The organism is Microcoleus sp. B3-D2, assembly GCF_036705345.1.
In the GTDB taxonomy this organism is placed as follows: domain Bacteria; phylum Cyanobacteriota; class Cyanobacteriia; order Cyanobacteriales; family Microcoleaceae; genus Microcoleus.
This window is the reverse complement of sequence record NZ_JAUBUG010000035.1, coordinates 1-57671: the sequence shown is the minus strand read 5'-3', so window position 1 is coordinate 57671 and position 57671 is coordinate 1. Positions and strand designations below refer to the sequence as shown.

General features: G+C 45.5%; 53 protein-coding genes. 38 read left to right on the top strand and 15 right to left on the bottom strand.

Translation table 11 applies throughout. From position 1 onward, the window contains the following. Nucleotides 1-116 precede the first annotated feature (116 nt). The 5 genes from ruvX (at nt 117) to proB (ending at nt 4774) form a co-directional block, all read left to right on the top strand. On the top strand, nt 117-575 hold the full coding sequence (gene ruvX, locus QUB14_RS15010; RefSeq protein WP_190658725.1) for a Holliday junction resolvase RuvX: 459 nt from the start codon (nt 117-119) through the stop codon (nt 573-575). Nucleotides 576-886: 311 nt separating this feature from the next. After that, the gene (locus tag QUB14_RS15005; RefSeq protein ID WP_333217779.1) at nt 887-1465 is read left to right on the top strand and encodes a DUF3727 domain-containing protein; all 579 of its coding nucleotides are present in this window, start codon (nt 887-889) and stop codon (nt 1463-1465) included. A 247-nt stretch (nt 1466-1712) separates the two neighbouring features. Then, nucleotides 1713-2837: an endolytic transglycosylase MltG gene (mltG, locus tag QUB14_RS15000; RefSeq protein ID WP_333217778.1), complete on the top strand. Its 1125-nt coding sequence runs from the start codon at nt 1713-1715 to the stop codon at nt 2835-2837. Between the two features lie 141 nt (nt 2838-2978). Beyond that, a complete protein-coding gene (locus QUB14_RS14995; protein ID WP_333217777.1) occupies nt 2979-3500 on the top strand; it encodes a YqeG family HAD IIIA-type phosphatase in 522 nt (173 codons plus the stop codon). Nucleotides 3501-3664: 164 nt separating this feature from the next. Further along, nucleotides 3665-4774, top strand: a complete 1110-nt coding sequence (gene proB, locus QUB14_RS14990) for a glutamate 5-kinase (RefSeq protein WP_333217789.1) — start codon at nt 3665-3667, stop codon at nt 4772-4774. A gap of 1 nt (nt 4775) precedes the next feature. On the opposite strand, the gene QUB14_RS14985 is transcribed toward proB, so the two are convergent. After that, nucleotides 4776-5534 (bottom strand): hypothetical protein, encoded by a 759-nt coding sequence (locus QUB14_RS14985; protein WP_333217776.1) that lies wholly within the window; start codon nt 5532-5534, stop codon nt 4776-4778. A gap of 625 nt (nt 5535-6159) precedes the next feature. On the opposite strand from QUB14_RS14985, the gene ndk reads away from it, so the two are divergent. Next, nucleotides 6160-6609, top strand: a complete 450-nt coding sequence (ndk, locus tag QUB14_RS14980) for a nucleoside-diphosphate kinase (RefSeq protein WP_242720958.1) — start codon at nt 6160-6162, stop codon at nt 6607-6609. Nucleotides 6610-6762: 153 nt separating this feature from the next. On the opposite strand, the gene QUB14_RS14975 is transcribed toward ndk, so the two are convergent. Then, nucleotides 6763-7509, bottom strand: a complete 747-nt coding sequence (locus QUB14_RS14975; RefSeq protein ID WP_333217775.1) for a creatininase family protein — start codon at nt 7507-7509, stop codon at nt 6763-6765. 264 nt (nt 7510-7773) lie between these two features. On the opposite strand from QUB14_RS14975, the gene QUB14_RS14970 reads away from it, so the two are divergent. Beyond that, nucleotides 7774-7932, top strand: coding sequence for a hypothetical protein (locus tag QUB14_RS14970; RefSeq protein WP_333217774.1), 159 nt, complete (start codon nt 7774-7776; stop codon nt 7930-7932). A 110-nt stretch (nt 7933-8042) separates the two neighbouring features. Then, nucleotides 8043-8783 (top strand): response regulator transcription factor, encoded by a 741-nt coding sequence (locus tag QUB14_RS14965; RefSeq protein WP_190658712.1) that lies wholly within the window; start codon nt 8043-8045, stop codon nt 8781-8783. 305 nt (nt 8784-9088) lie between these two features. On the opposite strand, the gene QUB14_RS14960 is transcribed toward QUB14_RS14965, so the two are convergent. The 3 genes from QUB14_RS14960 to QUB14_RS14950 form a co-directional block, all read right to left on the bottom strand. Continuing rightward, the gene (locus QUB14_RS14960; RefSeq protein WP_333217773.1) at nt 9089-9889 is read right to left on the bottom strand and encodes a 4'-phosphopantetheinyl transferase superfamily protein; all 801 of its coding nucleotides are present in this window, start codon (nt 9887-9889) and stop codon (nt 9089-9091) included. Between the two features lie 180 nt (nt 9890-10069). Continuing rightward, nucleotides 10070-11383 (bottom strand): dihydroorotase, encoded by a 1314-nt coding sequence (locus tag QUB14_RS14955; protein WP_333217772.1) that lies wholly within the window; start codon nt 11381-11383, stop codon nt 10070-10072. A gap of 462 nt (nt 11384-11845) precedes the next feature. Beyond that, a complete protein-coding gene (locus QUB14_RS14950) occupies nt 11846-13207 on the bottom strand; it encodes a histidine phosphatase family protein (RefSeq protein ID WP_333217771.1) in 1362 nt (453 codons plus the stop codon). 322 nt (nt 13208-13529) lie between these two features. On the opposite strand from QUB14_RS14950, the gene QUB14_RS14945 reads away from it, so the two are divergent. The 8 genes from QUB14_RS14945 to QUB14_RS14910 all read left to right on the top strand — a co-directional run bounded on the left by QUB14_RS14945 (nt 13530) and on the right by QUB14_RS14910 (nt 22662). Next, nucleotides 13530-15122, top strand: coding sequence for a type II CAAX endopeptidase family protein (locus tag QUB14_RS14945; RefSeq protein ID WP_333217770.1), 1593 nt, complete (start codon nt 13530-13532; stop codon nt 15120-15122). Nucleotides 15123-15476: 354 nt separating this feature from the next. Beyond that, entirely contained in the window at nt 15477-15689 is a 213-nt protein-coding gene (locus QUB14_RS14940) for a hypothetical protein (protein WP_190658705.1), read from the top strand. A gap of 95 nt (nt 15690-15784) precedes the next feature. Next, on the top strand, nt 15785-16132 hold the full coding sequence (locus QUB14_RS14935) for an NINE protein (protein WP_333217769.1): 348 nt from the start codon (nt 15785-15787) through the stop codon (nt 16130-16132). Nucleotides 16133-16236: 104 nt separating this feature from the next. Next, nucleotides 16237-16974, top strand: a complete 738-nt coding sequence (locus tag QUB14_RS14930; protein ID WP_333217768.1) for a helix-hairpin-helix domain-containing protein — start codon at nt 16237-16239, stop codon at nt 16972-16974. Nucleotides 16975-17056: 82 nt separating this feature from the next. Then, nucleotides 17057-17251 (top strand): DUF29 domain-containing protein, encoded by a 195-nt coding sequence (locus tag QUB14_RS14925; protein ID WP_333217767.1) that lies wholly within the window; start codon nt 17057-17059, stop codon nt 17249-17251. Between the two features lie 95 nt (nt 17252-17346). Continuing rightward, nucleotides 17347-18537: an RNA-guided endonuclease TnpB family protein gene (locus tag QUB14_RS14920; protein WP_190738347.1), complete on the top strand. Its 1191-nt coding sequence runs from the start codon at nt 17347-17349 to the stop codon at nt 18535-18537. A gap of 223 nt (nt 18538-18760) precedes the next feature. Next, entirely contained in the window at nt 18761-19771 is a 1011-nt protein-coding gene (gene chlG, locus QUB14_RS14915; protein ID WP_333035306.1) for a chlorophyll synthase ChlG, read from the top strand. A gap of 239 nt (nt 19772-20010) precedes the next feature. Next, nucleotides 20011-22662 carry a PBP1A family penicillin-binding protein gene (locus tag QUB14_RS14910; RefSeq protein ID WP_333217766.1) on the top strand — a complete coding sequence of 884 codons (2652 nt, stop codon included), beginning with the start codon at nt 20011-20013 and terminating at the stop codon, nt 22660-22662. Between the two features lie 23 nt (nt 22663-22685). Here QUB14_RS14910 and QUB14_RS14905 read toward each other — a convergent pair whose 3' ends face one another. The 3 genes from QUB14_RS14905 to QUB14_RS14895 form a co-directional block, all read right to left on the bottom strand. Then, entirely contained in the window at nt 22686-24035 is a 1350-nt protein-coding gene (locus QUB14_RS14905; protein WP_333217765.1) for a 16S rRNA (cytosine(967)-C(5))-methyltransferase, read from the bottom strand. Between the two features lie 192 nt (nt 24036-24227). Further along, complete coding sequence (locus QUB14_RS14900) at nt 24228-24944, bottom strand: Uma2 family endonuclease (protein WP_333217764.1); 717 nt, start codon at nt 24942-24944, stop codon at nt 24228-24230. A gap of 167 nt (nt 24945-25111) precedes the next feature. Next, nucleotides 25112-27760: a tetratricopeptide repeat protein gene (locus tag QUB14_RS14895; RefSeq protein WP_333217763.1), complete on the bottom strand. Its 2649-nt coding sequence runs from the start codon at nt 27758-27760 to the stop codon at nt 25112-25114. A 375-nt stretch (nt 27761-28135) separates the two neighbouring features. Between QUB14_RS14895 and QUB14_RS14890 the strand changes: the two genes are divergently transcribed. Both QUB14_RS14890 and QUB14_RS14885 read left to right on the top strand, forming a co-directional pair. Then, the gene (locus QUB14_RS14890) at nt 28136-28405 is read left to right on the top strand and encodes a hypothetical protein (protein WP_138921021.1); all 270 of its coding nucleotides are present in this window, start codon (nt 28136-28138) and stop codon (nt 28403-28405) included. Between the two features lie 189 nt (nt 28406-28594). Next, nucleotides 28595-29299 (top strand): hypothetical protein, encoded by a 705-nt coding sequence (locus QUB14_RS14885; RefSeq protein WP_333217762.1) that lies wholly within the window; start codon nt 28595-28597, stop codon nt 29297-29299. Between the two features lie 453 nt (nt 29300-29752). On the opposite strand, the gene QUB14_RS14880 is transcribed toward QUB14_RS14885, so the two are convergent. Continuing rightward, the gene (locus QUB14_RS14880; RefSeq protein WP_333217761.1) at nt 29753-30199 is read right to left on the bottom strand and encodes an NADAR family protein; all 447 of its coding nucleotides are present in this window, start codon (nt 30197-30199) and stop codon (nt 29753-29755) included. Nucleotides 30200-30247: 48 nt separating this feature from the next. Beyond that, a complete protein-coding gene (locus QUB14_RS14875; protein WP_333217760.1) occupies nt 30248-30961 on the bottom strand; it encodes a hypothetical protein in 714 nt (237 codons plus the stop codon). 121 nt (nt 30962-31082) lie between these two features. Here QUB14_RS14875 and QUB14_RS14870 point away from each other — a divergent pair, with 121 nt between their 5' ends. From QUB14_RS14870 to QUB14_RS14850, 5 genes are all read left to right on the top strand, one after another. Next, nucleotides 31083-32153: a dipeptide epimerase gene (locus QUB14_RS14870; RefSeq protein ID WP_333217759.1), complete on the top strand. Its 1071-nt coding sequence runs from the start codon at nt 31083-31085 to the stop codon at nt 32151-32153. Between the two features lie 158 nt (nt 32154-32311). Continuing rightward, nucleotides 32312-33361, top strand: coding sequence for a DUF1611 domain-containing protein (locus tag QUB14_RS14865; RefSeq protein WP_333217758.1), 1050 nt, complete (start codon nt 32312-32314; stop codon nt 33359-33361). Nucleotides 33362-33633: 272 nt separating this feature from the next. Beyond that, a complete protein-coding gene (locus tag QUB14_RS14860) occupies nt 33634-34104 on the top strand; it encodes a GNAT family N-acetyltransferase (RefSeq protein ID WP_333217757.1) in 471 nt (156 codons plus the stop codon). A 933-nt stretch (nt 34105-35037) separates the two neighbouring features. Further along, nucleotides 35038-35325, top strand: a complete 288-nt coding sequence (locus QUB14_RS14855) for an NfeD family protein (protein ID WP_333035279.1) — start codon at nt 35038-35040, stop codon at nt 35323-35325. A gap of 111 nt (nt 35326-35436) precedes the next feature. Continuing rightward, nucleotides 35437-35724, top strand: coding sequence for an NfeD family protein (locus QUB14_RS14850; RefSeq protein ID WP_190660239.1), 288 nt, complete (start codon nt 35437-35439; stop codon nt 35722-35724). A 271-nt stretch (nt 35725-35995) separates the two neighbouring features. Here the strand turns inward: QUB14_RS14850 and QUB14_RS28755 are convergent, their stop codons facing one another. Continuing rightward, nucleotides 35996-36190: a response regulator gene (locus QUB14_RS28755; protein WP_445251845.1), complete on the bottom strand. Its 195-nt coding sequence runs from the start codon at nt 36188-36190 to the stop codon at nt 35996-35998. 109 nt (nt 36191-36299) lie between these two features. On the opposite strand from QUB14_RS28755, the gene QUB14_RS14845 reads away from it, so the two are divergent. The 3 genes from QUB14_RS14845 (at nt 36300) to QUB14_RS14835 (ending at nt 39917) form a co-directional block, all read left to right on the top strand. Beyond that, nucleotides 36300-37814 (top strand): hypothetical protein, encoded by a 1515-nt coding sequence (locus QUB14_RS14845; RefSeq protein ID WP_333217756.1) that lies wholly within the window; start codon nt 36300-36302, stop codon nt 37812-37814. A 298-nt stretch (nt 37815-38112) separates the two neighbouring features. Continuing rightward, a complete protein-coding gene (gene glyQ, locus QUB14_RS14840; protein ID WP_190660228.1) occupies nt 38113-38991 on the top strand; it encodes a glycine--tRNA ligase subunit alpha in 879 nt (292 codons plus the stop codon). A gap of 158 nt (nt 38992-39149) precedes the next feature. Beyond that, nucleotides 39150-39917 (top strand): ATP-binding cassette domain-containing protein, encoded by a 768-nt coding sequence (locus tag QUB14_RS14835; RefSeq protein WP_333217755.1) that lies wholly within the window; start codon nt 39150-39152, stop codon nt 39915-39917. A 258-nt stretch (nt 39918-40175) separates the two neighbouring features. On the opposite strand, the gene QUB14_RS14830 is transcribed toward QUB14_RS14835, so the two are convergent. Continuing rightward, nucleotides 40176-41447, bottom strand: coding sequence for an MFS transporter (locus QUB14_RS14830; RefSeq protein ID WP_333217754.1), 1272 nt, complete (start codon nt 41445-41447; stop codon nt 40176-40178). A gap of 287 nt (nt 41448-41734) precedes the next feature. Then, nucleotides 41735-42247: a DUF2808 domain-containing protein gene (locus tag QUB14_RS14825; protein ID WP_190738368.1), complete on the bottom strand. Its 513-nt coding sequence runs from the start codon at nt 42245-42247 to the stop codon at nt 41735-41737. Nucleotides 42248-43066: 819 nt separating this feature from the next. On the opposite strand from QUB14_RS14825, the gene QUB14_RS14820 reads away from it, so the two are divergent. The 3 genes from QUB14_RS14820 to QUB14_RS14810 all read left to right on the top strand — a co-directional run bounded on the left by QUB14_RS14820 (nt 43067) and on the right by QUB14_RS14810 (nt 46207). Then, nucleotides 43067-44215, top strand: coding sequence for a Re/Si-specific NAD(P)(+) transhydrogenase subunit alpha (locus QUB14_RS14820; RefSeq protein WP_333217753.1), 1149 nt, complete (start codon nt 43067-43069; stop codon nt 44213-44215). Nucleotides 44216-44507: 292 nt separating this feature from the next. After that, complete coding sequence (locus QUB14_RS14815) at nt 44508-44801, top strand: NAD(P) transhydrogenase subunit alpha (protein ID WP_006633295.1); 294 nt, start codon at nt 44508-44510, stop codon at nt 44799-44801. After that, nucleotides 44798-46207, top strand: a complete 1410-nt coding sequence (locus QUB14_RS14810; RefSeq protein ID WP_333217752.1) for an NAD(P)(+) transhydrogenase (Re/Si-specific) subunit beta — start codon at nt 44798-44800, stop codon at nt 46205-46207. Before QUB14_RS14815 ends, QUB14_RS14810 begins: the two co-directional genes overlap by 4 nt. A 167-nt stretch (nt 46208-46374) precedes the next feature. Here QUB14_RS14810 and QUB14_RS14805 read toward each other — a convergent pair whose 3' ends face one another. Next, the gene (locus QUB14_RS14805; RefSeq protein WP_333217751.1) at nt 46375-46572 is read right to left on the bottom strand and encodes a type II toxin-antitoxin system HicB family antitoxin; all 198 of its coding nucleotides are present in this window, start codon (nt 46570-46572) and stop codon (nt 46375-46377) included. Nucleotides 46573-46629: 57 nt separating this feature from the next. Between QUB14_RS14805 and QUB14_RS14800 the strand changes: the two genes are divergently transcribed. The 9 genes from QUB14_RS14800 to pruA all read left to right on the top strand — a co-directional run bounded on the left by QUB14_RS14800 (nt 46630) and on the right by pruA (nt 57008). Continuing rightward, nucleotides 46630-47634: a hypothetical protein gene (locus QUB14_RS14800; RefSeq protein WP_333217750.1), complete on the top strand. Its 1005-nt coding sequence runs from the start codon at nt 46630-46632 to the stop codon at nt 47632-47634. Between the two features lie 276 nt (nt 47635-47910). Then, nucleotides 47911-48237: a DUF433 domain-containing protein gene (locus QUB14_RS14795; protein WP_333211394.1), complete on the top strand. Its 327-nt coding sequence runs from the start codon at nt 47911-47913 to the stop codon at nt 48235-48237. 3 nt (nt 48238-48240) lie between these two features. After that, nucleotides 48241-48582 carry a DUF5615 family PIN-like protein gene (locus QUB14_RS14790; RefSeq protein WP_333163649.1) on the top strand — a complete coding sequence of 114 codons (342 nt, stop codon included), beginning with the start codon at nt 48241-48243 and terminating at the stop codon, nt 48580-48582. 102 nt (nt 48583-48684) lie between these two features. Beyond that, nucleotides 48685-51387 carry a protein-arginine deiminase family protein gene (locus QUB14_RS14785; RefSeq protein ID WP_333217749.1) on the top strand — a complete coding sequence of 901 codons (2703 nt, stop codon included), beginning with the start codon at nt 48685-48687 and terminating at the stop codon, nt 51385-51387. 252 nt (nt 51388-51639) lie between these two features. Continuing rightward, complete coding sequence (locus QUB14_RS14780) at nt 51640-51909, top strand: FitA-like ribbon-helix-helix domain-containing protein (protein WP_333217748.1); 270 nt, start codon at nt 51640-51642, stop codon at nt 51907-51909. Continuing rightward, entirely contained in the window at nt 51906-52358 is a 453-nt protein-coding gene (locus QUB14_RS14775) for a type II toxin-antitoxin system VapC family toxin (protein WP_333217747.1), read from the top strand. Before QUB14_RS14780 ends, QUB14_RS14775 begins: the two co-directional genes overlap by 4 nt. Nucleotides 52359-52463: 105 nt before the next feature. Continuing rightward, a complete protein-coding gene (locus QUB14_RS14770) occupies nt 52464-52790 on the top strand; it encodes a DUF433 domain-containing protein (RefSeq protein ID WP_333217746.1) in 327 nt (108 codons plus the stop codon). Between the two features lie 192 nt (nt 52791-52982). Beyond that, nucleotides 52983-53948 carry a hypothetical protein gene (locus tag QUB14_RS14765; protein ID WP_333217745.1) on the top strand — a complete coding sequence of 322 codons (966 nt, stop codon included), beginning with the start codon at nt 52983-52985 and terminating at the stop codon, nt 53946-53948. Between the two features lie 84 nt (nt 53949-54032). Next, nucleotides 54033-57008, top strand: a complete 2976-nt coding sequence (gene pruA, locus QUB14_RS14760; protein ID WP_333217744.1) for an L-glutamate gamma-semialdehyde dehydrogenase — start codon at nt 54033-54035, stop codon at nt 57006-57008. Nucleotides 57009-57076: 68 nt separating this feature from the next. On the opposite strand, the gene QUB14_RS14755 is transcribed toward pruA, so the two are convergent. Then, nucleotides 57077-57394 carry a hypothetical protein gene (locus tag QUB14_RS14755; RefSeq protein WP_333217743.1) on the bottom strand — a complete coding sequence of 106 codons (318 nt, stop codon included), beginning with the start codon at nt 57392-57394 and terminating at the stop codon, nt 57077-57079. Nucleotides 57395-57671 lie beyond the last annotated feature (277 nt).

The following is a 57671-nucleotide window of genomic DNA, read 5'->3' as shown; positions in this document are numbered from 1 at the left end:
TTCTTCGCGTCTTCGCGGTTCGTTAAATAAGATTATTTCCGCAAAAAAACAGTAAATCTAAAATCTAAAATCTAAAATCTAAAATCTAAAATCTAAAATTGATTGATTGATAGATAATGTCCAACGATAAATTATGGATTTCAGCTCTGGGATTAGATATCGGCCTCAAACGAGTCGGCATCGCCGGGTGTGACGGCACGGGTTTAATAGCTACGGGCATTACAACACTGGTACGATCGTCCTTCGATCGAGACGTAGCTTATCTCCGAGAAATCGTGCGAGAGCGGAGAGTTCAAATTTTGGTTGCAGGCTTGCCCTACTCCCTGAGCGGAGAATTAGGCACTCAAGCCCGACAAGTGCAGAAATATGCTACTCGCATCGCCACAGCCTTAGAGCTCCCCCTAGAATACGTAGACGAGCGCCTGACTTCGGTTGAGGCAGAGGAATTGATGAAAACACAAGGGATTTCGGTGTCGCAAAATAAGGGTGCGATCGATCGCAAAGCAGCCGCCCTGATTTTGCAGCAGTGGCTAGACGAGCGGAGGCAAAATATCTGCGCCCCTCCCAATCCTTGATAGCTGGTAACAAAGGCGTGATATCCTGGTTGTGCAAGTTTGCTACGCACACCTGTAACCCTTGACAAACTGGAGAAAATTCTGCTGTACCCCGGTACTGAAGAAGCACAAAATCGTGATTTGTCCTCAGTGTCGCTTGCTGACTCGACTGAGATTTAAACGCTGCACTCCTCGCCTGTGGAAAAGGCCGCGAGTCTCGCGGTTTAAGCTGGTGGACTGGCGATCGCCCACTTAGCCAGAATATCGCCACGAAAATTCCCCATTGTCAAGCAAACGTTACTGAATTATTGACGGAAAATAAGATACACGCGATGTCCTCATCCCCATACCGCAAAAAAGAGAATGGCAATTCCAACGAAGAGTCCGTCACCCTGACGGATGAAGTTGGGCGATCGCTGACTTGCAACATAGAATATTCTATGAATCTAGAAGGTCAAGAATACGCTTTGCTGCTGCCAATTGACTCGCCCGTAGAAATTTTTACTTGGCAGGGAGACGATAACGACGAAGCAGCAATTCCTGTAGAAGACGAGGCCGAAATTGACAAAATTTTTGATACAGCTAAAGTTGTGCTGCAAGAGCAGAACTTGACGCTCCGACGCACGGCGGTGACGCTGACTGTGGTTGGCGAATTGCCGGAATTTCCCGAAGAGGATATGGCATCCGATGCCGATCCGGATGAGGAGTCCGAGTTCGAGGAGCTGATGTGGCTGACCAGCTTCTACCACGAAGAACAGGAATATGCAATTTATACGCCTCTAGACCCGTTCTTTATCTTGGCTAGAATGGATGACGACGGCAAGCCAGAATTGCTTTCGGAAGAAGAGTTCCAAAGGCTGGAACCGATGTTACCTATGCTGGAAGACCAGTTCTTTGACGATCTTGATTAGAGATTAATTGCAGACACAAGGTCTGATGGCAAAAAGCAGAATTTTTTACTATTTTATAAAAAAGTAAACTGCTCGCCCGATCGAACTTTTTGGAGATGGCCGCTTCTGCCTTCGCGATCGGGCGTTTGAATTGGGCCGCGTGAATAGGGTCTTTTAAAGGGCTTGTATTCCTAACTTTTCGGTCATCAATCGCAGGTCATCAGTCATTAGTCGCTAGTTAACCGCCGCTTATCCAGGACAACGGACTATGAGTAAAGAACAAATGACAAAAGGCAGCGCGCGCGAGAGCCGAAAAGGAACTCCGCAAGTCTCTAAATGGTTGTTTTATCTGGCGTTGCTGCCGGCAATCTGGGGGGTTTGCGCTTGGCAGGGCTGGGCTTGGTGGAGCTGGGCTTCCGCCCCGCCTAAAATAGCTGAAACGTCAACTTCTCCGCCAGAGGATGCTGCTGTTTTGATTCAAATCCCGGAGGGTACTCCCAGTCAAAAAATCGGGCGGGATTTAGAGGCTGCGGGGTTGATTCGATCGAGCTCGGCATGGAATATGTGGACCCGCTGGCTGACTCTGCAAAACCGCGAGGGAGGTTTTCAAGCAGGAACTTACAAACTGTCGCCGACTCAGCCTCTGAGTGCAGTTGCTGACAAAATTTGGAAGGGCGAAGTCGTACAGCAGAGTTTCACGATTCCAGAAGGGTGGTCGCTGCAACAAATGAGCGCTTATTTTGAAGCGCAAGGTTTTTTCCCGGCTAAGGATTTTATGGCGGTGGCGAGTCAAGTTCCCTACGCTCAGTACCCTTGGCTGCCGAGCGGCCTGCCTCACTTGGAAGGGTTTTTGTACCCGGATACTTATCAGCTAGACGGCGATGCAATTAGCCCGCAAGCTGTCATTAAGCAAATGCTCGGTCGCTTCGAGGAGTTGGCTTTGCCGATATATCAAAAAAATCAGAAGAATACTAAGCTGGATTTGAAAGAGTGGGTGACGCTGGCGAGTATTGTGGAAAAAGAGGCTGTGGTTGCGGGCGAGCGCAATCGTATTTCTGGGGTATTCAACAACCGTCTGAATAAGGGTATGCCTTTGGGTTCTGACCCGACGGTTGAATACGCCCTCGGCATTAGGCAAACGAAGGAAAAGCCTTTGACTTTCAAGCAGGTGGAAACTCCTTCTCCTTACAATACTTATATCAATGTAGGGCTGCCGCCAACTCCGATCGCATCTCCGGGAATAGCAAGTCTGGAAGCGACTCTGACTCCGGAAAAGACAGAATACCTGTACTTTATGGCTCGATACGACGGCACTCACATTTTTAGCCGCACGCAGGCGGAACACGATGCTGCGATTGCTAAAGTTGACCAGCAGTTGCGATCGACTCAATAGATAGGCAATGACTAATACAAAAGTAAAAAGTCAAAAGTCACAAAGCAAAAGCAATAATTATTCACTTTTGATTTTTTACTTTTTTAATCTTTAACTTCCAATTTCTTATTTCTCAATCTAAACCTAAAATCTAAAATCATTATGACTTGGGGTAAAATACTACAGCCTGACTTAGTTCTCGGCGATTCAGTCATGAAGTTAACGGCTGATATTCTGCAGAAATATAATATTAAAGGATTAGTTTTGGATGTGGACGAAACTCTCGTTCCCATTACAGCAATGAATGCTTCTCCTGAACTCACCCTGTGGGTGGAAGAAATAAAACCCGTGGTATCGCTGTGGTTGGCGAGCAATAATTTAAGTCAGACTCGGATCGGTCGGATTGCTGAGTCTTTGAATCTACCCTACATCACGGGTGCGGCTAAGCCGTCGCGCCGCAAGTTGCGAAAGGCTATTAATGCAATGAATTTGCCGGTGGAACAAGTGGCGATGGTGGGCGATCGACTTTTTACTGATGTTTTGGCAGGCAATCGTTTGGGTATGTTTACTATTTTAGTGGAACCAATGGTTGATGCTGGGTATGCGCTTCGCAAGTATCCGGTGCGCTCTTTTGAAGTTTGGGTTTCTCAAGCTTTGGGGGCTTCTCTGAAAATTAAAGATTAAATTGGGCATAGGGCATAGGGCATAGGCACAGGGCATAGGGCATAGGGCATAGGGCATAGGGCATAGGGCATAGGGCATAGGGCATAGGGCATAGGTAACTAATGACAACAAACAACAGTCAACAGTCAACAGTCAACAGTCAACAGTCAACAGTCAACAAACCAATGACTCAAACTATTGTTGTTAAAATAGGAACTTCGACGCTGACTCGATCGACTACGGGAAACTTAGCTCTTTCAACTATTGGTGCATTGGTCGAAATTTTAGCTGATTTGCGGCAGCAAGGCCATCGAGTAGTTTTGGTTTCTTCGGGTGCGGTTGGAGTTGGCTGCGCGCGCTTGGGTTTGACGGAACGCCCGCGAAACATTGCTTTGAAACAGGCTGTGGCGGCTGTGGGCCAAGGGCGGCTGATGCGGGTGTACGATGACTTGTTTACTACTCTGCAACAGCCGATCGCTCAAGTATTGCTCACCAGGGGCGATTTAGTGCAGCGTAACGGTTATGTTAACGCTTGCAATACTTTTCAGCAACTGCTCAGGTTGGGCGTGATTCCGATCGTCAATGAAAACGATACTGTGGCGGTAGACGAGCTCAAATTTGGCGATAACGATACGCTTTCGGCGCTAGTAGCGAGTTTGGTAGAAGCAGATTGGTTGTTTGTGCTCACAGATGTCGATCGGCTGTATTCCGCCGATCCGCGCAGCAATCCAGACGCGCAGCCGATCGCCCTAGTCCAAAGTATGGCACAGCTCACAGAATTTCAGGTGCAAACAGGAGATTCCCGCAGCGGTTGGGGAACCGGCGGTATGGTGACAAAAATTGAAGCGGCGAGAATAGCAACTGCATCGGGAGTGCGTACAGTCATCACTGACGGCTGCTTTCCTGGTAATATCGAGAAAATACTCAACGGAGAGTCGATCGGCACTCAATTTGAGCCTCAACCGCGCCCTGTAAACGCTCGCAAACACTGGATAGCTAACGTGCTAATTCCGGCAGGGAAACTATATTTAGACGCGGGTGCTGTCAAGGCAATTTCCCAGGGCGGAAAATCGCTTTTAGCTGCGGGTATTGCTCAAGTAGAAGGAGAATTTCAAGCTGATGATTCCGTGCAGTTGTGCGACGCAACTGGCAAGCAAATTGCTAGAGGACTTGTGAATTATAGCAGTTTAGAATTGAGACAAATCCAGGGCTGCAAGTCCGACAAAATTGCTGAAATTTTAGGCTATGCAGGCGTAGAAACGGCCGTACACCGAGATAATTTAGTGATTGTTTAAACTAACAAATATCGAGACAGTCGATCGCGCAATGAGCGAAGGCAGAAATTGAGGATATTTGCAGCACAGTCTTGCAAGAATTTGTTTGGCTGTGTCGGAACAGCTCGTTCATCGCTTCTGTAAACAGTTCAAATACATTTTGTGCTAATTCTAAAGCTGCTTGGCATTCCGCATTAGTAAGTTTTATCTCTGCTAAAAGTTGCAACATCTCTGGCGCGTTTAAAATGTGATAATTTTCTAAACCCCCATAACCTCCTCCAAAATCAACAGATTCTTTTTGGGTAATTGGCTGTAATTCTTTTACCACTGCTAGCGCCGCTTCAAAAAAAACTTGGGCCGTTCCTTCGAGGGCTTCCACTAACACCAATTTCTGAATGGGAGACGCTTTCCAAGCGTAGCGTTCGAGCACTGAACAAAGCGATCGAGTTTTTTTAGTTTCTTCACCCCAAAGCAGTCGGAAATCGCCGTAACTCATTAATTGGTTTAAGCCCAGTTCCTCTAGGTATTCTAGATAGTCGTGCCAGTAATAATTTTTTTTATAAGTATATTTATTAATGAGTTCCTGAACTTTGCTATTACTAGAAGATTCTCGCAGCACATATTTATTTAAATCGATCAATCCCACAGCCAAAGGAGCGAGTACAGGTGCAAAAATTAGTCGTTGATTCGCGTGAATATGTTTATTGGCTAGAAAGTCAAACAAGGGCAATTTTGCAAACTCTTGCTTTTTGGGTTCAATGAATGCTACAATGGCTTTCATACTTTTTTCGCCTGAATGGTTGCTGTCAAGATCATCTTCATACATCTGTTAATTATCTATATTTTCGAGCCTAAATAATTGTGTTTCTTATCATACATATTTGTATTTGAGATCATAGATAAGAGTGTTTGCAGTCACAGTAAATTGTGACTTGTATCATATTAGACCAGAAGTTCGAGCATCTTGTTCGCTAGAGAGAAAATGTTCTACATTTAGATTGGATATTTCGGGCGTTGCTCCAAGCCACCCCACAAGAGTTGGATTATTTATTTAAAGGCCATTTAAAGGCTGATTAGCTTATCTAGGCAAGTGAGCATTCTGCTCGTACTGCTAAAAAATGCTGTTTACACAATCGGGATGTTCCCTGCAAATCAGTCCTAGACGCAGAGGAGTCTCGAAACCTGGTTTCTTCGGATGTTCATCGCTGCTCAACAAAAAATTTTATGAGAAACCCGGTTTCCTTAACCCTTGGTTTTATTGCTTCTTCCCTCTTTCCTCTTCCCTCTTCCTTCTTCCGGCGGCCATAAGTCTCCAAATGACAATTTCCAATTCTCAGAATTGCCTTTAGGTGCGTTGTGAGTTACTCTATCTTTTGGATCAGTTAACACAATTATAGGAGTTAATCTTGGAACGGACTTTTTTAGCGATTAAGCCCGACGGCGTACAGCGCGGACTCGTCGGCGAAATTATCGGTCGTTTTGAAGCCAAGGGCTTTAAGCTAGTTGGTATGAAGCTAATGACGGCGAGTCGCGAACTTGCCGAACAGCATTATGGCGTACACAAAGAAAGACCCTTTTTTGCGGGGCTGGTAGACTTCATCACTTCCGGGCCGATGGTGGCGATGGTGTGGGAAGGCGACGGCGTTGTGGCCTCGGCGAGGAAAATGATTGGCGCAACAAATCCTCTGAATTCAGAACCGGGGACAATTCGCGGCGATTTGGCTGTGAATGTCGGTCGCAATATTATTCATGGTTCTGATGCTGTGGAAACTGCCAATGCGGAAATTAGCCTTTGGTTCAAGGAAGAAGAATTGAGTGCTTGGACACCTTGTTTAACTCCTTGGATTGTGGAGTAATTTTGATATTCTCCCGATGGTTAATCGGGAGATATAGCTTTTCTCAGATACATGAAATATCATGTCGCTGAATCACTCTTAACGGTAAAATATAGAAGAGTTTGACATTTTTACTCGTTGCCAAGCTATTTCTGGTAATGAGAATAAAAAACGTTAATCGGAATTTAAAAACTCCAAATAATTATTAGTCAATTCTTTGACTGCTAATTCGTAAAATTGCTGACCGTGTTCGGGGGTTGCTAAGCCCGGATTTGAACCCATTCTCCCGTCGGGAAATCGGCGGCGGAAGTCAGCAGCACCGTAAATTTTGTGTCCGGAACCGACTTCTTCCGAAAGCGGAGCTTGCTTGATTGCTTCTGGATAAAGATACTGGGTTAAGGCGACTTCGCTGGGGGTGGCGTGGGAACCTTCTTGGTTTCCGTATAATTCTTTTGCTAGTTGGTAAACTGAACCGCACATGAACCAATTGCCGATTTGACACTGGATTCGATCGGCATTTGGTAAATTTAAGTCTGACAAATGGGCGTATGTCTCGGAAAATGCTGCTTTCATTGTCGCAATGTTGCCACCGTGACCGTTAATGAAGAAATATTTCTCAAATCCCGCTTTTGCCAAAGATGTGATATAGTCCCTGATTACCAGTATCAACGTCTGCGGTCGCAGGCTGATTGTGCCGGGAAAGCTGGTGTGGTGCAAGGCCATCCCGACATTAATTGTCGGGCCGATTAAGGCATTGGCAGCTTCGCCGACACCGCGGGCGATCGCCTCGGCAGCAATGGCGTCAGTCCCGATCAAGCCGGTGGGCCCGTGCTGTTCGGTGGAGCCGATCGGGATAATTATGCCTCGGGAGCTTTCGAGATAAGCTTCTACCTCGGGCCAGGTACTCAAATGCAGCAACATGATAGGCAGTCTACAGAATTTTTACTTGCTATCGTCGATCGTAGCCGGCAGGGGAAGAAAAAGGAATTTCGGCAAACTTATTATTGTATTCTTAAAAAAAGCTCTACATTCCCATCGCACCTTTACCGTTATATTACTTAACGTTAATAATTTAACCATTTGATGGCCAAAACTTTACCTTTTAATAACCTTTTAAGAGTAGTATAACTAGCATATCCCTCTAGATTGGGTGTTACGTGGTCAATTAACAGCGGGCAATGTTTTATGAAATTAACACCGACCCCGAAAAATGACCAGACTTCTGTGGCCTGGACGCAGGCAGACAGCGCGGTGCCGGCAACTGCTGTACGGCTGTATTCCTTACACGAGCAAGTAGCAAAGGTCGAGCGCGTGTCTGTGGGATGGACTGGCGAAGGATTCTAAGCGATCGAACAAATGGCGATCGTACAAGCGATCGCAGCGCGAGAGTTCCTCAGCTACTGAAGAAGGTACCTCGCGCTAGCCACATACAAACATCACTCCCACTGATATTTATGTCTTCTGCTGAATTAAGCGAAAGTCCTTCAAGGTTGGCTGTTGGACAAGCCGGCCGTATCTTGTTATTGGAAGGTGAAGATCTGTTGCGGGAAATGCTAGCTTTAGCCCTTAAAGAACAGGGCTACGAGGTGGTGGTTACTAGCGACGGGCGCAACGCTCTGCCTTCTGTACAGGCTTCTTCGTCATACCACGGTGAATTGGCCTTTAACCTGTTAATCATGGATTCAATTAACGGTTTGGATCTGTGTCGAATGTTACGGCATCAAGGAAATCCCGTCCCTATTTTGATTATCGGTGCTAGAGGAAGTGCCAACAATTGCGCTTTTTATCTAGAAGCCGGATCGGATGATTATCTGACCAAGCCTTTTGGAATGCGGGAGTTTATCGCTCGCTGTCGGGCGCTGATGCGGCGCCAGCGCCTCGGTAGGTTACCGGAACCGAGGACGCTGCAATATAAGAGTATAACTCTGTATCCTGAAGAGTGCCGCGTGTTGGTTCGTGGTCTGGAAGTGAAATTTTCTCCTAAACAGTTTCGCTTACTAGAACTATTTATGAGTTATCCCCGGCGAGTTTGGTCTCGCGATCAGTTGCTAGAAAAAATTTGGGGCCAAGATTTTATCGGAGACAGCAAAACAGTTGACGTTCACATCCGCTGGCTACGCGAAAAGTTGGAAATAGATCCGGGCCAACCGGAATATATCATTACGGTACGTGGATTCGGCTATCGATTTGGTTAAATTTTTAAATCAGTTGTAGGGTTGCAAGTGGCAGTCGAATATGACGTAGGGACACAACAATGTTGTGTCCTTATTTGTCTGTGTAGGGTGCGCAATGCAATAGCTTGAAGGCGCAACCAATAGAGCTATTGCAGCGACCCTTGCCGTTCTCTTTTACCCTGGGCGATGGGTATAAACTCACATCTTGCACCATTCTCAAGAACAGGCAAGATGCCTGTTCCACAAAGAGTGAATTTTCTTGTGGAACAGGCATCTTGCCTGTTCATAAAAAGCTTATTGATAATGGTGCAACATCTCAGTATAACTCAAAACTCCCCTGTCCACTCCCAACAATGAAGTTTCCAGCAATCTCCTGCAACCGCAACAGCCGCCACCATATCTGAACTGGGAATTAATTCAATTAAAGACCATCTCGATGCTTCGTCGGGGTTTTCTTCAACATTTAACAGCGCTGCTGGTTCTCCTGGGGCGAGGCTGACATCAAACTGATTCAGGGGAATTGAAAGTCCTTTACCGACTGCTTTGATATAGGCTTCCTTGCGAGTCCAGCAGGTGAAAAAAGCGCGGGGTTGGAGATGTTCTGGGAGCGAACGCAACACAGTATTTTCTAAGGGTGAAAAAAACTTTTCAGCAATCTCCAGACAAGGAAACTTGGGATTGATACCTTCAATATCGACACCAATATCTCGATTTTTGGTAATAGCAATTAGAGCCATGTTCCCTGAGTGAGACAAATTGAAACGCAGGGTATTTCCCCCTTGGGCGGCGATGAGGAAGGGTTTGCCGTAGGGATTGTAGTCAAAGCGCAAAATGTGAGAATTTATGTTAAGATAGCGACTCAGAATCGCTCTCAGCGCGCCACGACTCACAATAAATTGCGATCGACCTTTTGCAAACCGAAAACCCTCAGCTTTTGTCCGCTCGTCGGTAGAGAGAGTCTGTTGTAAACTCTGCAAGCAAGATTCTGTTTGAGCCAGAGAGACGCGCCAAACATGAATTTCGCCCAGATCCAATGTCAAGTCTAGCGGTGGGGAATTCCACGAATCAAAAGCAGTAATCATGTATTTATAGCCTTTCTCAGTAACATGAGGTGCTCTGGCGGGCATAGGGCATAGGGCATAGGGCATCAGTTGCGATCGGTGTGTACCTCATTTTATTGAGAATTGCTATATCTTCTTTTCTGAGTCACCTCATCTAGCATTCGCAGAAACAGGCATCTTGCCTGTTCTACTTTTAGAAACAGGCAAGATGCCTGTTCTACAACAGATGAATTTCAATCGCAAGAATTAATAAATCCAGCTTTGTACAACTTTTCCCGCTAATTGCTGTCCCAACCAAGGCGTATTTGCAGATCGTGACTTCAGACTTGACCCGTCAACAGTCCAACTCATTTCCGGGTCGAACAAAATCAGCTCTGCAGAGACTCCCCGTGCAACCGTGGCGGGGGTTTGTCCGAGACAAACGGCAGGGCCTGCGCTCAAAACTCGCCACAGTTCTAAAGCCGAAAATTCCCCTGTTTCTACCAGTCCGTGCCACAGTAAAGGCAAAGCTAATTCCAAGCCGATCGCCCCGGGCGGACTATCAGCAAAAGCCACAGTTTTCTCCTCATAAGTATGGGCGTTGTGGTCGATCGCGATCGCATCAATTACGCCATCTTTCACAGCTTGAATCAGCGCTAATTGGTCGCTGAGATTGCCCAACGGCGGTTCTAGGCGTAAATTCGGGTCGTAGGGCAACGAAGCAGTCAGAGCATTTTTCCCGCCGGAATCTTTAGAGTTTCCTGAAATTGCCCCGACATTCAACAGCAAGTGCATCCAAGTCACACTCGCAGTCACCGGCAAACCCCGCGCCTTGGCATCTCGAATCAATTCCACGCTGCGCGCCGTAGAAACGCGCATAATGTGCACTCCTGTGCCCGCAGATGCCACCAACTCCAGAATGGCAGCCAAAGACGCAGTTTCCGCACTCGCCGGAATTCCAGGCAAACCCAAGCGCACCGACATCGCACCCTCTCTCACCGCGCCATTTCCTGCCAAAGTTCGATCGCACGGCCACAAAGCCACAGACTTGCCCAAGGGCTGGATATACTCAAGCAAACGCCTCACCAGAGCCGGATTAGACAGCGGCAAACCGTCCGCAAAACCCACCACTGGACAGGAGGCCAGCTCGCCCAACTCTGCCATCTGCTGCCCTTTAACGCCCGCTGTCAGCGCTCCCCAAAAATACAAGCGGGGCAGCCCGGGCGACAAATTGCGGATATGTTGCTGCAACAAAGCTAAACCGGCCAAATTGTCAACAGGTGGCGAGGTATCCGGCAAAATCGCCACTCGCGTAAAACCCCCAGCCGCCGCAGCCTGCATCAAAGATTCGAGCGTTTCCCGCTCCTCAAAACCCGGTTCTCCGCTGTGACTGTAGATATCAGTTAACCCCGGCCCCAAAATCAGTCCCTGGCAATCCCGCACTTCCGTGTCAGCGGGAAACTCAGCAATTTTTTCCTCAACTGCTTTGATATCACCTTCAGCAATCAGAATATCAGCGATGCGATCGCTCCCTGAAACTGGATCTAGCACTCGTACATTTTGTAGCAGTTCGCGGCTCATAACTTAAGATTTAAATATATTGAAGAAGAAAGTTCGGCAACGGATTCTGTAATGGATGTAACGGATGGAAGATGGAACCGCGAAGACGCGAAGGACACGAAGGAAGAAGGAAGAAGGAAGAAGGAAGAAGGAAGAAGGAATAAAAGCAAGGGTTTTAGTAATTAAGAACGTCCTAACCATCTTGGCAGTTGCTATAAAAATTAAAACATTTTTCAGGTGGGTACTCGTAGCGGTGGGCACTGGTGTTAACTTAGGCCTAAAAGCTTTGATAAATTTCGCTTTGACACGAGTCTCGATCCCCCTAAATCCCCCTTAAAAAGGGGGATTTTGAGAAGGCTTCTTTTCCCCCCTTCGTAGGGGCGGTGCCCCCGTGCCCGCCCTTGGCTAGGGGGGATCGAAGGCCTAACCGTCAAACAGCAGAGGGGTACTACATCTACGGGTTCCCGTCCAGCACTTTACTCATTACAGTGCTCCTGCGGCTGTTTGGTCAAAAACTCCGCCGCTCAAATGAGTTGTCACATTCATCGCCTGCAATACCGGCAAACCATCGGGGCCGTGGGGATAATCAATCACGCTAACGGCTCCGTTTCCTTGTTTGAATTTCCAGAAATGTTCGGGTTCCAAACCGAATAGGTGGCAGAGAATTGCTTTGTTAATGGCATCGTGAGCAACGACAATCCCAGTACCAGAAACAGATTGTACTATTTCTCGCCAAGCTGCGATCGCCCGAGTCCAAACGTGCTGCAAATTCTCTCCTTCGGGCATTTGCACTGTTTCAGGAGATGTTTTCCATTCTTGTAGCAAACCCGGATAGGATTGTTCTATTTCCGATTCAAACTTTCCTTCCCAAAGTCCGTGGCTGATTTCTCTTAGCTCGTCGCGGAGTTCCAGTTGCAAACCGCCGTGATATTGGAGAATAATTTCCGCAGTTTCTTTCGGGCGCAGCATCGAACTGCTGATCGCAAAATCTAATTTTACATCCTTGAGAAATTCTGCTGCTCGCCTGGATTGTTCGCGGCCGTTATCGTTGAGAGGCACGTCAATCTGCCCCTGAAATTTACCTGCTTTATTCCAGTCGGTTTCGCCGTGACGCACCAGCAACAAGCGCGGGCCTTGGTGTCCCTCCCTCGGTTTGGGGAAAATTTCCCCGGTATGGGAAGTTAAATTCACCGACTCTAATTGAACTGCAACTTTCTTTTTTGGCTCTCCTGCTTCGTCCTTACTCACAGGGGAAGTTCCAAAATTAATGATGCTAATTCCGCAATTTGACTGTTGAATTGATTGGTAGTAATCCGGGGTAATTTCCGACGCGGTGGCGATGAGAGCCCGGTTGATTCCGTTGTGACCTATTACTAGAATTGTGCCGTCTTGGTGGCGCGATAAAAGTTCTTGCCAAAAGTGTCGGGCGTTAGCAAAAATTGCCAATACGGGAAAGTGTTCGATTTCTCCGTCAGCAGATGGCAGTTTCATGGAAAATTTGTCTGGCTGTTTTTGCCACTGCTGATATGCTTCGGGGAATTTGTCGATCGCATCTTGGCGCAGCATTCCTTCCCACAGAGGCAAATCGATTTCCATCAAATTATCAGTTGGCTGGAGTTGTGGGGGATTTGTCAAGCGCGACAGGATGATTTCCGCTGTTTCTTTTGCTCGTTGCAGGGGACTGGTATAGGCGGCATCAAAGGCGATACTGCTGAGTGTGTCGCCTACTTGCAGGGCGGTGTTGCGGCCTGCTTCTGTCAAAATCGATTTATCCAGGCGGCCTTGGATGCGGCGTTCTTGATTGTAGGTACTTTTGCCGTGACGGACTAAGATAATGCGAGTCATTCGATTTTAGATTTTAGATTTTAGATTTTAGATTTAGCCTGCTACCCCGCTGCGGTTGCGCCGTGCGGATATTACCTCATACATCGCGGGTGTTTATGCCGCACTACTCGTGTAGGGTGCGCCATAAGCACCGTTGGGCTAAGGTGTGAACCTTATGTATACATGGCGGAGCGAGGATTTGTGGCGTAAGTCTTGTTGAGGCGAGTCAAAAAGATGAGCCAGTGAAATTTTACCAGTTGTCGGGATACTCTCGTCTGCAACGACCTATGATTAAAGACGGAAAAGATTTAGCCACGGATTCGCGCGGGACGGAAAAGCAGGAATGACACTGAAGCGGGTTATTTTAGGTATTTTAACGGCGATCGCGATCGCCATGGTCGGTTTATCTTTACTTGCTAGTTGGAATCAGCCGCAAATTCAAAGCCGGCTGGAACTCTACCAGACAAATTTGCTGCTGCACGCCTCGGAGTGGCAAGGAGAAAATAATCAGAGTGCTAATTTAAGTTCGGCGCGCAACAATATTGTCGGTGCAGATCCTTTAAATACGGCTTTGACACAATATAAAGAAGCGCGAGACTCGACTCGCAAAACTCTCGAAACAACTCAATCACAATTTAAAGTAATTGAGTCTGCTATCGCCTCCAAGTCGGCTGATAATACTCTGAATTTGGCTCAAAACAAGGCTTTGTCAGAGTCTATCGATCAACAGTTAGTGGTGCTAAACGAACTTGAGTTGCGCTTGGGAATTTTGCAGGCAAGCAGTGGCAAAACTGAGGCGGCTCTCCAAACTTGGACAAATTTAGTTGAGCGCTACAAAACTCAAATAGATTACGATTCTTCGGTGGTAACTGCTCAAGTTTTAACTGGAATTTGGAGCAATCCGGCTCAACTGCTGCCGGATGCCGAGCCGCGCATTCAAAAGTCTTTGGATGGCTGGTTTCGCTATCGCGCTCTAGCTCAACTTTACAAGCTGCAAGAACGTTCTAAAGAGCTGGCGGCGCTGCAAGCAGCAGAGCAAGTAATGGCTGAGCAAGCTGTAGAAAAGTTGGCAATTATAGTTGGCGTTCCGGCGATCGCACTTTGTATTGGCACGGTTTTGCTGGTTGGTTTGACCGTGCAGTGGTTGTTGCAGCGGAAGCAGTTAGATACAGCAGGTTCCGGCCCGGTGTTGGCGCGAAATGCGAGCTTGACTTGGGATGTGCCTTGGGACGGCGAGATTGTTTGGCAGGTGCTTGTGGTCGGCTTTTTCTTTGTCGGGCAAATCTTGATTCCCTATTTGTTGCTGCCTGTTTCTCTGGCTGTTTTAAAACTCAATCCAGCTACTTTTGACCCGCGCGAAAAGGCTTTTTATATCTTTGCTACTTATTTGTTGCTGTCGGGTGGGGGGCTTTCGGTACTGTATTTTTCGGTCAAGTCTTTTTTGCCTTTGCCGGAAAGTTGGTTTCGGATTAATTGGCGGGGAAGTTGGTTTTTGTGGGGATTTGGCGGCTATTTTGTGGCTTTGCCTTTGGTAGTTTTGGTGTCGCTGATCAATCAGCAATTTTGGCAGGGACAAGGTGGCAGTAATCCGATTTTACCGATCGTTCTTGAAGGTAGGGACAACGTGGCTTTGGTGGTGTTTTTCGGCACTGCTGCGATCGCCGCTCCGGTTTTTGAGGAAATCGTGTTTCGAGGCTTTCTGCTGCCTTCCCTGACTCGCTATTTGCCTGTTTGGGGGGCGATCGCAGCTTCTGCTTTCTTGTTTGCGGTGGCTCACTTGAGTGTCTCTGAGATTCTGCCTTTGGCGACTTTGGGTGCGGTTTTGGGGTTTGTGTATACGCGCTCGCGCAATCTCCTTGCTCCTATGCTTCTCCACAGTCTTTGGAACAGCGGTACTCTCCTGAGTCTGTTTCTTTTGGGCGGCGGCGCGAGTTAATTCGGGCGGTTGTTAATAATTGTGAATTAACCGAGTTTTTTTGACAGCGATCGTCAGGGCGATCGACTCTTGCCAAAAACAGCACTAGGGTGTTCGGTGCGCCCCTGATATGTAGTCCGGTAAAATAACCGGAATTTCATTAGGGGCGGCTTCACCCTAATCTGTAATATCAGCAACAGATCCAGATCGACGGGCCCCGGGTCGCTTATTTTAGCGGAAAAACTTGGTTTAACATGGAAGTAATATCTTGTCCGCTGATGATTGAGAGGCTGACCCGGGCGATCGCACCAAACGGAAGTTGACAATCCGGCTAATTTATAGCTAAATTTTAATTTAGGATGAGGCTTAAACCCAATGAGCAATTTGAACAGCCGCAAGTTAGAGGGAACGCCGAGTTGGATGCGTTTCGCACCCTACGCAGCCTTAGGTCTTTTAATATTTTCTTTCAATTCAGGCAGCGAACTCAATTATTTCTTGAGAGGCTACTTGGTGATTCTACAGGCTCAAGTCGGTATAGTTCTGCTGTATTTTGCGATGTCTAAGTTTCGCAAAAACCCAAATAAATGAGTAAAAATTAGTAAGATTACTTAGCTAGCTCGTTAAATGTCGAGAGTTAAAGGTCGAGCGCGAAAGTTAAAATAAAAAAAATGGGGAAAGTAAAAATGGTAAAAGATAAAAGCGTAGCAGTTGTGTTAGCTTTCTTTGTTGGAGGTTTCGGAGTTCACAAATTTTATTTGGGGAATAACTTAGCAGGGGTATTATACTTGCTATTTTCTTGGACATTAATTCCGTCAGTGATCGCATTTTTCGATTTTATCGGTCTGCTGCTGATGTCGGAACAAGCTTTTCAGGTACAGTACAATGGCGGAAGTTTGCCGTCTGGGTATGCCCTCAGAGCGGCAAAAGATGTTACTGGGGCGATCGGCGAATTGAAAAAACTTTACGATATGGGCGCAATTACCGCCGAAGAATATGAAGAAAAACGCCAAAAATTGCTGCGAGAATTGTAATTAAGAAGGAAGAAGGAAGAAAAAAGAAAAAAGAAGGAAGAAGGAAGAAGGAAGAAGGAAGAAGAAAGCCCACTCTTAAAAAAGTGGGAGTGACATAAGAAAGTGTGAGAACACAACTATTTAAGGATAAAATTAAAGTGTCTCAAGATTTATACTGGCTGCGTCAAACTCCAAACTGGGTGTGGTATTCTTTTATTCCCTACTTCGGCGGGTTGGCGATCGCCTATGCAGGCCAAAAGTCAAATATTCGTAGTTGGATGGGATGGGGTGTTGCAATTACTTTAGCAGCACTAGCGGTATCTTCTTCAACTAATTTGGGTACGATCGTGTGGATTGCTCAAATTGTTACTGCTTTTAGTTTGAAAAAGCGCTATCTGATCAAAACCGCACCCAGAGGCATACTGGTTCCTGCAACTGCGACGAATGCCGAAGAACTAGCAAACGTGCGCGGCAAAATAGATATTAACGAGTGTACCAAAGACGATATGGTCAGAATCTTGGGTTTGCCGATCGTCTACGCCAACGATATTGAATCTTTGCAAAACGAAGGCTACATTTTTACCCACGCCGAAGAGTTATCAGAAATAGCCGGAGTTCCCGAAAGCCACGTCAGACGAATCGCCCCGATGATTTGCTTCAGCTACAATTATCAAAAAGAATTGCAGTTTACTTGGAAACGGTTAAACATTCTTTCGCCGGAAGAGTTGATCGCCAGCGGTTTAGATCGGACTGTGGCGGAAAAAATAGTTAGAGAAAGGCAGAGAAAAGGCGCTTACAAATCCGTTGTCGAAGTCAAGCGGCGGACAGGACTGCCTTTTGATTCCTATCGCCATATTTGTTAATTTGCAGTTGTTAGTACGAACAAATTATGACAACAAAATTAGAAGTTGACCGAGAAGAAGTGTATGATACAGATTACCTCCGATGGGCGGTAGTTGGAAAGGCAGCATTGTCGAATATCGCAGACGCCTTCGCAAAACTTTGAAAGATTCCCCCAGTCTCAAACCCTATCTTGAAGAGGTGTTGGCTGAATGCTATGCGGATGGAGCAGAACAAGCAAGGGATGAAACTGGATTGCTTGTAGAGACGTTTCCGCAATTATCAAAAAACTGGGTTTAAAACCCCGTCCTTCTAGGACGACTTTTATGTAAATTTTTGTTGTACCACCTCTTACTTTGTGCCAGATGATGTAGCATAAGGTGGGAGGTAAAACAATGCTAGTCTTCGAGTTCAAAGCTTACGGAAAATCAAGCCAGTTCACGGCAGTAGACGAAGCAATTCGCACTGCCCAGTTTGTTCGCAATAGTTGTTTACGCTATTGGATCGACAACAAAAAAGTGAACAAGTACGATTTGAACAAATACTGTGCGGTATTGGCAGCATCGTTTCCGTTTGCTGATGAACTCAATTCGCAAGCTAGGCAAGCTAGCGCCGAACGTGCTTGGTCTGCTATCTCCCGATTCTACGACAACTGTAAAAAAGGAACTCCCGGCAAAAAAGGGTATCCAAAATTCCAAAAAGACTGTCGTTCTGTCGAGTATAAATCGACTGGCTGGAAACTTGCCGACGACAGGAAATCGATTAACTTTAGCGACAAAAAAGGAATTGGCAAGCTCAAGCTAAAAGGTACACGCGATCTGCACTTCTACCAAATCAACCAAATTAAACGGGTTCGATTAGTAAAACGTGCAGACGGTGTATACGTCCAATTCTGTATCGATGTCGATAGAAAGGAAAACACGGAACCCTCTGGCAATACCATCGGACTAGACGTTGGGTTAAAAGAATATTACACCGATTCAAACGGAGTTACGGTGGAAAATCCTAGATTCCTGAGAAAAGGTGAAAAAGTTCTCAAGCGTTGTCAGCGTCGCGTATCCAGAAAAACTAAAGGTTCCAAAAATAGAGGCAAAGCTAGACAGATTTTAGGTAAGCAGCATCTCAAAATAAGTAGACAACGCAAAGATCATGCAATAAAACTTGCACGGTGCGTAGTTCAGTCAAGCGACTTGATAGCCTACGAAGATTTGAGAATCAAGAATATGGTGCAAAATCATTGCTTAGCTAAGTCTATTAACGACGCATCTTGGTATCAGTTCCGCATCTGGCTTGAATATTTTGGAAAAGTATTTGAGCGGGTAACGGTTGCGGTAAATCCGCAATATACCAGCCAAGAATGCTCTAACTGCGGAGAAGTTGTTAAGAAAACGCTGTCCACAAGAACGCACGTCTGCAAGTGCGGGTGTACCTTGGAGAGAGATTTCAATGCAGCCAAAAACATCCTAAGTCGAGGATTGGGTACGGTAGGGCATACCGGAACCTTTGCACTTGATGCAAGTAACGCTTTGGGAGAATCAATCTCTACTTTGGCTGGAGAAATCCTGTCTCAGCAAATTGACTCGTAGATCAAAGAATCTCTGTGGCTTTAGCCCGGAGAGTGTCAACCTCTTGACATTTACACAAAAAAATGATATTTCAGTATATTGTGAAACTCCTACTTTTCCCTAGCATCAACTCCAAGCCAGGGTAAGTTTTCAAGAATCTACCTTAAATATCAGTGGTAAGCTATCTGAATTATTATTGAAATGCAAAACGACACAATAGTAGCAGTACCGCTAACATCAAATTATGTCTGACTCTCCTCCATCCCAAATCTCCCCAGAAGCTGCACCAGAAAGTGCTGCTACCGAAAACCGCAGTGCCAAAACTAGGCAACTGTTGGGCATGAAAGGGGCCGCTAGCGGGGAAACTTCTATCTGGAAGATTCGCTTGCAATTGATGAAACCGATTACCTGGATTCCCTTAATTTGGGGCGTGGTGTGCGGGGCTGCGTCTTCTGGAAACTATGTTTGGAACCTAGAGAATTTCTTGATCGCAGCAGCTTGTATGTTGATGTCAGGGCCGTTGCTGACCGGGTACACTCAAACTTTGAACGATTTTTACGATCGCGACATCGACGCCATTAACGAGCCCTACCGTCCAATTCCCTCCGGTATCATCTCGATTCCCCAAGTAGTAACGCAAATTTTGGTATTATTAGCCGCTGGGATTGGGGTGGCTTATGCTCTAGACTTGTGGGCGGGTCATGAATTCCCGATAATGACTGTTTTGACTCTCGGCGGCGCGTTTCTAGCTTATATCTACTCTGCGCCCCCGCTGAAACTCAAGCAGAATGGCTGGTTGGGAAATTATGCCCTGGGTGCTAGTTACATTGCCCTGCCTTGGTGGGCTGGTCAAGCTTTGTTTGGTACACTAGATCCCACAATTATGATTTTGACCCTGTTTTACAGTTTGGCAGGGCTGGGAATTGCGATCGTCAATGATTTCAAAAGTGTCGAAGGCGATCGGCAATTAGGGTTAAAATCTTTGCCAGTGATGTTTGGCATCAGCACAGCAGCTTGGATTTGCGTGTTAATGATCGACATCTTTCAAGCTGGGATTGCAGGCTACCTGATCAGCATCCACCAAAACCTTTACGCTGTCATTCTGCTGCTGCTGATAATTCCCCAAATTACTTTTCAGGATATGTACTTTTTGCGTAATCCCCTGGAAAATGATGTTAAATATCAGGCAAGTGCTCAGCCTTTCCTGGTTTTGGGTATGCTGGTAGCAGCCTTGGCACTGGGTCATGCGAGTTAAGCAGAGTTTTGAGGTTTGAGTTAAAAAATTTTGAATTCAAAAAATCTAATTCACTTCTCAAGAAAATACCAATCTCTGCAGCGTTAAGAAAAGTTTTGAATTTTGAGTTGTGAATTAAAAACTTTTTAATTCAAAAAATCTAATTCAAGGCAGCGTGTTATTCAAGAAAAAATGTCGAATTAAAAATTAAGAATTTAAAAAGGCTAGCTTTTTTAATTTTTAATTTTTAATCGGACTTGATGAGGTTTGAAGGTCTGAACGTGGCAGAATTTTTCTCAAATATCAAAGATACATTGAGCAAAGTCACTAACGCAATAAGCGGTAATTCCGATCGAGAACCGCCGAAGGCTGCGAAGGGTAATAAGCTCAACTCGCCGGAATCGGAGGCGGAATTTTCTACACGGACAAGGGATGAGCGAGCGGAGTATGTGGTATCAGAAGATGCTGCACCTCTAGAAGAGTCAGAATATTTAGACTCAGAATATTTGGAGTCAGAATATTCTGACTCAGAATATTTAGAGCCAGAATACGCTCGATATCCAATAGTCAAGCGCGATTGGGAAGGGTTGAAGCGCTTAATCGCTTGGTTGGAAATTGAACCTCAAGTTACTAGCTTGCAAACCAAGGGAAAAGAATTGCTGCGGCCGGGATTAAGTTTGGGGGGAACTAAATCACCCCAAAAATCCGATCGTAGCAAATTGCCGGAAAAGAGGGCCTCGCAGAACACCGAACTGCAGAGACATACGGAACTACAGGAAATTAGCGCACCCCAGGAAATTAGCGCACCCCAGGAAATTAGCACACCGCAGGAAAATAGGGCACCGCAGGAAAATACTAAAAAACGGATCTCCCGCCGCCCTAGATTTTGGATAAGTTTAGGTGTTGTCAGTATAGGCGGGGGCGCTTTAATCTACGGTTTATGGATTTTGTACGCCTTAGACAAAGGTTTGCCGGATGTTAACGATTTGTCAGCCTTTAACCGCGACGGAACGCTGACAATTAAGGCAGCAGATAATACGATTTTGTTGCAGTCGGGGCCTGCAACTAGAGATAAACTGAAACTTAAAGAAATTCCCGAACAGTTGGTTAAAGCTTTTATTGCCATAGAAGACCGCCGTTTTTACAAACATCGCGGGGTGGATTATCAAGGTATTGTGCGCTCCATTGTTTCTAATTTGATAGAAAGAGATGTAGTGCAGGGTGGCAGTACAATTACGCAACAATTGGCTCGCGTTGTTTTTCTTAATCAGGAAAGAAGTATTAGGCGGAAAGTCCGGGAAGCTCTTTTAGCTCAGAAAATAGAGCGAGAGTTGAGTAAAGACCAAGTTTTAGAACGGTATTTAAATCTGGTTTATTTGGGTTCGGATGCTTACGGGGTGGCAGATGCGGCTTGGGTTTTCTTTAGCAAAACAGTCGATAAATTAACTTTGGCAGAGATGGCAACTTTGGCGGGTTTGCCGCCTGCACCGAGCGAATATTCGCCTTTGGTTAATCCGGATATTGCTAAGAAACGCCGCAATCTTGTGCTGCAACAAATGCAGGAAGCGAAGGTAATTACAGAGGCTGAGGCGAAGCAGGCGATGGCGCAACCTATTGCGGTTAAACCAAGTGCGCCGAAGCGATTTAAAGTAGTCGCGCCTTATTTTGCTAGTTACATTCGGAAGGAATTGCCGCGCTATGTTTCTCAGGATGCTTTGGAAGCTGGCGGTTTGACTGTTGAGACGACGGTGGATTTGAAGTGGCAGAAAATAGCGGAACAGGTTGTTAAAAATGCGATCGAAGTTGATGGCAGCCGTCAGGGTTTTGAACAGGCCGCTTTAGTTTCTATGGACACTAAGACTGGGGAAGTTAAAGCCCTGGTAGGAGGTGGAAATTTTAAGGAAAGTCAATTTAATCGCGCTACGCAGGCTTTGCGGCAGCCAGGATCGACGTTTAAAGGGTTGGTTTATGCCGCGGCGATGGCGGCTGGTTTTTCTCCCTATGACGGTTACGAAGACGAACCAATTATTATCGACGGCTATCAACCGAATAATTATGGCAAAAAATTTAGCGGTTGGCGATCGATGTCTGATGCTTTGACGCGTTCGGTGAATGTCGTAGCTGTGAAGGTGTTGATGGATGTGGGCTTTGAACCGGCGATCAAATTAGCCCACGATATGGGAATTAAGTCGAAATTGAGTCCGATTTATTCGCTGGCTTTGGGTTCTTCGGAGGTGAATTTGCTGGAGTTAACCAATGCTTACGGTACTTTAGCCTCGCAAGGGAATTTTATTGAAGCCCACGGAATTAAGCGGGTGATTAATCAGCGGGGAGATGTGATTTATCAGGCTAATTTTAAACCGAAGCGGGTTTTGGATAAGGATAGTGCTGCGATTACTACTTGGATGTTGGAGGGCGTTGTGCAAGACGGTACGGGGGGGCCTGCTGCTTTAAACGATCGCGCTGTAGCAGGCAAAACTGGTACTTCGGAAAACGTGCGGGATTTGTGGTTTATTGGTTACATTCCGCAGGTGGTGACTGGCGTTTGGTTGGGGAATGATGACAATTATCCCACCTGGGGAACTAGCGGTACGGCGGCTTACAATTGGCGTGATTTTATGAGTCAAGCTGTTAAGGGAATGCCGGTAGAGAAGTTTCCGAAGTTGCCGGAGTTGGAGGGCCGCAAAGGCAGTATTAAGCCCAAACCGGTGGAGCCTAAGAGGATTATTCGGGGGATGATTGTGAATGAGGATGGTGCGATCGTGCCTTACAATCCTAATCCTGAACCGAAGTATTACCCACCGCAAGAGCCTGCTTATCAAGAGCCTGCTTATCAAGAACCTGCTTATCAAGAACCTGCTTATCAAGAGCCTGCTTATGAAGAACCTGCTTATCAAGAACCGGGATATTAAGCTATCGGTTTGGAGTAAGGAGTTTACTGATTTTTCAAGTGCTTTAGCCTCACCATAAAAAAGCCGTCCATGTGATGTCTGTGGGGCCAAACTTTCACCCATCCTTCGGGTGATGGCTGTACGGGTAAATCAATTGTTGGCAGTTCTATTTGCCAGTGAGGATTGCTGTCTAAGAACGATCGAATAACTGTTTCATTTTCCAAGGGATGAATTGTGCAAGTTGCATAAACTAATACGCCGCCGGGCTTGACAAATGTCGCTGCATTTGCTAACAATTCCGATTGCAGTTGAGATTGTTGTTGAATGTTTTCGGACGTGTGATGCCAGCGGGCGTCGGCGCGGCGGTGGAGGGTTCCGAGGCCAGAACAAGGTGCGTCTAGTAAAACTCTGTCTGCAAGGTTAACAAACTCTGGGAAATGGCGGCTGTCTCCGGTATGAATTTTAATGGATTTCATCTGGAGTCTGTCTGCATTTTCTTTAAGTTTTTTGAGTCTGCTGGCGGTTTTGTCGCAGGCATAAATTGTGCCTTCATCCTGCATTAATTCGGCGCTGTGGGTGGTTTTTCCCCCCGGCGCGGCGCAGGCGTCGATGATAGTTTCCCCTGGCTGAGGCCCTAGTAAATGGGTGACTAATTGAGCGCTGCTGTCTTGGATTGTCCACCAACCTTCGCTATATCCGGGGAGGTTTTGAATTGCGCCGATGCTGCCATTTAGTCTTAAAGCTTGGGGCAAGTTGGGGATTCTGCTAGTTGAGATATTGTGGGTTTTGAAGGCAGTTTCGATTTGGGCGATCGAGCTTTTTAAAGGATTGATTCTCAGGTCAATCGTGGGGGATTGGTTGAACCATTCACAGAGTTGTTCGGTTTCGGTTTCGCCTATTTGTTCGATCCACAATTTTACCAGCCATTCGGGGAAGCTGTGCAGAATTCCTAGGCGCTCGACGGTTGATTTATAATTCGTAACTGTTAATGGGTTTAAGTTGTTATCTGTTAAACGGATGTATTGGCGCAACAAACCGTTGACAAAACTGCTGAGTCCTGAAAATCCGTTTTCTTTTGCTAGTTGAACGGTGGTGTTGACGGCGGCGGAGGGGGGAATCTGGTTGAGATATTCGAGTTGATATAAGCCTAAATGTAGGATGGTGCGGAGTTCTGGCGGTTGTTGGGAGGATTTCTTTGTTGCTAGTTTGTCGATGATGAAGTCGATCGATCGCATTCTCCTGACGCTACCGTAAACTAATTCTGTGACTAAACGCCGATCGAGGTCGTTGAGTTGAGAATTGCCGAAAGCGCGATCGAGTGCGGCATCTGCGAATGCACCGCGGCGGTGGACTTCGCGGAGTGCGAGAAAGGCTATTTGGCGGGGATTTTGCATGGCGGCTTGCTAATAGGTCAAGTTATTATAGGTTGTTTGAGGATTGAAAATAAAAAATAGAAATCACGGCGATTGAAATCGCATCTATACAAACAAAGATAAGACGGCGATTGAAATCGCGCCTATACAAACGATATCCGCCTCTGCGGACGGAAGAAAATAACCCGGTTTTAACCGCCCGGTCTTTTTTGTTCAAATTTCGTCGGGATTGATGCCCATTTCTCGCAATTTCTCGGATAGGCGATCGGCTTTTTGCTGTGCTAACTCTTTATCTTGCCGTTCTTGTTCCATTTGTTGCTGTGTTATTTCCATTTGTCGCTGTGCTGATTCTTGTTGTCTTGACAACTCCACATAAGACAAAAACTTCTGTCCATCAGGCCGATAAATTTCCAAGTCTCCCGATTCAGTTTGAAAACGGATCTGCAAACGCGGACTCACCCAACCATCCATTAATTCAATATAGTTGAGTTTTCCATCAGAACGCAGCCAACCAATTAATTCATTATCCTCTGGACTGTAGACATAATATTCTTCGACTCCATAATCCTGGTAGAAATTAAACAGCTTAAACAGTGCTCCGATTCGATTTCCCGGCGAGAGGATTTCAAAGACAACTTGCGGGGCGATATTATCTTCAAGCCACTGTTGGTAGGAACCTCTGTAACCTTTCGGTCTGCCAAACACTACCATCGTATCAGGTGCTTGGCGAGTTTTGTTATCGCCTTCCACGGGATACCACAGCAAATCACCGGCTACAAAGACATTTTCGTTGTCTTTGTATAAGGCATCTATTCCGCCTTGAATGGTGACAATTAGTTCAAACTGTTTGGTATTGTCAGACATGGGTTTTCCGTCGCTGTCTGGGTAGATGATTTCTGCTGAGGTTTTAGTCGGAATTGTTGCGGTCATGGGGATGACTCCATTGCTAGTAGCATCAATTTCTATTTTAGATCTATTTTATAGGACTTACGCAGGGGGCCCAGAAACCGGGTTTTTTTACGAAAATACTTCGTTTGTACTCGAAGATTAGGTAAAAAACCCGGTTTCTTTGTCGGAGTGCGTAAGTCCTGTTTTACTTATTCGGGTTTTGTTGACACCAATGGTTCTAATAAATTGCGTGCTTCTATGGCAAGTTCTAGCAAAACTCGTCTGTCGCCCTTGGTTTCCTTATAGCGGACAGCCGCATCCAGCAGGCGGATGGGAATTTTGAATTGTTCTTCGTAGTTGCTGGTTAGTTCTCGCCACAATTCTAACCAAGTGCGTGCGGTTTTGTCGCTGACCATTTCTGACATTAGGGCGGGGATGCTTCGCACAATTCCTTGTCCTAAGATGGAGGAATATTTGTAATTTTCGTAAACTGCAATCAGGCTGGCGATGCGATTTTTCCATATCGCTGCATCGTGCGTGCTGGCGAATAGGTTGCTGATAATTAAATTGGTATCCTCTGCATCAGCTTCATTGTCGGGTTCGAGGCGTTGGAATGCGTCGTCTAAGGCGGGGATACCTTCATCCCAGCGATTTAATCCGAGAATGGCAATGGCTCGATCAAAGAAGACAAATGAATATTGATCTCCAAGTTCGATCGCCGGATCAAAGGATACTAAAACTTCCTCGTAGCGTTTGAGGTTCTTGAGTACAATGGCTCGTAAAACCCAAACATCTCGATCATTTTCGCCAAGTTCGATCGCCCGATCAAAGGATACTAAAGCTTCATCGTAGCGTTTGAGGCTGTTGAGTAAAATGCCTCTTACAGCCCAAGCCCACTGATAATTGTCGTCAAGCTCGATCGCCCGATCAAAGGATACTAAGGCTTCTTCATAGCGTTTGAGGTTGTAGAGCACAACGCCTCGTAAAGCCCAAGCCTGGGGATAACTGGCATCAAGTTCGATCGCCCGATCAAAGGATACTAAGGCTTCTTCATAGCGTTTGAGGTAGTAGAGCACACCGCCTCGTAAAGCCCAAGCCGACTGATAATTGGCATCAAGTTCGATCGCCCTATCAAAGGATACTAAGGCTTCATCATAGCGTGTGAGGTTGTTGAGTACAGTGCCTCGATTACCCCAAGCCCGGGGATAACTGGCATCAAGTTCGATCACCTTATCTAAGGATACTAAGGCTTCATCATAGCGTTCGAGGTTGTAGAGTGCATCGCCTCGTAGATGCCAAGCGATTTTATAATTGGAATCTATTTCAATAGCTTTATCTAAACATTTCAAAGCTTCATCGTACCATTCCCGCCTATTTAAGCAGTATCCCTTTACCGACCAATCCTTTGCCTCGCCGCGACTTGTTACCAATTTTTCCGCATATTCTAAAGCCGAAACATCATCTTTATTTTTGATACAATATTTAATTTCATCAAAATAAGCCTTCAGACGCGGGTCTTCCTCATTTCTCTCAATAGCCTCAAGCGCCCGCGTATAATATTCTCGTTCCATCACAGCATCAGGTGGAATCGGTTTCAAACCTTGCCGATACATAAAATGACATTCTTTCTCCGCCAAATCAACATCCGCCATCCTCAATCCCAATCGCTGCTGCAATTCTTTCCGCGTATACCAAACCCGAATAAAATCCACAATTAATCGAATTGGTTGATTTCGCTGCTTCTTTACCTCCAGACAAAAACGCATCAATGGTTCCCGCAATTCATACCACGATTCCCGTCCTATCTCCTCAGTTTTGACATAACCCTTATCTCGCAAATCTTTAAGTTGGCTAGATACAGTTCGCTGCTCAATAAAACAGCGTTTAGCAATTTCTTTGACTGGTGCAGCACCACCTCGATCGCACAAAAAGTCAACAATCTTTCGCTGCTGATTTGAAAGATATTTCATCCTATCCTGATAGTAGGGCGTGAGGCTGTCCAGCATTTCCATGAACGGTTCTACCAATTTATCGAGCGATTCAGGAGTCATCAGAAAAGCCGAAAAAACAATATAGACGCGAGGACTGCCACCAGAAAGGTAATGCACAACTTTAATGCGATCCCGCCCTGTTGGACTTTGAATAAAAGATGCTAAATCACTATTCCCTTCTAACTGGGCAATATGATTTAATAAAGCTACAGCCTCATCGAGCTTAAACTCATCTAATTCAAGTAAATCAAAAAAATCATAAAAAGGATTATTAGAGTGCTTGACTCCATCAAACAAACTTTGTGATGTGGCCAAAATTGTCAAAAATGAATAATTTTGAATATACGCCCTCAACTGCTTCTGCCCGAAATCCCCCAAGCCGCTAAACACGTCCTCTAAATTTTCGACAATCAACAACAGCACCCGCTTGCCAACAAAGTCTCTCAGCAATTCTGCGGCCTTAAATTCAGCTTGCTCGGGCGACAAATCATAAAGCTTTTCAACATCATCATGTAACTCAGCTTCATATTCTGGCTTATATTCTTTAGCAAGTGCCCGGAATATTCCCCGCAATAAATCCAAAAAAGACGCAATCCCCCATTCCTCTTCCTGCAGCCATACAATTAGCAATTTATCCCGCAAATCTTCCATCTTAACAACGCGATGATAAATCAGGGAAACCAAGTGCGTTTTGCCAATGCCGCGCGGTCCAATTAGTAGTTGAAAATGCTTGTTATCTGTTAGCGCGCTCACCCGAATTAGCTCTACTAAATGTTCTGCCAGTGCGTGACGCTGTACTAAGATAGCTTCCAGGGTTTCTGGTGACATCAAGCTAGGAGTAAATCGAGAGATAAATGTATTTTTCATAATATCTATTGGGTTTAACTGGTTCCCCGGCTGTGCCTGGGAACCGATATCTAGAGGCTCTGCCTCGTCGGTTGCGGAGGAAAACAGGAGGCAGAGCCTCCGGATCAGCGTCCCCAGGCAGAGCAGGGAAGGAGAAAATGCTTGTTAGACAAGGCTTTTAGAATTTATACGTCTAATTTACCATAGGTTTTAAAAATATACGTTCTTTTTGTTGTATATTTTTTGAAGCAGTGTTAGACTGCCTTTAACAAGCAAACAAGCGCCCCTAGGTGGTACTAGAGACGCTCTCAATTGCTTATCAGTTTTCGGGAGCCACTGGGTGCAACCAGTAGGACTCTCATGTTGTTTATGGTCTATATAGACCGAGGATTTCTCATGACTAATTATAACAGCGAACAGCTCAATCTGTTCACCCAGCCGATCGCAGTTTCGGTGGAAATGGGCTGCACAGTTGAACGTGCCGCCGAATTAGTACAACGCTCAAAAAGCTCAATCTACGATCGGCTAAGGAAAAATAAACCGTATCTGCGGCAGGTTCCCACAGGTACGTGGCAAATTTACTCTACAGGCCAAAAAGATGGCTCAATTCTTGTGAATGTTGCCTTCATTTATTCTCCAAAAGATAAGAATTGGAGACTTGCTTGAACTCAAACCTCAAGGCTGCGTTAGTTTAAGTTTAACGCAGCCTTCAGCCTCGTCGGTTGCGGAGAAAAACACGAGGCAGAGCCTCCCAATCTACGTCCCCAGGCTGAGCTGGAGAACAAGATAAAATCTGAAAAATATTCCTTAAGACTTGTTACAATACACAAAACTTCATACTTTCCCCAACACTGGATGACCTTTTTCAACGCCTCCGAACCCCTAATCCGCTGCAAACAGGAACATCTCGACGTACAAGACCGCGCAGGCCTGTTGCAACTCCGCTGGCAAATTGGAAATATTACTCTTTTCTCAGGATTTTATACTCGCATCGACCAAACTTTTCTGCTTTGGGGTTTGGTGACGGCTGGGATTTTTTTTACGGCTCAGTTTTTTCCTATCAGTTGGAGCTTTCAGGCGATTCTCTGGTCAAGTTTGACTTTAGTTTGCACTGCGGCAATGGCCGTTTTGACTTTGTTTTGGGTAAGAGTCGAGCGAGTTAGCTGGATTCTTTACTCTTGGGCGATTTTGATGATAACTGGTTTGGTTCTGACGGATTGCAGTATTTTTGCCGGTTGGGGAAGTTTGTTGCTGCACCTTTGCGATTTGTGGTTGGGGTTGAGCGCGATCGGCTATTTGTTGACGGGACTCGGTTTGCGATCGCGCACTTTTCTCCTGATTGGACTAACTCATTTATTTAGCATCCCTCTATTAACTTTTGTTGCACCTTGGCAATATCTAACCACAGGAATAATTATGACTGGCTGTTTGTTGTTATTGTCCGAATTGCAGTGGGATATGCGATCGCCGATCGACAATACTTTGCTAAGCGCAGAACAGAAAGAATTTAACAGAATTCAACAGCAACTGCGACAGAGTGGCGCGATTGTATCCGAATAAATCGCAAATGTAAAGAATTCTGTACAATAGCTAACACTTTCCATAAATCGTAGACAATAGAAAGATACAGCATCAATAAAAAACAAACTTTAACCAGAACAGGAGTTTTGCTATTTGACCTGTGAATCGCCAACCTAAGGAGAACGGTGTCCGGGAGGCGACTGGCGAACAAATGCTGTACTTGCGACGATAAAAGTTAATTCGGGTTGACAGTAGTTGTGGAAATCAAAAAGTGGTGCAGGGTTTTTACCGTTTCCCCTGCTTTGCAGTCTTCTCGGAGAGGCTAAACCCTCTACCAGAACAGCCTGAGGAGATTGGCACAAAATTCGACAGTTTGTCAGGCGGATTTTTGAGTCAGCGTGTTTAATAAAATTGGGAAAATGCTCGCTTAGAGCTTTGCAGGACTTACTATTAAACAAGTCCTGCTTTATGATGGAAAATTTAAATTATTTTTTACTCTGACGTGCCTTTTCGCAATATCTCCCTTACTTCCATTAAAATCTGTCCCAACATATTTTTGCCGCTGCCATCTTTACCGCAACCCCAATAGTAATCAAGAGGGGAATTTTCGACTATTTCCTCATCGCCAGTAGCTAGTAAAATTTCTCTAATTTCGGCATGAGTTTCAAATTTGCGGAGTACGGCTTTTCTCATGATATCATCTTTGACTTGTTCCCAATCTTTGCGGAGGGGACAAGAGCGATCGCGCCCCATTTTTGCGGCATCTTTCGGCGTTTTTGCTTGGCGAATTTGGTCGCCATGAGCCGTTTTGGGAAACTTTTGTGCTTGAAAATAATGTTCGGTAGTTGCCCAATATTCTCCGTCTAACTCAAAGCCATGACTGGAAAAACTAGAAAAACAGCCGTATTCGCTGCCAGTGGTGTAGAAGTAGATAGGCATAAAGTCTGCGATTTCAATTTCGTTAAGAATGTTGGTTGCTCGTCAGTTTTACCTCTCTGGATTATTCACTATCTTCAACCGCAAATCAATAGTTTCAAGATGGGAACCGATGTAAGACAGCAGGGCATAGATAAATACGATCACCCCTACCATTTCCAAAATTTCTTCAACAGAAGCCATCAAACCGTAGATCAAATTTCGCTGACCTACCGCATCTGCATAATAGCCACAAACCATTTCCATGCCAAGTGCTCCACCGACATATATACTGCCTGCCAGTAAAAATAAATCCCTTGTTTTCCGGGGTAGGTGCCGGAGAAACTTGAGATAAGCCAGCCCAGTAACCACAACAAAAATCGCCCCCGGAATTACCCAAATGAAGTAAAAAAGTCCCCCTAAATCCAGTGCCTTTCGCAAGTCGTTAATAATTAATATTTCGTGCAAACTCAAGATTTCATCTAACGAAAAAAATACAAAGATGAACCCCAGCGCTTTCCAGTGTCCAAAATAGCGATCGCCCTGCTTCTTCTTAGCACTAGCAATAATACCTAGCAAAATCGCGCAAAACAGCAAAGTAAATGACGAGTACCACGAAGGATAATTTATTTCTCTGTCTAAGTTAAACAAACTAATCCAGCGTTGTTGATAGTTAAAACCGTAGCGGAGAACTTGTACGATGCAACCAGCAATAGCAAAGAAGAGCACCCAAATGCTGAGAGAGAAAGCAACTCTCTTCGGCGAAACAGAAATCAGGAATTTCATCAATTTTTTGATAAACTAGAACAAGCAAAATCAAACTATAAAGTAAAAATTTACAAATCGCAAGAGCGGTGCAATCCGCCACCTCGGGTTTTTCTCTACAAAAAATCACCAATCACTGACAATGCACGTTCAAATTGAAACTTTCACTGTCCGCAAGCGGTTTGCCCTTACCATCAGCCGCGGTACAACAGCCCAAAGTACCAATTTATGGGTAAAATTAGCACACGAAGGCATCGAAGGCTGGGGAGAAGCATCGCCCTTTTCCACAGGTTCTCGGCCCCAAACTACCGAAATTCTGCTAGCCGCATTGCAGGAAGTTGCACCGCTGCTAGAAAAGTTTACTCCGTTCGATCGCCAAAAAATCGAACAAGTATTAACAGAGGTCAACTTACCCTCAGCCGCCCGCGCCGGCATCGACATGGCAATGCACGACTGGCTGGGCAAAAAAGCAGGCTTGCCACTGTGGAAAATGTGGGGATTAGATAGATCGCGCATCGTCCCTACCTCGGTCACAATCGGCATTAATTCGCCCTCTGGTGCAAGAGAAAGAGTGCGCGATTGGTTTGGCAAAGATCTAGCAGGTATCAAATACCGCGCCGTCAAGGTCAAATTAGGAAATCCCGCAGGAATCGAAGCCGACAAAGCTATGTTAATAGCAGTGCTTGACGAAGCACCAGCTAACCTTAAAATTAGTGTTGATGCTAACGGCGGTTGGAGTTTAAAAGATGCTGCCGAGATGTGTCACTGGCTAGAAAAATATAAGATAAATTATGTCGAACAGCCGCTTTCACCCGTCGCCGATATGGAGGAATTCTCAGAACTGTACCGTCAATCGCCGCTGCCAATTTTTGCTGATGAAAGTTGCTTTAATAGTTCCGATATACCCAAGTTAGCGCACTGCGTCCACGGCATCAATATCAAAATGATGAAGTCAGGCGGATTGACCGAAGCAATGCGGATGATTCACACAGCAAAAGCCTGCAACTTGCAAGTAATGTTCGGCTGCTATTCAGATAGCGCGATCGCAAATACAGCAGCAGCACAACTTTCACCGCTAGCTGACTATTTGGATTTGGACAGTCACTTAAATTTATTAGACGATCCTTTCACCGGTGCGATCGTCGAAAATGGGTGTTTGCTGCCAAACGAGCGATCGGGATTGGGAGTGCGGCGAGTTGAGATTGGAGAATAGAAGTAAGTAGGTTGGCGCAAATAAACTTTACCATGTAACAGAATATCAAGCTATCATAACCTTTGCAATTGTTTTCCTTCGGCTCGCGAAAGCTACAGATTCACTCACTGCCTCCCGGGCTGATGTATTTTCAAGTTTCATTTACTTACAATAAACCAATGACTAAAAACTATCCCATCAAAAATGGCAAAGTTGCTATATTGTTCCACGAGGGTATTCTCGGCCGTTCCGGCAAAACAGGCTTAGCATTTTTGCGCTACAGCGAAGCACAAATTGTAGCAGTAATAGACCGCCAATGTGCCGGACAATCTTTACCTGAATTAACTGGCATTCCTCAACAGGTACCGATAGTTGCTTCCGTTGCAGAAGCCTTGCAATTGGGGCCGGATATTCTGCTAATTGGTATCGCTCCTTCCGGCGGTGTTTTGCCTGCGGAATGGCTGCCAGAAATTAATCAAGCGGTAGCAGCAGGTTTGTCAGTTGTCAACGGTTTGCACGCGAAACTTGCACCTTTGATAACAGTTCCTTTAACCGAAACTCAATGGATTTGGGACGTGCGCCAGGAACCGAAATCTGTGGGTGCGATCGCCTCTGCTGCTTCTGCTAAATTAAGTTGTCGCCGCGTATTAACCGTCGGCACAGATATGAGCGTCGGCAAAATGTCAACCAGTTTAGAACTCAACCGCATTTGCTTGCAGCGGGGTTTGCGTTCCAAATTTTTGGCAACCGGACAAACGGGTTTAATGATCGGAAATGAAGGCATTCCTTTGGATGCAGTGCGAGTTGATTTCGCCGCTGGTGCTGTCGAACAAATGGTGATTAAATTGGGTTCTGAATGCGATATTCTGCACGTAGAAGGGCAAGGTTCGTTATTGCATCCGGGTTCGACGGCGACTCTGCCGCTGTTGCGGGGTTCGCAGCCAACTCACTTAATTTTAGCCCACCGAGCCGGACAAACTAGCATTCGCAATCACCCGCACGTATCGATTCCTAAGTTATCAAAAGTGGTCGAACTGTACGAATTGGTAGCCGCAGCGGCGGGTGCTTTTTCAGGGGGGAAAGTGAGCGCGATCGCCCTCAACACTCATCACTTAAATGAGGCAGATGCGCTGTTAGCAATAGCTGAAGTTCAAGCAGAAACGGGATTGCCTTGTACCGATGCGGTAAGGTTTGGTGCGGAGGTGTTGTGGGAGGCGATCGACAGTTAATCTTACAATTTTATTGGCTTGGTGAATGAGATTTTTTTGATTGACCGCAGAGGACGCAGAGAAAGAGAAGGTAAGAGAGAGAGAATAGAAAGTTTTAATTTTTTTTTGGAAGCGTTAGATGCGAGTACGGCGTATGCACTCCACCGCTAAAAAAACTCAGTTTCTAGGCATGGGAGTGCGTAATTCTTGTTTAAAAAACCGGGTTTTTGCATCCATGACTGGGTATAATAAATAGTCACGAATCGCTGGTTTAGTTTAAAAGTACAATACAAATGAGTGATAATTCTTGTTCATTACCGTCTGAATGCGCCATCCGCCCAGCCTCAGCTCAAGATATCAAATCAATTAGAAAGTTAGTTTGGAGCGCCCGACTCGATCCAACTCAGTTGCGCTGGGAGCAATTCTGGGTCATCGAATGCGGTGGGGAATTGGCAGCTTGCGGGCAGTTGCGGAACTTTGCGGGCGCGCAAGAATTAGGCAGTTTGGTGGTGGCGAAAGATTGGCGCGATCGAGGTTTGGGAAGCTACCTCACAAAATTTTTAATTCAACAAGCTACAGAACCGCTATATTTAGAATGTTTGGGAAAGCGGCTCGCATCATTTTATACCCGCTTTGGCTTCGTAGAAGTTTCCCTACAAGAATTGCCGCAGTCGCTTAAATTCAAGTTCGGTTTGTCTCAATTAGCTAAAACTTTATTCAAAGTTCCTGTAACAATTATGCAGTATCAAGCAGGTTGTCTATAATTATGACTTTTATGAATTTAAGATTCTGAATTTATGAATGGATTTTAAGTTCGACCTGTTCAATAATTGAATAACAGGGTGCGATCGAGCTGCCTCGATCAAAAACTCCTACGGCCTGCTGATATCTGCGTCAATCTCGATCGCCTATTTTCTATGCCTAAATAGGTAGGTACAAATCAATATCGCATGGGGAGGGTGGGTGAGTTGCCAGGTTTACTTGCTTATATCATAGATCCGCTTACGGGCCCCTAATGGCGCACAGGGTGTCAGAAACCGGGTTTTTAGGGGTTTGGTGCGTAAGTTACGGACTAGATATTTATGGATATTCCGGATTGGGCGATCGAGACTGCGTAAGTTCATAATTTACCGTTCGCGGTAGTCCAATTTGCTAAATTGGCACAGCTACAAGCCAGATGTCTCCGCTGAAACCATTGAAAAATCGTTAGTTGCTGCTTCATAACTGTCCTGTGCCAGTACCAGACTCGGAAAGTGGACTGGCGATCGCACCAAAGATATTCGACTCCTGGCAAATTAGTAAATGTAAAGCAAGTGAGTCACAACCCAATCAAAAAATTCAACCCAAAAATTTAACCCAAAAATAAAACATTTTCACAGCAGCAGTAATGCGGAATCAGTCAATCTCTAATGTAGCTAACAACATCTACCCTTGAGGCCAATCCCACCCACTGCTCAACCATGAAATCCTTAATTCAATACCTCGGAATTACTGGATTTATACTCCCCCCAACCGCTTCTCAAATCCCCTCAACATTTCAAAAATTCTTCGCCTTTTATCCTGATAAAACCACGGAAGGCAAGAACAATGAAATATCAAGGCAATCAATCAATCTCAACCGAGGAAATGCAGCCTCTCAAATAGCATAAACAGACAATTACACATCCATATATTTGAAAACAACAGGAGTAAATATCATGTTCAACGTAGTAAAAGCTTTCGGCTCGATTTTCTCTACCCAAGGATACAGCGGAGCTAACAATATGCTCATCAAAAATTACGTCAACACCAATTTTAACTACTTCAACGAAGAAGCAGTCGTTGATGAATCGATTTACCCGAATCAAACAGGTCGCGTCCGCTTTCAAGGTAGCTGGTGGCCCGCACGGTGCGATCGCCAAATCACCCTCACACCTGGAGACACGGTTTATGTCATCGGCGTTGACAACATCACTTTGTTAGTTTCCCTCGCACCCGCCGACTAAATCAGAGCATGAACAACCTGGTAATCAATTTCAACCAGGAAATGCTACTTTTCAAAGCACAAAATAGGCGATTAAACTTCGATATATTTTAACACAAAAGGAGTCAACAAAATGTTTAACGTAGTAAAAGCTTTCGGTTCTATTTTTTCTACTCACACCTACAGCACAGAAAACAATCTCTTAATGGATAACTACATCAACACCAATTTTCACTACTTCAACGAAGAAGCAGTCGTTGATGAATCGATTTACCCGAATCAAACAGGTCGCGTCCGCTTCCAAGGTAGCTGGTGGCCCGCACGCTGCGATGGCCAAATCACCCTAACACCTGGAGACACGGTTTATGTCATCGGCGTTGACAACATCACTCTGTTAGTTTCCCTGGCTCCCGCAAACTAAACTAGAACTCGATCTAAACCTTTTCACGGTCAGAACCCCGACTTCTTCAAGAAGTCGGGGTTCTGACTATTATGTTTTTTAGTGGCAATTTGGCGATCGCTTCCACTCAACACCTGACGCAAGACAGCAATATCTGCCTCTGTTTATTTGCCAGTAGAAATATGGCCGATCGCGCTACAATAAAATGGCATTTTTGAGAGCTTGTTTGTTGAGGCGATCGCGGAGTTGAGATTCGCTACTTTCTCGGGTGACTGCTGCTTTTTCTGATGCCTTAGCGATGGGCGGTAGTGGTTCGAGCAGTACAATCTAGCCTATAAACTAAGCTGGGAGTATCGCAATCTGTCATCAGCACAATAGGCATAAAAGATAACTTCTGATTCTGACGCACTTGTGCCGTCACTTCATATCCATCTAGATATGGCATGATTGCATCCAGCAGCAATACATCGAAGCGCTTTTTCTTAATTTGTGCTATGCTGCATTTGAATTGTTAGGCTGTGTGGTATTGAAGCAGACAACCTGCTGAATCAACCTCATAATTTAAACAGGATTATTTCCTCTCTAGAGATCCCAGTATGGAACTTAAGAAGCAGTTTACTTTTTCAGGGTTATTTAAGAAGTTTCACGAAGAAGATACTCAGTCCATAGAAATTAAGGACGCTAATATATATTGCTATGTAAACGGCAATATTTGGCTAGAAATTAACTCGCTAGTAAATCAACACATTAATGAAAAAAGATTTTATGAATCGGCTCCCATTTATCAGTTGAAAGGTGAGACAAAAGAGCAACCAGATATTCTGCAATTCTGGGAACTCGATGGACTTGAAAGAGAGATGGTTCAACAAGCATATGAGGGTGATTACGAGATTGAAGGCCAAACTGTTGAGGGATGGAAAATAAAGGCGATTATTGCTGATGCCAACTTTCAAGTCACGCTTGGGCTTGACCACTCTGAAAATATGGAGCAAGAGGGTAAATCTCAAGTTAGACTTAGGGACTTGGACATTGATTACAATTTAGATTCCTTAGAAGAGGGAGGAACCCAAGAAATTGTGTATGGTCTTGCAAATATAGAAGTTATACACAATTTGTCCGCTAAAATTGGAAACCTTGAAGCTGAAATGTGTATTGAGTCCGTTTCAACTAGAGAAAGCAGAAATAAAAGTGGTATCTTAAGCGCAGAGATGACACTCAAAAATATTCGTGAAAATGAACAAGATTCCTATGAGACTTATTCTGCTTGGCTCATCTCTCTTCTTTCACTTGCATCGGGGCATTGCGTCGCTCAAATCTATAGGATAGAGGCTGTGAGGTATGAGCATTTTCAGATAAAAAGTGAATACTGGTCAGGGAGAGAACTACGTAATGAAGCAAGGGGAGTAGCTGTTATACAATCACCTGATTTATATCTATTCATTCAGCAGTGTGCTAAAAAATTGACATTGGAAACCTTCAGCGATAAAGGTGTAGGTTTAGCCTTAACCTGGTACATGGATACATTTGTTAGCCCTATGGCTGAAGTTAATTTCTTACTTTTATGTACCGTTTTAGAATCCTTAAACAAAAAACATTCGAGCAATGCTAGTAAGGGGCTTCTTCCTACGAAGATTTACCAACAAATCAGAGAGGAGATTTTAAAGCTTGTATCGGAGTTCCCGCAAGGTATTGATAACCAAGATGATGTTAAAAAATATAATATTTTTCAGCTTAAAGTTGAAAAGTCTTTTGCTAGCGGTTCATACAATCAGATAGGAGATTTACGAACTAGCATCGAGGAAATGTTTAAGACTTATAGTGTGCCATATGAAGACTTATTTCCAAAATTAGAGTTCATAAAAATAAGAGACAAGATTGTTCATGAAGGATTTGGTGGAGTGGATGTAGCTCTTGAACTTCGCAAGTTGTCAAACCTAGTTGTGCGGGTATTTCTTGCAATTCTGGGGTATCAGGGTAATTATATGGAGTCTATAAAAATTGAGATAGATGATCCATTGGGACGAAGTAAACACGGATTGATTTGCAGGTCTTTTCCTTTTATTGCCTCTGAGGATAACACAGAGTCGAACTCGATCGATACTTGCTGCTAGAACCTTGGGTGCGCTTAGCCAAAGCTCATGCTTACAGACAGCAGCATAAGTTATGTATCAGCCACTTTGCGTCGGTTAGTGACTCAACGCGCCCGATCACAATGCGAGTATCGATCTAGAAAACATTGCTATTATCCATCGCAATAACTCGATCGATACAATATACCTGAAAAAAGAACTTAAATATCCAGCGATACGTTCAGCATCTCTTATCTAATTTCGGCAGGGTTTATTTCAATAAACCGTGCCTTGAGTATGCTTAAATAAGCTTAGACACTCGCTAACCATATTTAAACCAGTGAATTTTCAATCAGTCATTGCCACCTTAAACAAATTCTGGAGCGATCGAGGATGCCTGATCGCCCAATCCTACGACACAGAAAAAGGTGCAGGAACCATGAATCCCCACACCTTTCTCAGAGCAATCGGCCCCGAACCTTGGTCTGTCGCTTACATCGAACCCTGTCGCCGCCCCACCGACGGACGCTACGGCGAAAATCCCAACCGCTTCCAACATTACTATCAATATCAAGTTTTAATTAAACCCTCTCCTCCCAACATCCAAGACATCTATTTAGACTCCCTCAGAGCATTAGGAATTAGCCCAGAAGACCACGACATTCGTTTCGTAGAAGACAACTGGGAATCGCCCACCCTCGGAGCTTGGGGCGTCGGCTGGGAAGTCTGGCTCGATGGCATGGAAATCACCCAATTTACCTACTTTCAACAGTGCGGTAGCATTGACTGTCGCCCCGTCTCCATTGAAATTACCTACGGGCTAGAACGCCTAGCAATGTATCTCCAAGAAGTCGATGCCATGACCAAAATTCAGTGGAAAGATGGCATAACTTACGGCGACGTTCACCTGCAAGGAGAAATAGAACAGTGTACTTATAACTTTGAAGCTTCCAATCCCGAATTGCTGTTTACTCTATTTGGATTGTACGAGCAAGAAGCCGAACAATTGACAAAAAAAGGATTGGTTTTGCCTAGTCTTGATTATGTGTTAAAATGTTCTCACACTTTCAATTTACTCGATGCTAGAGGTGTGATTTCGGTAACGGAAAGAACCCGCTACATCACCAAAATTCGCAACTTGGCGCGGCGAGTTGCTCAGCTTTATTTGGAACAGCGCGAAAAGCTGGGTTTTCCTTTAGAAAAAGCTGTAAAAGTTTGAGTTTGAGTTGGATTGTGGGGCGGGCATCTTGCCTGCCTTAAGAACGGGCAAGATGCCCGTTCCACAAAGAGTGAGTTGGATTGGGGAGTGGGCATCTTGCCTGCCTTAAGAACGGGCAAGATGCCCGTTCCACGAAAGCCATATTTTTAATTAATTAAATGCCTAATTATTCGGAAAATAATACAGAAACAAATCCTCAACTGCGAATTGATAATGTTAGTTTAAAAACACCGATCGCCTCAAGTCATTTGTTGGAAAATATATCATTTCAGGTACACAAGGGATCTCGCGTGGCAATTGTTGGCCCTTCAGGTGCCGGCAAAACAACGCTGTTGCGGTTGCTAAATCGCCTCAGCACTCCCACCAGCGGCTCGATTTATCTGGAAAATACAGAATATCGCCAAATACCTGCGATCGAACTCCGCAAACAAATCACCCTCATCCTGCAAGAATCCAAGCTTTTGGGAATGTCGGTGCGAGAAGCATTGGCTTATCCTTTAAAGCTGCGGGGCGTGACTTCATCAAACATTGCTGAGAGAATTAGCGGGGCGATCGAACAACTGCACATACCCCAAGAATGGCTCAATCGCACCGAATTGCAGCTTTCCACAGGCCAAAAACAGCTCGTGGCGATCGCCCGCGGCATCATCCTACAACCCAAAATCTTGCTTTTAGACGAGCCAACATCCGCCCTAGACGCAGGAAAAGCCGCCCACCTTTTGCAAGTATTGACACAGCTAACAAACGGCCAAACCACAATTGTAATGGTAAACCATCAATTAGAATTAGCCGAGCAATTTAGCACGCGAATTCTGCATTTACAGCGGGGAAAGCTCATCGAAGATTTGCCCTCTCATCAAATAAATTGGGTGCAACTGCGCCAAAATTTAATCCAAGCAGAAGCAGAAGCCCAACAAGAATGGTGAACAAACTAAAAAACATTTTCCGATCCTAGATACGCGGTGGAAATCCCAGAACCTTCTTCTAAATTCGCTTGGTTTAACCTCTGGTTGCGTAATTAATTTGGATTTTTTAACCGCAGAGGGCGCAGAGGGCGCAGAGAAAGAGAAGAGAAGAGGGAAAGAGAGAAGTTTACAAATTGCTGAGGATTGCTAGAGATACAGTCAGATATTAGCTTTGGGAATGTTGTTTAATGTTGGCATTTGTGATTTTACGCTAAATTGTTACTGGGGAATTAAACCCATTTTTTGATAAAGTGGCCGGACTAAGTTTTTTAAAGCTGGCAACTGTTTGGTAAAAACTATGGAGCCTAAAACACAAATTATACCTCCAATGATGACTGTATTGGCAGCGCCGATATAATTTGCCAAACCGCCAGCCACTAAATTCCCAAACGGTGTCACTCCAAAAAATGCCATCGTGTATATGCTCATCACTCTTCCGCGTTTGTCGTCTTCCACAATTGTTTGCAAAAATGTGTTTCCTCCTGCAAATTGCAAAATGAAACCAAACCCCACAAACAACATCATGATTAATGACAGCCACAAGACGCGGGACAAACCAAAACCTATCAGTCCACATCCCATAATTGCCGGTGAAATCGCAATCCATTTGCCGAGGCCAACTACACTTTTGCGCGAAATCAAATAAATCGCGCCCGCGAAGGCGCCAACTCCCGAAGATGCCATCAAAAAGCCGAGGGTTTGTGCGTCGCCGTGCAGAATTTTGGTGGCAAAAATCGGGACTAAAACTGTGTGGGACATTCCCGCAAAACTGACTAATGCTAATAGCAGTAAAATTGCTCTAATCGGGGGAAACCCGAAGGCATAAACGAATCCTTCTTTTAATCTTTGTAAGGGTTTGGTATTAGTTGCGGCAATTTTACGGGCTTTGATTTGCATCGCTAATAAGCCTGCAATTACAGCGATGTAGCTGAGTCCGTCAATGAGAAAGCAATAACTTGGGCCGACGGTAGCTATCAGCAAACCTGCAATCGCTGGGCCAATTAATCTGGCTCCGTTGAACATGGAAGCGTTGAGGGCGATCGCATTTGCTAAATCTTCTTTCTTTTCTACAAGTTCCGGTACAAAAGCTTGCCGTGCCGGCGCGTCAAAGGCGTTAATTGCGCCTTGGAAGAAACTCAGTACCAGGATCTGCCAAATGTTAACGACTCCTGTTAGCGCTAAAAATGCTAGCGCTAAGGATTGAACCATCGCTAATATTTGAGTGGCAATTATCACTCGGTGGCGGTTCCAGCGATCGATTAAAACTCCTGCAAAAGGCAGTAAAATTAATGTGGGGATTTGACTTGTAAATCCCACCACGCCGAGCATCCAAGGTGAATCGCTCAAATTGTAGACAAGCCAAACAGTAGCGACTTGCGTCATCCAACTGCCAATCAGTGAGAGGCCTTGTCCTGCAAAAAACAGGCGATAATTTCTCGATCGCAGCGCTGGAGGAATTTGTATTGTTTTGATTTTTGCTAGTAGATTCATGCGAGATTACGGCTAGAGCAATCCTATTTGATTTGTAAACATTTTTTAGGGTAGCGTCCCTGAGCCTACCCCTAATTAGCGAAGGGCAACCATCGAGGGACTGCCCCTAGACTCATTATTACGAATCATTGAGAATTGCGATATGAGCCGAAAGTTCTATTTTACAGCTCCCGAAAACCCGGATTTCAGTATTGTTAAATTTTTGCCCGCAGCAAAACGATCGCCACATTTAATTTTTCTGTCGCGATCGCTTGACTAACGAGAAATTCCTTCCCCGAACCCTTCCCTCAATTAATGCTCAACAGCCAAGTACCGAGGTAACGCAGCAAGGGAACGTCACCGGGGGTGCGGATGCGGACGTTGAAATGGTACATTCCGCCGGGAGATGGGTTTCTGACGTTGGAGAGTACAACCTCAACATTGTTGCCGGCAGCAATTGGTTCTTTGGGATAAATTTCTATGAATCGATTTTCTTTGTCCCAGATTACTTCTTGCAATTCTATTGTTTTGTCTTTGACGCGCACTTTAATGTCTTTTTGGTCAAATTCGCCTTTGTAGTAGTCTGGATAGGATATGTTGAGTTGGGCGATCGCCAAACTTACTTTTTTGGAAGGAATTCGCAGCCGATATCTATCGCCGCTCATCCCGGCTGTACCGTAATCCAAGCGATAGCTTAATTGGTTGGCCCGCTCGGGGCCGCCGAAAATCGTCAATCCTGGCATGGACTGAGCTAAACTGATGGCGGGCAATCCAGCCACCAAGCAACCTGTAACCGCTAGTGCTGAAAATAATCGTCGCATAACAACTCCTCTAATTAAACTCTTGGTGAACCTTAAATATTGCTCGCCCGAAATTTGCGATCGTGCCTACAATAATATCGAATGTCTCAGCAATTTGATGAGGGCGAGCGACCGGCGGCTGAGGTCACTTTTTTTTGCGTAATTTTTGCGTAATACTGATAACAGACATTCAAACTACATAAGTAGGCGACATAAAATTCTATCATAATCGGTGGCAAACTTAACAATTTAGCGAATTTGAATGTATAAGATAAGTTAAAGATACGGGTCGAATTTGGGCGATCGGCTTTAGTATCAACGAGAGAAGTTTAGGGGAACGGCTGCTTTAATGTAAAACAAGGCATCGGGCGATTAAACATCGCACTTCAAGAAACCTGCGGAGGCAGGTTTTGTCTGTGTAGGCGCGGTTTCAACCGTCCTAGGAAGGCTTAAATAAGGAGAGTCAGTAACGAGCGGGCTAAAGCCACTGAGCTTGTAAGAGAAATCGAAGCAAGCTGTACTGACCAGCCTAAGCCTTAACTGGCTACGTTTTTTGAGTCACGACACCCTGGAATGCGTAGCTAGTTCCTTGCTCTGTCGCTGAAGGTTAAACAGTTCTAAAGTCACTGGAACAGTGCTTTCAGCCTAACAAGCTCACTAAACATTGGCGAAGCTAACTTTACCCCAGAAATGGGAGATTGAGGCAACCATACCTCACCGGAGAGGTTGATTAAATTCCCTCTCCAACCCCGCAAGGGGATTCAAGGCGATTGAAATCGCCGAGTCGTTTTCCACGAGCGGGCTAAAGCCGCTGAGTTTCCCACTTACGGAGTTTTTTTTATGAAATTAGCGATCGCAAAAGAAATAGCAGCAGGGGAACGCCGGGTGGCTTTAGTACCCGACGCTGTAGCCAGATTAGTCAAACAGGGCGTCGAAGTTTGGGTTGAGGCCGGTGCCGGCGCACAATCCTTTTTCTCGGATCTTGCTTACGAAGAAGCGGGAGCTCAGGTTGTCGCCGATACAGCTAGGCTGTGGGGCGAAGCCGATGTCGTCGTGAAAATCGGGGCCCTGCAAGAATCAGAAGTTCATCAACTCCGGGAAGGAGGCGTTTTCATCGGATTTTTGAATCCTCTGGGAGATCCAGCTTTAGTGCAGCGTTTAGCCGATCGCCAAGTAACGGCATTCAGCATGGAAATGATCCCGCGCACCAGCCGCGCTCAAAGCATGGATGCGCTGTCTTCTCAGGGTAACGTCGCCGGTTACAAAGCGGTACTGATCGCAGCCGCAGCTTTGCCAAAGTATTTTCCGATGCTGACAACGGCGGCGGGTACGATTCGCCCCGCGAAAGTATTGGTAATGGGTGTGGGCGTTGCTGGCTTGCAGGCGATCGCCACAGCGCGCCGTTTGGGTGCTGTAGTCGAAGCTTTCGATATCCGCCCGGAAACAAAAGAACAAGTGCAAAGTTTGGGCGCTAAATTCCTTGATGTCGAACTCAAGGAAGAAACCGTCGCCGCCGGAGGTTATGCTAAAGAGCTCTCAGAAGCGGCTAAAGAATACACCCGCCAAGTGCTCACCCAACACGTCAGCGCTTCCGATGCAGTGATTACAACCGCTCAAGTTCCCGGCAGAAAAGCACCTATTTTAGTTACTAGAGAAATGGTTTCTCAAATGAAGCCCGGATCGGTAATTGTTGACCTCGCGGGCGAACAAGGCGGCAATTGCGAATGCACGGAAGCGGGGAAAGATGTTGAATGGAACGGCGTTAATGTCATCGGCCCGATTAATGTGCCTTCGTCGATGCCGGTACACGCTAGCGAAACTTACTCGAAGAATATCTCCTCTTTACTTCAGTTGATGGTGAAAGATAAGGATCTCAATTTGAATTTTGAAGACGATATCATCGCTGGTGCTTGCGTTGCCCGCGACGGTGAAATTAGCAACCAGCGAGTTCGCGATGCTTTGGCAGCTCAGGCATCAGCCGTCAGTTAGATTCTGTCGTTATGAGGCAAAGTCCGGCAAGGGTTGAAACCCCTGCCTCAAAGCTAAAGTCCTCTTAAGAGGACTGAAGAACTGATTAAATATCTCCAAAAAAGGCTTTTTTTGTTTGGTGACTAGGGCCAGATCCCCCCTAGCCCCCCTTCTTAAGGGGGGAACAAGAAGTATTCAAAGTCCCCCTTGTTAAGGGGGATTTAGGGGGATCGAGACTCGGCAACAAACGAGAGATATAAAGGACTTTAGCGTTAATTTCACACCAATTTCCAATTACCAATTACCAAGTGTTATGGCAGAAGGATTGATTGCAGGTTTAGTGGTGTTTACTCTAGCGTCGTTTGTGGGATTTGAAGTAATTAATAAAGTCCCGCCGACGTTGCACACACCTTTGATGTCGGGATCAAATGCGATTTCGGGAATTGCGGTTTTAGGTGCAATTCTGATTTCTGGCCAAGGTAATGTAACTGTTACTTCGATTTTGGGGACGATCGCGATCGCCCTGGCCACAATTAACGTTGTCGGCGGTTTCTTAGTAACCGATCGAATGCTGCAAATGTTCAAGAAAAAAGAGGTTAAAGCGTGAGCGATTTTCTGCCCAGTGGCATTCAACTAGGTTATTTAGTTGCCGCATCTTTGTTTATTATCGGTTTGAAACAGTTGGGTTCCCCTGCAACCGCGCGTCAAGGGAATGTGTTGGCTGCGATCGGGATGTTAATTGCGATCGTCGGTACTTTGCTGGAAAAGCAAGTAGTCAGCTACGAATTGATTGCTGTCGGAATTATCGTCGGTTCCATTTTGGGAACGATTATGGCGAATACCGTGGCGATGACGGATATGCCGCAGATGGTGGGTTTGCTTAACGGTTTTGGGGGCGCGGCTTCTGCACTCGTTGCTGTGGGCGAATTCTGGCGCTATCTCAGCATCCCGGAATCGCCAACTCCAGACGCGACAATCACGATCCTTTTGGGTGTGTTGATTGGCGGAATTACTTTCACTGGTAGCCTTGTGGCGTTTGCGAAACTGCAAGAATTGCTACCGGGTGCGCCAATGACGTTTCCGCTGCAACAGCCGTTTAATGCCATGCTGGCGATCGCACTTTTAGCCGGCAGCGGTTATATGCTGTTTAACCCGGAGGATGTGCCGGTATTCCTGGGTTTGGTGGCGATTTCCAATATTCTGGGAATCATGTTTGTGCTCCCGATTGGCGGTGGCGATATGCCGGTGGTGGTTTCGCTGCTTAACTCTTATTCGGGGATTGCGGCGAGTGTGGCTGGGTTCATTTTGATGAACAATATGCTGATTATCGCTGGTGCATTGGTGGGCGCGTCGGGGATTATTTTGACGCAAATCATGTGCAAGGCGATGAATCGATCCTTGGGTAGTGTGTTGTTTAGCGCCTTTGGTAGCGGTGGCGGTAGTGCTGCGGGTGCTGCTGGGGCTGCTGCTGGGGCTGACAAAACTGTTCGCAGCATCAATCTCGAAGAAAGTGCGATGATGTTGGGTTATGCGCGATCGGTTGTAATTATTCCCGGTTACGGAATGGCTGTAGCGCAAGCACAGCACGCCGTGCGCGAGTTAGCCGACGGTTTGGAAAAAATGGGTGTTGACGTGAAATACGCGATTCACCCGGTGGCTGGGCGGATGCCGGGGCACATGAATGTGCTGTTGGCGGAAGCAAACGTGCCTTATCCGCAGTTGTACGATATGGACGATATCAATCCGCAGTTTGAAGAAACTGATGTTGCTTTGGTAATCGGGGCTAACGATGTGGTGAATCCGGCGGCGCGTCACGATACGGCGAGCCCGATTTATGGGATGCCAATTTTGGAGGTTGATAAGGCCAAGCATACGATCGTGATTAAGCGCGGGATGAGTGCTGGTTTTTCCGGTGTAGACAATGAGTTGTTCTACAAGGATAAGACGATGATGTTGTTTGGTAGCGCTAAGGATGTGGTTGCCAAATTGGTTTCTGAGGTGAAGCAGTTGTAGGATTTTTTAACCGCAGATGAACGCGGATTAACGCTGATGATTAAACCCGGTTTCTTGTAGAAACCGGGTTTTTGTTGGGGTTTTGTTTTGATATCAATATTCTTCAGTCTCAAGCGAGAGGGACTTCGTTTGACTCTTAAGCGATTGAAATCGCCGAGTCTTATAAGCTAATAGTTTGTATGCAGCCGATTCTTGACTTCCGAAGGATCGGCTGTCTCAAAAAATAGTTCCAACGCTTCGATTAGATTTCGTAGCGCTTCTTCTATATTGTCACCTTGGCTGGCAATATCAAGTTCTGGGCAAAGGGATAGATATCCGTCGCCTTCTGCTTCCATAATTGCTGTAAACTGTTGTGTTGACTTCATAGGAAATTGGGTTGTAGGATGTATAGATAATTGTAGTGGCTAAATAACTGAATAAGTATGCTCAATAAATCAGATATATACAGGATTGTAAATGATTACATTGGAGTTTACAATGGATATTTGCATGGCTTTTCTTACAGAACTCACTACGACTTTTATCCTTACTACTGCGACTTAGAGATTAACGTAGAAGATTATGAACCTGGCACTACAAGAGAAAAGTTCATTCGCATACTTGAAGACGCAAGCCCGCTAGTTCAAGCTAAAATTCTAAAAGGCGTATTCAAAAAGTATCCTGTTTTATACTTTGAGGAAGGAGAGAGAGAGAGAAAGCAACTAATTTACGACGAGTATCAAGGAATCATAGCAAGACTCGAATTTTCAGTGCATGGTGTTAGCAGTGAGGTGAAGAACCTGATATTCGCTGCAAATGGACCTAAGCCTGAAATTGTCTTAATGGATGCAATCAGTAATGAGATTAAGATTGTCAAAAATCAAGAATACTGTCTCGTATATGATAGACCCCTTTTTGAAAAAGGGCTGTTATGGGAAGAGTTAGTAGACTGGTGGCGAGACCAAAAAGAACTCCATAATCAGACACGTTCTGAGCAGCGTCATAACCTGTTCAATCGACTCAAAATATCTCTGGGGGGCCATCACCCAGAAAATATTTTACTTAACACGTACTACAGCTATTTTTATGAAAAATTGACAGACAAACTACCAGCACTAATTCCTCAAGTGTACTTGCATTATGACCCCTATACATGGGAACAGCTCAAAGGTGTAAAACGATTAAGCCGACAAAGAATGGATTTCCTGCTTCTCCTTCCTTACAGAAAAAACATTGTAATTGAAATAGATGGGAAGCAACACTATTCCGAAAATGACAAAGCCAACCCTCAACTATATGCAGAAATGGTTGCAGAAGATAGACGATTAAGACTTGCAGGCTATGAATTATACAGATTTGGTGGTTATGAGTTTTTGCATACTGAAGACGCAAAACGAACTGTGAAAAACTTCTTTGACGACCTATTTAAGTTACACTCCATTCTCTAGGCATTAAAAAAGCTCCCGCAGTGTGCGGAGGCGATGCTTGTATCGGCAAGAAGGAAGATACCAGTTTGGTCTTTTGTGTACTAGCCTTTTGGGTGCAAATGATGTGCAAATTTTGCAATAATTTCCTCATTTGAGTGCAGCAGACTTGGCGAATGCTTGCGCTTATGCTGAGGCACATCCAGAGGAAATTGAAGCAGCTATCGCTAGAAATGAGGAAGCCTAAAACATGGCGCGAATTTGCTATAATCTAGATAATATATTCCGGCGCTCGCACTTATGACTATACAAGAATTAGAAACTCAAGTCTTAACCTTAAATCTCGCTGATAAAGCTAAACTAATCAGCATTCTAACTCAAAATTTAACCAACGGTTCTTTAGGCATTAAAAAGACTCCCGGTGTCTGTGGAGGGGATGCCTGTGTCGGCAATACTCGCATACAAGTTTGGGTACTGGTGGGTTATCGCCGTCTCGGATGCAGCGATGCGGAACTTTTTAAGTGCTATCCCCATTTGACTGCGGCTGATTTAGTCAATGCTTGGGCTTATGCTGATGCTTACCCAGAAGAAATTGAACAAGCAATCAAAGAAAATGAGGAAGCCTAAAACATGGCGCGACTTTATGCAGACGAACAGTATCCGTTGCCAGTAGTTGAGTTTCTTCGACCTTTAGGTCACGATGTATTAACAGTTCAAGAAGCCGGGAACGCAGGATTAGGGATTCCCGATGAGGATGTATTGGCTTTTGCAGTGAGTAATGAGCGAGCTGTTTTGACTCTCAATCGAGGGGATTTCATTCGACTGCATCGCTCACAACCCAACCATGCTGGTATTATCATTTGTACTCAAGATAGCAACTGGGAAAGACAGGCGACCAGAATTAATGAGGCTATTTCTGCGATCGATACTTTGAACGGTAAATTGATTCGAGTTAACCGTCCTTCGACATGAAAAAAAGCAGATAGCCCAAACCCATCCTACAAATCTTATAAATAAATCCCCCATTGCTCCCAAGATTAGGTAAAATTATTTGCGTGTCTGAGGATAAACTATATGCGCTGGGTTCGATATATTGCGATCGCGATCGTCAATGGTTTCGGTGTCGTCATCGGTATTATTTGGGTTGCAGTCCCCACAACAGTGGCTCAACCTTCCCTAAACTACCAACTCGCAATCTCTGGGCGACAGCCAGACGGCGACACTCCGCAATCCCTTTCCGAACTCTACAAATTGCGCGATCGCCTCAAAGTACAATTAGATAACCTTGCCAAAACTCCCGACAGCGCCCCGTTTCCGGCAGAACTTTGGAAATCAGCAATCCACCGTCAGCAATCTCAAGCTCTGACCCAGCAACTCCAAAACGTTCAAAGTCAGATTCAAATAGAAGAAAGAGCCAAATATAATTGGGACGATGCTGCTAAATTAGCCGCCCAAGCAGTCTTAATTGGACGCACTTCTAATCCTTCTTCTGCTACTTGGGAACAGTCCCAGCGGCTGTGGCAGTTGGCTATCAATACGCTGCGACTCATTCCTCACGATTCTTTTTTGGCAGATGGGGCGATCGACAAAACCATCGAATACCAAGGAAACCTCAGTGTCGCTACCTATGAAATGCAAGTTGCACGTTCTGTTGAGAAAGTTAGAGCCGAGGAAGAAGAGATAAGAGAGCGAGCCCGCCAAGAGCAAGAGAAAAAAGAATTTGCTCGTCGAGAAATAGAGAGAAAAGAGCAAGAGAAAAAAGACCGGGCTAGAAAAGAACTAGAAAGGCAAGAATTTCAAAGGCAAGAATTAGCCAGGAAAGAACTTGAAAGGCAAGAATTAGCCAGAAAAGAGCTTGAAAGACAAGAACTTGAAAGGCAAGAATTAGCCAGGAAAGAACTTGAAAGGCAAGAATTCCAAAGGCAAGAGTTAGCCCGAAAAGAACTAGAAAGGCAAGAATTAGCCAGAAAAGAGCTTGAAAGACAAGAACTTGAAAGGCAAGAGTTAGCCAGAAAAGAACTTGAAAGACAAGAACTTGAAAGGCAAGAGTTAGCCAGAAAAGAACTTGAAAGACAAGAACTTGAAAGGCAAGAATTAGCCCGAAAAGAACTTGAAAGACAAGAGTTAGAGAGAAATCAGCAAGCAGCTTCTCAACCAACTCCTGAATCAACTGCAACACCTACTCCCGCCCCAGTTACGCCGGCTGCATCGCCGCCGAACTTTTTCTTTGCTGGAGATACCAACAGAGATGGCCAAATTAACGAGCAAGACGAAGCCGGAAAAGAACAATGGTCTTTGTCCAAGGGCGCGCTAATTTTATTTAACGATCGCAATAACGATCGCGGCAAGATACCGACTTGGAAACAAACCAAAGTTAGCGCTCCCCGCCGTGCAGCAATGCTTTCTCAAGTTAACTTAACACTGTCTGAAAACTTCAAAACCTCTCAGTTATTTATCACTGCTGACAGCATTGCTAGCCCTCACATTAGCGTTTTTCAGAAGACGGGCGACGGCTGGCAACCTGTAGATATATCCGGTGCTAAACCTCTAGTTTTCAGTACCAATATTGTTTTAGGTGTGGAAGCCAAACAATTTGCCGATCGCAATTGGAACGGCACTGTTAATCTCAAAGCAACTGCCCAAAACAACGGCCAAGAAATTGCCTCCACAACAATCCAAATGGGCGTTAGTCCTTGGATGATACCGCCAAATACAGCACCAGTAACCGAAGTTCAGGTCAGCGACAGAGGCGCGGTAAACAGCGAATTTATCTCGCAACTAAAACAAGCAGTAGAACCCACGGGCGCTAAAGTAAAAATTCTCCAGGGCGATCGCACTTGGATGCAAGATACCCAGAAAAACGGATACGTTCAACTCCCCGAAAAATCGGATCTACGCCAGTTTAAGGTCGCCCTAAAAAGCAATAGCGAACCAGAGAAAAACCCGCCTGTTAAATCAACTCAAGACCGGGATTTGAAAGTATTTAAAATTGGCAATCCTCGTTCTTTAGACCCTGTAAGTCAGTGGTCTGACGGATACGGCAATTTGCAGGTGACACCGCCGATTCCCGGACACCCAATGGGTCGAGTTTATTACGGGAATTCAGGAAATGCTAGTTTTAATCCAGAGGTACTTGATTTTATTCAAGCTCAGCGAATTCAAGGGCCGCCAGTGGATATTGATACTTCTTGGCTTTTGACTCGCCAAGTGGATGAAATTATCAATTTTATTCCCACTCAAACTCCCGGACAATATGTAATGGCGATCGCCAGTCCCGAAGCCGGAGTTAAGCTGTTGGAAGAATTGGAGGGAAGAGGTTACGGCGATGTGACGCTCAATCGTGGTTTGAGCACTCAAACAACTGTCAGCGCCGCCTTGAAAAACCGTGCTTTAATTCAACACAATCTCTCTTTGCAAAATCAGAAACTTAATCCGATTATAGAGAAGTTGAAAAGAGAGTTTTTACTCGGAGACGACCAAATTATTCAAGTTCCGGTGATGTTTGGCTACAGCGGTTATGCGTGGTGGCCGAATATGGTCAATTCGGTGCCAGTTAACGGCAAGTTGTTAGTTTCAAATCCGCGCGGGCCAATGATTGACGGTGTAGATTACACTCAGGAAAGATTGCGCCAACTGCTGCTTCCTGCTGGCGTCAGCGTTAGTTTTCTGGATGACAGGTATTATCAAGAATTAAAAGGAAACGTGCAGTCGGCGACGAATACTGTGAGGAAGCCAGAAGAGCGGCCTTTTTGGCAGTCTTTGCCTAATAATTACTAATGGGTAATTGGTAATTAGGAATGGGGAATGGGGAATGGGAAATTGGGAAATTGTAGGTGCGGGTTCCACCAACAATACGCGCCTGTAACTAACAATCTCATAAACCCGCCCCCAACCAACAGTAAATCGCAAGATACCTCTTTAAAAATACAATGGGTGGGTTTTACCAACAATCTATATTTAAAAGTAACTATCTCTTAAACCCGCCTGCCTATGCTAATATTTAGGAAAACTATGCTAGGAGTTTAACAGATGGCTACCCTGCAAATAGAAAATATACCAGAGGAATTGTACGCGAGACTGCAAGAGTTAGCCGCGGCTCAAAACCGCTCGATTAGCGCCTTTGCGATCACCATTTTAGAAGCCGAGTTGTCAACAGAGACAAAACCCCTCTCAGGAAAACGTAAAAAGTCTGTAACAGAACTCTTGGCAGAAATCAGCCGCCGTCGCGAGTCTCGTCCGGCGAATATGGGGATGATACTAGATAGTACCGCTTTAATTAGAGAGGATCGCGACAGATGACCAATCCTGTGAGGTGCGTAGTCGATGCTAGCGTGGGGATTAAGCAATTTATCCCCGATCCGCTCTCATCTAAAGTCGTTCAATTGTTTACCCATCTTGAAATTCCACAGACTGAAATATTTGTACCCGATCTGTTTTATATTGAGTGTGCAAATATTATCTGGAAGTATGTCCGTGCTGGACTTTACGCTGCTGCCGATGTTCCAAAAGATTTAGCTAATCTTAGAGCTTTATCCTTGCGTGCAGTATCTACTGCTGAACTGATTTTAGATGCAACAAATATCGCCTTAAATTATGGAATTTATGCTTATGATGGCAGTTACGTTGCTCTTTCACAGCAAGTTGACGCGCCTTTGCTAACTCTCGACCAAAAGCTAGTCAGAGCTTTAACAGGCACATCTTATAATGTTCTATCGTTTAACGATTTCGATGTACCAACACCGCATTAGCCTTAGCTTTGTAGGAAATTAATTCACTTGTTTATTCTTATTAGTAAAAAGATCATCGCTATAATATAGATACGACCTTCCCAACAGTCAAACCCCTGATTAACTATGACACTAAAAGAATTAGAACCGCAACTGCTTTCCCTGACTCCGCCCGAGAAAGCTCAAGCAATACAGATATTAGCTCAAAGTTTAACTAACACCTGGCAGGGGATTGAAAAAACTCCCGGTGTAGTCGGCGGTAATGCCAGGATTGCCGGGACTAGAATTTCTGTTTGGGGATTGTTAGAGTCTCGTCGATTAGGTGCAACTGATCCTCAACTTTTAGAAGATTATCCGCATCTTAGTGCTAGCGACTTGAAAAATGCCTGGGCTTATGCTGAAGCATTTCCTGACGAGATTGAAGCAGTAATTAAGTTAAACAATATAGACTAATATCAGGGCAGGTTGGTATGCAGATGAACAATCTTCCTTCTAAATTTTGCCTAACGCTTGATAATTAATCCGTGTATCCGTGTCAAAATCCGTGTCGTGCCTTCTTGCTTCTGCTAGATAATTTCAGTGCAGGCGATCGCACCAGTAACGTAAAATGTCTAAAAGCGGTCTTTGTAAAATAAATTTAGCCCCATGAGCGACGAACAGGAAAAAAAACAAATTTTGACTCAGCAACCGGAAACAATTTCCACTGCCAGCGATGAGTTCGATCGCAGTGAAATTGCCAGTGGCGATTCAACTTCCGCACCCCCAGAAACTCCCGCAGAAATTGTCGCGCCCAAAGATATTTCAGCGCCAATCGACGAGGCCGAAACAATTCCAATTGCCGCCGATAGCGCGGCGGCAACAACTCAACTTGCAAGTTATCCGCCTCCAACAATTCCAACTGCCAACCCCGAACCAAAACCAGCTCGATCCTGGCAAATCTTAGCAGTTTTTGTCAGCGGAATGTTAGTCGGTTCTGTCCTTAGTGTCGGCAGTTTGCTAGCGTGGAGAATGTATCAGGAAAGAGCGAACCTTCAAATCAAACTACCCGCTGACGTACCCCTCCCCGAAAGCCCTCCCCCTGTCGCAGCAGCGCCCGTCAACCGTCAGCCCGGACTTCCCCCAGCACCTAAAAGAGGACGGCGCGCCAGCATCCCTCCGTCGCCCAGCCCCACTCAAATACCCTCTCTGTCTGGCGTTCCGCAACTTGCTTCGCCGTTCCCTTTTCCTTTGCCTTCTCCTTTGCCTTCTCCTTTGCCTTCTCCTTTGCCTTCGCCTTTGCCTTCTCCTTCTCCTTCCCCCGCTGCGGTTGAAACCCCTGTAACCGAGCGAGTTTACTTTCAAGCTGGTGCTACGGGAACTACTCTGAGCAATAGTTTGCGAGCCAACATATCCAGGCGCTACTTACTGGAGTGCAATAGCGGCCAAAGCATGACAATAAATGTTCAAGAAGGTCAAGTCAGCGCAGCAATTATTGCTCCTAACGGTGAAAATTTAGGTACTGCTGACAGCACAGGTCAGTGGCAAGGTCAACTAGCCAGTAGCGGCGATTATACTATTGAAATTTCAGGCGATCGCCAAGCAAACTACCAAGTTAAAATTGAAGTCAAATAGCAACTATAATTGTATCAGGGGGTAGTTACAAAATACATAAAGTCCCCCTGTTGCTAATTACAAATTACAAATTACTTATTACCAATGATCGCACAAGTATCTGAAAACATCTACGAAGCAAAAACCCAGGAAATTGCCAAAGAAATTTTGCGGGTAACTCAAGAGAAAAAGCGCTCTTTTTTCGGTCAACTCCAAGACCAAATGCGCTGGGACGACAAACTGATGGATTGGGCGATGGCCAGCCCCGGACTGCGGGTGCAGTTGTTTCGATTTATTGACTGTTTGCCGGCCCTCCGCAGCAGGCCGGAAATTGCCCGCCACTTGCAAGAATACCTGACCGCCCAAGAGGTAGAATTGCCCGAAGCATTGAAAAAATTGCTCAACTTTGCTAGCCCTGATTCGGTTCCGGGTCAATTGGCGGCGACGACGGTTGCGCCTGCTGTGGAAACTTTGGCGCACAAGTATATTTCTGGGGAAAATATCAAGCAGGTAATTAAAACCTTAGAGCGGCTTCGCAAAGATAAAATGGGTTTTACAGTTGACCTTTTGGGGGAAGCTGTCATCACTGAAACTGAGGCGCAAATTTATCTCAACCGCTATTTGGAATTGATGGAGGAACTCGCCAATGCAGCGAAGAATTGGTCGCAGGTAGATGCAATTGACAAAGCTGACGGCGAAACTCTGCCGCGAGTGCAAGTATCGGTAAAGTTAACGGCTTTTTATTCTCAGTTTGACCCTTTGGATGCTAAAGGTAGCGAGGAGAAAGTAAGCGAGAGAATTCGCCTGTTACTGCGCCGCGCGAAGGAGTTGGGAGCTGCTGTTCATTTCGATATGGAACAGTATGCTTACAAAAGTTTAACTCTGACCATTCTCAAAGACTTATTGTTAGAGGAAGAGTTTCGCAGTCGCACGGATATCGGAATTACATTGCAAGCATATTTGCGCGACAGTGCCCAAGATTTGCAAAACCTGATTTCCTGGGCAAAAAAACGCGGAAATCCGGTAACTGTGCGGCTGGTAAAAGGCGCTTACTGGGATCAGGAAACTATCAAAGCGATGCAGAAAGATTGGCCACAGCCGGTCTACAATGACAAAGTTACTACCGATGCAAATTTCGAGCAGATGACGCAGTTGCTGCTAGAAAATCACGAATATTTGTATGCAGCTATTGGCAGTCATAATGTGCGATCGCAAGCGAGGGCGATCGCCATTGCCGAAACTCTCAATATACCGCGCCGCCGCTTTGAAATGCAAGTGCTGTATGGCATGGGCGACAAATTGGCTAAGCTTTTGGTCGATCGAGGTTATCGCGTTCGAGTCTACTGCCCCTACGGCGATTTGCTGCCGGGAATGGCTTATTTGATCCGCCGTTTGCTGGAAAATACCGCCAACAGTTCTTTCATCCGGCAAAGTTCCGAAGAAATGCCGATCGAACAATTGTTAGCCGCGCCAGTTGCTAATGGAAATGACCAGCTAGTTTACAGCAAAGTATTTCCCAACGTTGCCGATACCGACTACGCCAATACCAAATTGCGGCAACAAGCAGAAACAGCGATCAAATCAGTGCGGGCTAACTTAGGTAAAACCTATTTACCCCTAATCAATGGCGAGTACCAAAATACTGAAGCAACAGTTAATTCCCTCAACCCTTCCAATCCCACAGAAGTAGTCGGCAAAATCGGATTGCTTTCGGAAGAACAGGCCAAACAAGCCCTTGAAGCAGCAAAATCAGCCTTCACCGGTTGGCGAAAAACCCCTGTCCGACAGCGCGCCGGCGTCCTCCGCAAAGCCGCAGAATTGATGGAACAGCGGCGGCACGAACTATCAGCTTGGATGGTGTTTGAAGTCGGCAAACCTGTCCGAGAATGCGATGCCGAAGTTTCCGAAGCTATTGATTTTTGCCGCTACTACGCCGATGAAATGGAACGGTTGGACCAAGGTAAAAATTACGACGTAGCCGGAGAAACCAACCGCTACACCTATCAGCCGCGCGGCATTTCTTTAATCATTTCGCCTTGGAATTTCCCCCTGGCAATTCCCGTCGGCATGACAGTTGCCTCGCTGGTAGCAGGTAATTGTACTTTGCTCAAACCTGCCGAAGTTTCCTCAGTAATTGCAGCGAAAATAGCCGAAATCTTGCTAGAAGCCGGAATCCCCAAAGGTGTATTTCAATACGTGCCGTGCAAAGGTTCAACCGTGGGCGCTTACATGGTGAAACATCCTGACGTTCACATGATTACTTTCACCGGTTCTCAGGAAGTGGGCTGTCAGATTTATGCCGATGCTGCGATTTTGCAGCCTGGACAAAAACACCTGAAACGAGTAATTGCTGAAATGGGCGGCAAGAATGCAATTATTGTCGATGAAAGTGCGGATTTAGACCAAGCAGTTGCAGGCGTAGTTTATTCGGCATTTGGATACAGCGGCCAAAAATGTTCCGCTTGTTCGCGAGTAATTGTGGTCGAATCGGTGTACGATAATTTTGTGGCAAGATTGGTAGAAGCGACGCGATCGCTCAATGTCGGCCCCGCAGAAAATCCCGGCACTCAAGTTGGCCCTGTGATCGATGCAAATGCCCAGTCGCGCATCCGCGAATACATCGAAACAGGTCGCGCCGAAGCTAAAATAGCTTTAGAAATGCCGGCACCGGAAACCGGTTATTTTGTCGGCCCAGTCATTGTTACCGAAGTATCGCCGACAGCAACTATCGCCCAAGAAGAAATTTTCGGCCCAGTTTTGTCGGTGATGCGGGCAAAAAATTTCAGCGAAGCGATTGCGATTGCTAACGGTACGAATTTTGCTTTAACCGGCGGATTGTATTCTCGCACGCCTTCGCATATCGATCGAGCCGCATCCGATTTTGAAGTCGGAAATCTGTACATCAATCGCGGGATTACCGGCGCTGTGGTATCGCGGCAACCCTTCGGAGGATTCAAACTTTCGGGAGTTGGTTCTAAAGCGGGTGGCCCGGATTATTTGCTGCAATTCCTCGAACCCCGCACCATAACCGAAAATATTCAGCGGCAGGGTTTTGCGCCGATTGAAGGAGTGGATGATTAATCTCAAATTCGTTTGATTAAGATTTGATACCCGACTTCTTAAAGAAGTCGGGTATATGCTATCCAGGGCTATTTCATTCTAAACAAGTCTTGGAGGATGTTAAAATTAAAGCCAGCAAGACGTTGAGCTTGAGCCATGTTTTGAAAGCCATAATCGCGATACAAATTGAGGGCAAAATTGCGTGCGATTGCCCAACATTGAACAAGCCCGTTGGTGCGAATACCAGAAGCATCTTCGCCTTGGGTTACATCACGAACATAATGAACTTTGTTTTCGACTCCGCAATAGCCTCGAACTCTTTCGGCAAGGCGTCTGGCCGTTTCGGTCAAGGAGGTCACGTAATAGCGGGTAACGGTTGTGACTTCAATGATGGAGGCTCGATGCACAGCACGTTCGGATTCAACTCGAATTAACTGGAGTTTAGACTAAAAAAAGGTCGCAGCTAAAAGTAGCTGCCTTTGAATAGAAGGCAAGCTGTTGCTCAAAAATTCAATAGGTAGAAGATTAAACAGCTAATCTTGAAGACTTTTTGCGTCGAGAAACGCGTTTTTTAACCGGAACTTACCCCCTGCGGGATAGTCCCGTCGAGCTCTGGCGCATATGAGCTATAGGTTTGGTCGATTCGACCTGCTCCTCGCGTAGCCATGTAATTTTAGATTTTCT

Excerpts from the sequence above, each read along its gene's own strand:
- QUB14_RS14820 (WP_333217753.1), top strand. The coding sequence starts at position 43,067 with ATGAAATTAGCGATCGCAAAAGAAATAGCAGCAGGGGAACGCCGGGTG.
- pruA (WP_333217744.1), top strand. The coding sequence starts at position 54,033 with ATGATCGCACAAGTATCTGAAAACATCTACGAAGCAAAAACCCAGGAA.
- QUB14_RS14880 (WP_333217761.1), bottom strand. The coding sequence starts at position 30,199 with ATGCCTATCTACTTCTACACCACTGGCAGCGAATACGGCTGTTTTTCT.
- QUB14_RS14860 (WP_333217757.1), top strand. The coding sequence starts at position 33,634 with ATGAGTGATAATTCTTGTTCATTACCGTCTGAATGCGCCATCCGCCCA.
- QUB14_RS14995 (WP_333217777.1), top strand. The coding sequence starts at position 2,979 with ATGACTTGGGGTAAAATACTACAGCCTGACTTAGTTCTCGGCGATTCA.
- QUB14_RS14825 (WP_190738368.1), bottom strand. The coding sequence starts at position 42,247 with ATGCGACGATTATTTTCAGCACTAGCGGTTACAGGTTGCTTGGTGGCT.
- QUB14_RS14955 (WP_333217772.1), bottom strand. The coding sequence starts at position 11,383 with ATGAGCCGCGAACTGCTACAAAATGTACGAGTGCTAGATCCAGTTTCA.
- proB (WP_333217789.1), top strand. The coding sequence starts at position 3,665 with ATGACTCAAACTATTGTTGTTAAAATAGGAACTTCGACGCTGACTCGA.
- QUB14_RS14800 (WP_333217750.1), top strand. The coding sequence starts at position 46,630 with ATGCTCAATAAATCAGATATATACAGGATTGTAAATGATTACATTGGA.
- QUB14_RS14890 (WP_138921021.1), top strand. The coding sequence starts at position 28,136 with ATGACTAATTATAACAGCGAACAGCTCAATCTGTTCACCCAGCCGATC.
- QUB14_RS14945 (WP_333217770.1), top strand. The coding sequence starts at position 13,530 with ATGACACTGAAGCGGGTTATTTTAGGTATTTTAACGGCGATCGCGATC.
- QUB14_RS14765 (WP_333217745.1), top strand. The coding sequence starts at position 52,983 with ATGAGCGACGAACAGGAAAAAAAACAAATTTTGACTCAGCAACCGGAA.
- QUB14_RS14830 (WP_333217754.1), bottom strand. The coding sequence starts at position 41,447 with ATGAATCTACTAGCAAAAATCAAAACAATACAAATTCCTCCAGCGCTG.
- chlG (WP_333035306.1), top strand. The coding sequence starts at position 18,761 with ATGTCTGACTCTCCTCCATCCCAAATCTCCCCAGAAGCTGCACCAGAA.
- ruvX (WP_190658725.1), top strand. The coding sequence starts at position 117 with ATGTCCAACGATAAATTATGGATTTCAGCTCTGGGATTAGATATCGGC.
- QUB14_RS14835 (WP_333217755.1), top strand. The coding sequence starts at position 39,150 with ATGCCTAATTATTCGGAAAATAATACAGAAACAAATCCTCAACTGCGA.
- QUB14_RS14785 (WP_333217749.1), top strand. The coding sequence starts at position 48,685 with ATGCGCTGGGTTCGATATATTGCGATCGCGATCGTCAATGGTTTCGGT.
- QUB14_RS14790 (WP_333163649.1), top strand. The coding sequence starts at position 48,241 with ATGGCGCGACTTTATGCAGACGAACAGTATCCGTTGCCAGTAGTTGAG.
- QUB14_RS14910 (WP_333217766.1), top strand. The coding sequence starts at position 20,011 with ATGAGGTTTGAAGGTCTGAACGTGGCAGAATTTTTCTCAAATATCAAA.
- QUB14_RS14905 (WP_333217765.1), bottom strand. The coding sequence starts at position 24,035 with ATGCAAAATCCCCGCCAAATAGCCTTTCTCGCACTCCGCGAAGTCCAC.
- QUB14_RS14895 (WP_333217763.1), bottom strand. The coding sequence starts at position 27,760 with ATGAAAAATACATTTATCTCTCGATTTACTCCTAGCTTGATGTCACCA.
- QUB14_RS14770 (WP_333217746.1), top strand. The coding sequence starts at position 52,464 with ATGACACTAAAAGAATTAGAACCGCAACTGCTTTCCCTGACTCCGCCC.
- QUB14_RS14845 (WP_333217756.1), top strand. The coding sequence starts at position 36,300 with ATGGAACTTAAGAAGCAGTTTACTTTTTCAGGGTTATTTAAGAAGTTT.
- QUB14_RS14935 (WP_333217769.1), top strand. The coding sequence starts at position 15,785 with ATGGTAAAAGATAAAAGCGTAGCAGTTGTGTTAGCTTTCTTTGTTGGA.
- QUB14_RS15005 (WP_333217779.1), top strand. The coding sequence starts at position 887 with ATGTCCTCATCCCCATACCGCAAAAAAGAGAATGGCAATTCCAACGAA.
- QUB14_RS14815 (WP_006633295.1), top strand. The coding sequence starts at position 44,508 with ATGGCAGAAGGATTGATTGCAGGTTTAGTGGTGTTTACTCTAGCGTCG.
- QUB14_RS14875 (WP_333217760.1), bottom strand. The coding sequence starts at position 30,961 with ATGAAATTCCTGATTTCTGTTTCGCCGAAGAGAGTTGCTTTCTCTCTC.
- QUB14_RS14975 (WP_333217775.1), bottom strand. The coding sequence starts at position 7,509 with ATGTTGCTGCATTTGAGTACCTGGCCCGAGGTAGAAGCTTATCTCGAA.
- QUB14_RS14970 (WP_333217774.1), top strand. The coding sequence starts at position 7,774 with ATGAAATTAACACCGACCCCGAAAAATGACCAGACTTCTGTGGCCTGG.
- QUB14_RS14855 (WP_333035279.1), top strand. The coding sequence starts at position 35,038 with ATGTTCAACGTAGTAAAAGCTTTCGGCTCGATTTTCTCTACCCAAGGA.
- QUB14_RS14870 (WP_333217759.1), top strand. The coding sequence starts at position 31,083 with ATGCACGTTCAAATTGAAACTTTCACTGTCCGCAAGCGGTTTGCCCTT.
- QUB14_RS14900 (WP_333217764.1), bottom strand. The coding sequence starts at position 24,944 with ATGACCGCAACAATTCCGACTAAAACCTCAGCAGAAATCATCTACCCA.
- QUB14_RS14885 (WP_333217762.1), top strand. The coding sequence starts at position 28,595 with ATGACCTTTTTCAACGCCTCCGAACCCCTAATCCGCTGCAAACAGGAA.
- QUB14_RS14775 (WP_333217747.1), top strand. The coding sequence starts at position 51,906 with ATGACCAATCCTGTGAGGTGCGTAGTCGATGCTAGCGTGGGGATTAAG.
- QUB14_RS14925 (WP_333217767.1), top strand. The coding sequence starts at position 17,057 with ATGGGCGGTAGTTGGAAAGGCAGCATTGTCGAATATCGCAGACGCCTT.
- mltG (WP_333217778.1), top strand. The coding sequence starts at position 1,713 with ATGAGTAAAGAACAAATGACAAAAGGCAGCGCGCGCGAGAGCCGAAAA.
- QUB14_RS14795 (WP_333211394.1), top strand. The coding sequence starts at position 47,911 with ATGACTATACAAGAATTAGAAACTCAAGTCTTAACCTTAAATCTCGCT.
- QUB14_RS14985 (WP_333217776.1), bottom strand. The coding sequence starts at position 5,534 with ATGAAAGCCATTGTAGCATTCATTGAACCCAAAAAGCAAGAGTTTGCA.
- QUB14_RS14965 (WP_190658712.1), top strand. The coding sequence starts at position 8,043 with ATGTCTTCTGCTGAATTAAGCGAAAGTCCTTCAAGGTTGGCTGTTGGA.
- QUB14_RS14805 (WP_333217751.1), bottom strand. The coding sequence starts at position 46,572 with ATGAAGTCAACACAACAGTTTACAGCAATTATGGAAGCAGAAGGCGAC.
- QUB14_RS14865 (WP_333217758.1), top strand. The coding sequence starts at position 32,312 with ATGACTAAAAACTATCCCATCAAAAATGGCAAAGTTGCTATATTGTTC.
- QUB14_RS14920 (WP_190738347.1), top strand. The coding sequence starts at position 17,347 with ATGCTAGTCTTCGAGTTCAAAGCTTACGGAAAATCAAGCCAGTTCACG.
- QUB14_RS14940 (WP_190658705.1), top strand. The coding sequence starts at position 15,477 with ATGAGCAATTTGAACAGCCGCAAGTTAGAGGGAACGCCGAGTTGGATG.
- QUB14_RS14960 (WP_333217773.1), bottom strand. The coding sequence starts at position 9,889 with ATGCCCGCCAGAGCACCTCATGTTACTGAGAAAGGCTATAAATACATG.
- QUB14_RS14850 (WP_190660239.1), top strand. The coding sequence starts at position 35,437 with ATGTTTAACGTAGTAAAAGCTTTCGGTTCTATTTTTTCTACTCACACC.
- QUB14_RS14780 (WP_333217748.1), top strand. The coding sequence starts at position 51,640 with ATGGCTACCCTGCAAATAGAAAATATACCAGAGGAATTGTACGCGAGA.
- QUB14_RS14950 (WP_333217771.1), bottom strand. The coding sequence starts at position 13,207 with ATGACTCGCATTATCTTAGTCCGTCACGGCAAAAGTACCTACAATCAA.